Raw genomic sequence first — 57,347 nt, 5'->3', positions numbered from 1 at the left:
CCGGGGATGACCGGATCCTGCGAGTTGAAACCACCCGAACGATAGCCGGTTGCGATGCGGCCATAGACATTCATGTGCTCGCGCAGGTCATAGGCGGCCATCAGGTTCCAGGTGAACTGGTCAAACTTGGCATCGCCATGCTCGGTCACAGCCAGAGGAGCGGCGCCGTTCTGGGTGCGGTTCAGCTCTTTCTTGTCCCAGGTGTAGCGACCCCCTGCGGTCAGACGCAGCTTGCCGTCACGGCCGCCCACATAATAGGTGCCCTGACCATAAAGGGCCGTGCTTTGGCTTTCGGCCTCATAGACCAGCGACGAACGCGTGATCACGGCGCGATAGCGGGCCGGATTGGCGGCCGCAAGCGACGGACCAAGAGCGCCGAAGCTGCCGAGGAAGATGCCGTTGGTGTCCAGAACATAGCCGCTGTTCTGCGGGTTGTTCTCGTTGCCCTTCTCGTGGAAGTAGAAGCCGCCCACGACCCAGTCGAGCGTGTCGGTATCACCGGCGAATTCCAGCTCCTGACTGAACTGCTTGTGCTCGCGCTGGTTCATGGTCTCGAAGAAGGACAGGGTCTGGCGCGGCACCGACTGGCTGGCCAGATAGTTGGCGGTCGCCTGATCGGGAACAATAAAGCCAAGCAAGGATGCCGGCAGGCCGTTCATCAGGGTGGCCTGGGTAAAGACCGGACCGCTAAAGGTGCCCAAACCGTCCAGATCGGTATCGTTGGAGCTTTCCCAGATGCGATAGCCGGTGGTCGATTTGAATTGGAACGCTCCGAAATCGTTCTCGATCTGGAGGTTGTGACCCCAGGTTTCATCGAGCGCCGTATTGGGGCGGTCATTGCACATCTTGTCGCGATAGCTGCGCGTGGGCGCAGAATAGGCGGCGCATTCCGGCTGGGTGAAGGTCACGCCTGCCATATATGGCCCGACCGGTGCCGGCTGGGTAATCAGCAGTTGCTGGCCGTCGATAAAGATGGGCTGGCGCGGCGTGCCGTCACCGACATGGGTCAGCTGGAAGGCCGTGGTGATACCGTCAACCTTGCTGTAATCGAAGATGTACTGGACGCTGGCCGTGCCGCCGAACTCGCGGCGAACCGCAGCGCGGAACGAGTCCGACTTGCGGGCACCGGGGTCTTTGGCATCGTCCGGTTGCAGGATGTTGTCGACCACGCCGTCGCGCTGGCTGTGATTATAGCTGAAGCTGGTCGCAAAACCGGCAATCTCGCCCGGATCGATCGTGGCGCGGACGTTCCAGGCATTATAGTTGCCGTAACCGGCCTCGACCTTGGCGCGGAACTCGTCGGACGGTGCGCGCGAGATGAAGGCGATGGCACCGCCGGTGGTGTTACGGCCGAACAGGGTCCCTTGCGGGCCGCGCAGAACCTCGATGCGCTCGATGTCCATCACATCCAGTGATGCTGCACCCGAGCGACCGATATAGACACCGTCGACATAAAGCCCGTTGGCGCTGTCCAGACCGAAGGACTCACTACCGCCGTTCGAGATGCCGCGCATCGAGATGACCGCAGCCGAGTTGCTGGTGGTGCCCTGCATGATGGTGACGTTGGGGGCCATGCCACTGATGTCGAGCGCGTCGCGCACACCCAGTTGCTCGACCATTTCTGCGTTGAAGGCGGTGATAGCGACCGGCACTTCTTGCAGATTTTGCGCGCGTTTCTGGGCGGTTACGACGATTTCGCCCAGCTGTGTGCTGGACTGTTCCTGCGCGAGGGCTGGACCCGCGAGGGGCAGAACGCTTGCGCTGAGCATCAGCCCTAACGAAGCATATACGTGACGCTTAGGTACCATCAGTTCACTCCCCAATTATATATTATTGGGATAACGATGGCATTTGCGTAGGGATAGTCAACAAATAATACGCATCTGGCAGAACATTGGTCTGATATTTAATGTTCTGCCTGTACGGCGTGGCGCGTTGACAACGCATTGCGGGGGTGGGGCAGGGCGCTGCAACAGCTTCCAAGGACGGGGAGCACCGCAAGGGCGGTGTCCCGGTCTCTTGGCTTAGGCGACGTGACGTGCGGTTTTGAACATCAGGATCGACGCGGTCATGGCCATCAGGGCCATGTTCAGGATCACAGCCAGAATGTCGAAACTGGCCAGATGGTACAGGGTTACAAGGCTCTGGATCGCCAGCAGGCCCAGCGCGCTATAGGTCAGGACAGGCTTGCCGATGGCCCAGCCGATAATCGGGGCCAACATGCCGATGGCCAGTGCAGCTTCGATCGCGCCCACGGCCATGACAAATGACTGTGGCACATGCTCGGCCCAGCCCAGCAATATGGCCAGATGTTTTGGCGGTGCCGTCAGCTTGGCAAAGCTGGCACCGGCATAGAACATGGCCAGCCAGCCCTGAAACGTCCACAGCATGGCATTGGTCCAGATGGCGCGGACACGTTGCTGGCGCGGGGCGATGGCGGGTTTTTCGGTCGCGTTAACGGCCTGAACGCAGGCGGCTTTTTGCAAGCCTGATTTCAGTTTGCCCCAAATGGAAAGGGGTAGGGTGTGGTCCGTCATGTCAGAAACTTGGAGATATATGGTAACAGGTGTAGTTGCTGAATAGCAGGTGGGGTCTGTTACCATCATTTGCAACGGCAAAGCTCTAAAACTGTCACACGATGTGAACGAAGGCGGCTTTACTGCGCGACTGTTGCAAAATCCCACGCCTCGCGCGCGGCCTCCAGACGGGCCAGCTTGTCGTAAAGCGGTTGCCAGTCATCGGTATCGGCAATGGCGTCCCACAGGGCTTCGACCTCGTCGATCAGCATTTCTTCGGGATCGGCCTTGCGGAACATCGGGTGTTCGAGGCGCTCAAAGCGATCCGGCTCGTGTTCCATCAGCGCATAGCGGAAGGCATCGAATGTTTCGCCCTGATAGAGCTTGCCACGCGCACCACCCAGCGCCCGCGCCGCCGACGAGAACCCGCCGAACCAGTCAAAGAACAGAGGCTCCCAGCGCAGGGCCTCGCCCTTTTCACGCAGCAGGGCCAGCGTGCAGTCCAATAGGCGCTGGTCGGCGGCTTCGCCCACCGATTTCACACCCAGACGCATCAGGAAGGCGGCGCGCAGTTCGCGGATATAGGCCGGACCAAAACCGTTTAGCGCGGCGACCAGACCTTCCGGCTCGGCAATCAGTTTCAAACATCCAGCCAGCTGGGTCAGGTTCCAGAACACGGCCTCGGGCTGGCGGGCAAAGGCATAGAGCCCGTCATGGTCGAAATAGGCGGCGGTAAAGCCTGGCTCGTAATGCGGCAGGAAGCGCCACGGCCCGTAATCAAAGCTCTCGCCCGTCACATTCAGATTGTCGGTGTTCAGCACGCCATGCACAAAACCGGCGGCGACCCAGCGGGCGCACAGCTTGGCCTGCGCCTGAACAACTTCGTGCAGGAAGCCTGCGGCATCGCCTTCGGCCAGATGCGGATAATAGGTGCTGCGGGCATGTTCCAGCAGGACGCCCAGCTGGTCGCGGCGACCGTGATAGGCCGCGCGCTGGAAGGTGCCAAAACGGATATGGCTGTGCGACAGACGCACCATGACCGCCGAGCGGGTGGGCGACGGCTCGTCACCGCGTTCCAGTTCCTCGCCCGTTTCCACCAGCGACAGAATACGGCAGGTCGGTACGCCAAGGCTTTCCAGCATGGCCGCAGCCAAGGCTTCGCGCATACCGCCTTTAAGCGTCAAACGCCCATCGGCATGACGCGAGTACGGGGTTAAGCCCGAACCCTTGGTTCCCAGATCAAGTAGTCGGTCTGCGCCGTCGCGCAGTTGGGCGGCGAGAAAACCGCGACCGTCACCAATCTGCGGATTGTACACGCGGAACTGGTGGCCATGATAGGCCATGGCAATCGGTTCCGGCTGGCCGGGCAGGGGCTCAAAGCGCCCGAAATGGGTCAGCCATTCCTCATCCGACAGCGTGTCCAGACCGACCTCTACGGCGGCGCGGTCATGGCGCAGACGCAGCACGGTTTGCGGAAACTCTGCCGAGCCTACCGTTTCGCCGTATTCGGCACCCAGTTGGGCAAAGCGGGGATCGGGGCGGTAGGCATTATTGACGGGCATGGCCCGCAGATGGGCCATCGCAGAGGATTTCGCAACCGCTCAATAGGGGTTGAACCTGCGGGCCAGTGCCGTATTTATAGCCGCAGAGATCAGGCACTGGCTTCTGTGACGCTTATCAGCTGTCCGTTGCGGTGTCAGGCCGGCGTTCGGGTGCTATGCTCTGTCGAGTATTATCCCTTGCGAATCCGGTCCGGCGTCCGTCGATAACCTGACGCCATGAAGTTCAACCCGATTATCGGATCTCTGACGTGGCCAAGAAACTTACACTCGACTTCCTGAAAACGGAGGCGGCCTCCGGTGCCGCACTCGGCCTTGCGGCGCTATTGGCGCTGGTGGTGGCAAACTCGCCGTGGGCGGGGGATTATTTTAGCTGGCTGAAGGCCGAGCATACCCTTCAAATCGGCCCGCTGGTGCTGGTGGAGACCACCTCCAACTGGATCAAGGAAGGCCTGATGGCGGTCTTCTTCCTCGTGGTCGGTCTCGAGATCAAATACGAAATTCTCAAGGGTGAGCTGAGCAATCCCAAGAAGCTGGCCCTGCCGATTATTGCGGCGCTGGGCGGGATGGTGGCCCCCATCGGGGTCTATCTGGCGATCAGTAATTTGATGGGCGGCCCGACGCAGGGGTGGTCCATTCCGGTGGCCACCGACATTGCCTTTGCGCTGGCTGTCTTTGCTCTGGTGGGCAAGAACCTGCCGTCGTCCTTGCGGGTTTTCCTGCTGACACTGGCCATTGTCGACGACCTCGGGGCGATCATGCTGATTGCGGCCCTGTTCAGTCAGGGTGTGCAGTGGCTGCCCTTGTTCGGTGCCATCGGGGTGATTGCTGTGATGGCGGTGCTGGGGCGCTGGCGTCTGGCGGCAGCCTTCTGGGTGCTGGGCTTTGGGGCCATGTGGTGGCTGACGGTCAAGTCGGGGCTTTCGACCTCGCTGATGGCTGTGGCTTTTGCCGCCATCGTGCCGGTCAATCCGCGTCCTGAAACGGGGGCCAGCCCTCTGCGCGATGCGATGCATGACCTGCACCCCTATGTGGCGTTTCTGGTGCTGCCGGTCTTTGCCTTTGCCAAGGCGGGGGTCAGCTTTGCGGGCCTGTCGCTGGAACAGTTGTTTGCGCCGCTGGTGGTGGCGATTGCGCTGGGCCTGTTTATCGGCAAGCAGATCGGTGTGTTCGGGGCCGCATGGCTGGCGACCAAGCTTAAGATTGCCGACCGTCCGTCGGGCGCGTCGTGGCTACAGGTCTATGGTGTCAGCCTGCTGTGCGGCATCGGTTTCACCATGAGCCTGTTTATCGGCGTTCTGGCGTTTCCGGGCGCGGTCGATTCACTGGAACAGGTCGAGGTCAAGCTGGGTGTAATCGGCGGTTCGCTGCTGTCGACGGTAGTGGCGGCGCTGGTCCTGGGGCTGGCGTCGCGGCGTCAGGCGAACCGTACGATCAAGAAAAATGAGGACTAAACTCACGCGAACTTGAAAACCCTGCAAATACCTTGACCTAACGTCATCCAAATGTGTCGCTTTCACGCCACAGAAGATGATGATGCGGCATAAAACTCTGTTCGCGTAACTTGGTTGTCTTGTCGGTTTCCCAGGCTTGGCTTACCCAATTTGATACGGAACTGCCGTCGATGAACGAGCGGCAGTCCGATTGGGACAGGAAACGGGCGCGGTCGCTCAAATGCGGTCGGGCTAAAGCCGGGAGCCGTATTAGCTATGCGATTTAACACCAGACTCCGTACCACAGTGTCGGCCGTCGCCTTTGGCGCGGCATTCAGCATCGGGGGTGTTGCTGCGGCACAGGACGCACCAACCTCGGTCGATGACATCATTGTCACGGCACAGAAGCGCGAACAGAGCCTGCAGGAAGTGCCGATTGTGGTCACCACCTTGTCGCAAGCGACACTGGATGGCGCCGGCGTCAAGGACATCAAGGACCTCCAGATTCTGACCCCGGGCATGACGGTCACCTCGACCCAGTCCGAGGCCTCGACCACGGCGCGTATCCGTGGCGTGGGTACGGTGGGCGACAACCCCGGTCTGGAAAGCTCGGTCGGTGTGGTGATCGACGGTGTGTACCGTTCGCGCAACTCGGTCGGCTTTGGCGATCTGGGCGAACTGAGCCGCATCGAGGTCCTGAAGGGCCCGCAAGGCACCCTGTTCGGCAAGAACACCTCGGCGGGCGTTATCAACATCATCTCCGAGGCTCCGTCCTTCTCGCCGGAAGCCAATTTCGAAGCCACAGCCGGTAATTTCGGCGCATGGGGCGTGACCGCTTCGGTCACCGGCCCGCTCAGCGACACAGTGGCTGGCCGTCTTTATGTCGGCACCCGTAAGCGCGACGGCTTCTATGACGTGGTGACCGGAAACGGCCCGCGCACCGAAACCGACGACCAGAATCAGGACTTCTGGACCATGCGGGGCCAGTTGCTGATCCTGCCGTCGGAAAACGCCTCGATCCGCCTGATTGCCGACTATACCAAGCGCGATGAATATTGCTGCGTGGCCTCGCAGGTTCGCGTCGGCCCGACCGTCGGTATCGTCAATGCTCTGGGTGGTCAGATCGCCGCGCCGACGCCGGGCTTTGGCGAGGTGCCGTTCAGCCGCACCACCTATTCCAACCGTGGCACCGGCCAGACCATGGAAGACATGGGTCTGTCGGCCGAAGCCAATATCGACATCCCGTCGTGGAATGCGACCTTCACCTCCGTGTCCTCGTGGCGCGCATGGGAAGGCATCAACGGCATGGACCTCGACTATTCCACGCTGGATATCATGTACCGCGAGAACAACGGCGGTTACGGCTATTCGCTGGATAATGTGACGCAGGAATTCCGTCTGGCGGGTGCGACCGACAAGCTGGACTGGCTGTTCGGTGTGTTCGCGACCCGCGAGCAGATCCGCCGCGATGACAGCTATTATATGGGCGCGCACTACACGCCGTTCCTGTCGATGCTGTTGTCGTCCTCGCTGAACGCGGCCAATCCGGCCATTCCGATCAGCCCGGGTCTGGCTGGCTGTATTACGGCTCCGGGCATGACGGCGGCGGGGATTGTAGGTTGCGTCACCGGCCAGACGGCCCCGACCGGCCCCGGTTTCGGCAGCGGCCATGCCGTGCAGGACCTCTATACCCAGACCACCCAGTCTGTGGCCCTGTTCACCAACAACACATGGCGCGTCACGGACAAGTTCGATCTGACGCTGGGCCTTCGTTACACCATGGACGAGAAGAAACTCCGTGGTCTGCAGGATAATGTCGGCATTAACGGTCTGGCCTGTGGCGGTGCCATCGGCAATATGACCGCGCTGGCGACGGCCTTGGGTCAAGGCAATCCGGTCGCCGGAGCGCCAGCGGCCCAGACCATTATCGGCACCATGTGCTTGCCATGGGCCAACCCGCTTTATGACAACCGCCGCATCTCGGAATCCTTCGACGATGGCGAGTTGAGCGGCACGATCAAGGCCAGCTACAAGTTCAATGACAGCGTCATGCTGTATGGTTCGTATGCCAAGGGCTACAAGTCCTTCGGCTATAATATGGACCGTGTACAGACGGGCATCATGCCGAACGCCTCGCTGCTGTTCCCGTCGGAAACCGTGGATAGCTATGAAATCGGTCTGAAGAACACCCTGTTCAACCGTTCGGTCCTGCTGAACCTGACCTATTTCGACCAAACCTTCGAAGACTTCCAGCTGAACACCTTCCTCGGCACGGCCTTCGTGGTGGAGTCGATTCCAGAGCTAACCTCGCGCGGCGTCGATGCCGACTTCGCATGGTTCACGCCGGTTGAAGGTCTCGTCCTGTCGGGTGGTTTCACCTATACGGACACCAAATATGGTGATTTCACCGCTGCAGACCTGACCTCGCCGGGTAACTTCCCGCAACTGTCGCTGCTGCCGGGCGCGCGCGCTTCGTTCGCACCGGAATGGTCGACCACGGCGTCGGTGGCGTTTGATCGTGACATCGGCAACGGATTGAAGTTCGGCTTCAACCTGACCGGCAAATATATGACCGAGTTCAACACCGGTTCCGACCTGCTGCCCTACAAGATGCAGGACGGTTTCGGCGTACTGAACGGCCGTATCACCTTCGGTTCGGACACGGGTCGCTGGGCGCTGGAACTGTGGGGCCAGAACATCACGGATACCGAATACAAGCAGGTGGCTATCAACCAGCCCCTGATGGGTTCGGCCTTCCAGAACACTGTCCAGCCGGACGGCAGCTTCTATGATCCGGCCCGCGACAGCCAGACCTATGCGGCCTTCCTTGGTCAGCCGCGCACCTATGGTCTGACCCTGCGCCTACGTTACTGATCTGGCGTTACTGATCCTGTAGGCAATCAAACAACTGGGCGGCTGGAGTGATCCAGCCGCCCTTTTCTATGCGTGAAACAGAACGGTTGCGGCCTACAGCACGCGCTCGAAATGCTCGCAGACGATGAGCAGGTCATCGTCCACGCGAATGCCCGTGCCTTCCAGAACGCGGCGATAATAGGCTTCGTGGGCGGCGCGCCACCACGCCAGCGTCTTGTCGCCTTCGCCTTCGCGCAGGGCAAAGGCTTCGTCGACATCGCCCAGACGGCGCACCTCGATCTGTGTGGTTTCAATGATGGCGACCGCCTCGCCATCCCATGTCGTCACGACCGAAACATCACCGACGCGGGCGGGGCGCATGTCAAACAGCTTCAGTTCCTCGACCGAGGCCGCCGTGGCGCGCTTGATGCCGCGCACGACCAGATCGGCACAGATGTCGGCGTCCTGTTGGTTGTCGCAGAAGTGGAAACTTTCATACGGCTGTTCGGGGGCGTCGGGATGCAGGGCGCGATAGCGGTCCCATAGCGCGCGGGCAGAAGGGGTCATGGTGCGGGTGTCCGGACAAAAAAAAAGGCCTCCGGTTTCTACACCGGAGGCCCCGGTTGGAAAGGGTCTAGTATTTGCTCTTGGTCACGCCGTCCGCATGCTGTTTCTGGCTGGCAAACATGCGAGCCATAATGCGTCGGGCGAACTTGGCCACGTCGTCGATGATGGTGAACACGGCCGGAATATAGAGCAGGGACAGGAAGGTCGAAGAGATCAACCCGCCCAGCACAGCCACCGCCATGGGCGAGCGGAACTCGACATCGGCGCCGATACCGATGGCAATCGGCACCATGCCCGCACCCATGGCAAAGGTGGTCATCAGGATCGGACGCGCCCGCTTGTGGGCGGCGTCCATAATGGCCTCATAGCGGCTCATCCCGCCGCGTTCGGCCATGATGATATAGTCCACCAGCAGGATGGAGTTTTTGGCCGCAATCCCCATCAGCATCATCACGCCGATCAGGGCCGACATAGAGAAGCTCTTGCCCATGAGGATCAGGCCGATAATGGCCCCGCCAATGGCCAGAGGCAGGGCGGCCATGATGGTGACGGGATAGGCGAAGGATTTGAACAGAAGAGTCAGAACCGCATACATCAGCAGGATACCGCTGATGAAGGCGATGCCGAAACCGATCAGCATTTCCTGAATGAACTCCTCGTCACCGGCGGCGACCTGACGCACGCCATCGGGCAGGTTCTTGACCGACGGCAGGTTCTTAACGGCCTGAGCCGCAGCGCCGGTGGTGGTGCCGTTCAACTCGGCACGGATCGAGACCAGACGGGCGCGGTCGCGGCGGCTGACACTGGCCGGACCGGCACCGAACTCGACATCGGCTACGGCACTTAGCGGAACCGAGGTGCCGCTTGCGGTCGGAACCCGCAGGTTCTGGATGACCGACAGGTCCTCGCGGGCGCTTTCGGTCAGTTGCAGACGGATCGGCACCTGACGGTCGCCCAGATTATATTTGGGCAGATTCTGGTCGACATCGCCCAGCGTAGCAACGCGCACCACCTGCGAGATCGCGCCGGTGGAAACACCCAGCAGGGCGGCTTCGTCAGGACGCGGTGTGACAATGATTTCAGGACGTGCAATCGACGAGGTATTGACCACATTGGCCAGTCCCTTGACGCCGCGCATCTCGGCTTCGACCTTGCGGGCGGTCTCTTCGAGAATGGCCGGATTGTCACCCAATAGCGCGAACTCGTAGCTGGTACCGTCACCGGGGCCACCGCCCTGCTGGGCGATACCGGCACGGATACGCGCGCCCGGAATCTGTTTCAGCTCGTCAACAATGACGCGCTGGAACTCCTGTTGCGACAGGCTGCGATCCCCCTTGGGCACCATGTCGGCATAGATATTGGCCTGACTGACTTCTTGGCCGCCGATAGAGGCATAGACAGAGATGACCTCGTCGCGGCCGTTCAGAACACGCGTGACCTGCTGCACGACGGCATCGGTCTGGCGCAGCGTCGATCCGGGCGGAAGCTCGATCTGGAAGGCGGCGCGGCTTTCGTCGGCCGGCGACATGAATTCGAACGACATCTTGGCGATGCCCGCGCTAACGAACGAGCCGACGAGGAAGACGGCACCGAAGATGAAGACCAGCCAGCGATGGGCAAGGCACCATTTCAGGGCCTTCAGATAGGACGGCATCCATTTCGGATCCTTGTCCTCATGCTTGGTGTGTTTCAGCATGTAGGCGGCCATCAGCGGCGTCAGCGTGCGGGCCACGACCAGCGAGAAGAAGACCGAAATACAGGCCGCCAGCGCGAAGGCCTTGAAGAACTGGCCGATGATACCGGGCATGAAGCCCACAGGCGCAAACACGGCGATAATGGTGCCGGTGGTTGCCACAACGGCCAGACCGATTTCGTCGGCGGCCTCGAAGGCGGCATCATAGGGCGGTTTGCCATCGCGCATGTGCCGCACGATGTTCTCGATTTCCACGATGGCGTCATCGACGAGGATGCCGATGGTCAGCGACAGGGCCAGTAGTGTCACCACGTTCAGCGACTGGTCCATCGGGGCCAGAAACGCGAATGTCGGGATCAGCGATAGCGGCATGGCCGTGGCGGCAATAAAGGTCGCGCGCCAGTCCCGCAGGAAGATGAACACCACGATGACGGCCAGCACAGCCCCCAGCGCCAGCGCTTCCAGCGAGGCCAGATAGGATTCCTCGATATATTTGACCGAGGAGGTGACCTCTTGAATGGTCAGGTCCGTGCGTTCGGCATTGATGGCCTCGATTTCCTTGCGGACCTTTTCGGCGACCTTGACCTCGGAGGCCTCGCGCGAGCGCAGGAAGTTGAAGGTCACAGCCTCTTGGCCGTTATAGCGGGCGATACGGCGCGGCTCGCCCCACTTGTCGACAACCTGACCCAGATCGGACAGGCGCACGCTGCGGCCATTGCCCAGCGGCACAAGGGTATTGGCCAGTTGCTCGACCGAGGTGGCCGAACCGATGGTGCGTACCGAGCGCTCCGATCCGGCGACCGTTACGCGGCCACCGGGCATGTTGTTATTGACGCTGGTCAGGGCCTGACTGACCTGCGCGGCGGTGACGCCGTACGAGGCCAGACGTTGCGGGTCCAGTTCGACACGGATTTCGCGGTCCACACCGCCCGAGCGGTTGACCTCGCCCACACCGCCAAGACCCAGCAGGCGCTTGGAAATATTGTTGTCGATATACCAGCTGATCTGCTCGGGCGACATGGTCGGCGAGCGGACCACATAGGTGATCAGCGCATCGCCGGTAATGTCGATGCGCTGGACCATCGGTTCCTGCATGTCTTGCGGCAGGGTGGCGCGCACGCCGCTCATGGCATTGCGCACATCATTGGTGGCGCGTTCGGTATCTGTGCCCAGTTCAAACTCGATGATCGTGGTCGAAACCCCGTCACCGATGTTGGAAAACACGTTGCGCACGCCAGATAGACCGGCAATCGAGTCCTCGACAACGCGCGTAACCTGCACCTCCATTTCCGAGGGCGCAGCCCCCGGACGGACAGCGGTGACATTGACCAGCGGGAAGTCGATATCGGGGTTGTTATTGATCCGCATCGAGCTGAACCCCAGCAGACCGCTAATGGTCAGCAGCAGGAACAGCAGGATGATCGGGATCGGGTTTTTAATCGCCCAGGACGAGATGTTGTTCATCGCTCTAGCCCCTATTTACGGGCTGCGGCAGGGGCCGCGGCGGGCGTGGTCGCAGGCGCGGTGGAGGAGGCCACGGCGCGGGCGACAGTGACCGCATCACCTTCATTCAGGAAACCTGCGCCCTCGACCGCGACACGGGCACCGACGGCCAGACCGCTGACCGAGGTCTGGGTGTCGCTGCGCATCAGCACCGTAACCGGCACGAAGCGGACCTTGTTGTCGGCCTCGATGACGAACACGCCCGACTTGTTATTGCGATAAAGCACGGCACCGGTCGGCACGACGGTCGCATCGCGGGTGCCTGCCGAAATCTCGGCACGGGCAAACATACCGGCTTTCAGACCGCTGGAAGGATCAAGGCTGATACGGGCCAGACCCAGACGGGTTTGTGGGTCCACCTCGGGAGTGACGATACGGATGGTGCCGACGCTGGGCGTGGCTTGCGAAGAGGTGATACGGGCGCTCTGTCCGGCCGCCAGAGCGGGCAGGTCGGTTTCGGGAACCTGTGCATCCAGTTCCAGACGGCCGTCGCGCACGATGCGGAACAGTTCGCTGCCCTGCTCGATGATCTGGCCGCGTGTGACGCTGCGGCGGATAATCAGGCCCGAGACGGGGGCGCGGATGATGGCCTGTGAGACGCGGGTGCGCGTTTCGGCCAGCCCTGCGCGGGCGGCGGCCAGATTGGCGGTCGAGGCGCGCTGGTTGGCCAGTGCCTGATCCAGCGAGGCCTGCGACAGGAAGCCTTTTTCCTTCAGTTCCTGTGCGCGGCCAAGGGCGGCATCGTCGCGCGCGGCATTGGCCTCGGCGGTCTGCACATTGGCCTCTTGCTGGCGCATCTGGGCGCGCAGTAGGACATCGTTCATCTGCACCAGAGGCTGGCCCTGACGCACATAGCTGCCTTCATCCACATGGACGACCGTGGCGTTCAGGCCGCCCGTCTCGGCCCCCACCGGCACTTCTTCCCATGCACTCACGGTGCCGGAGGCGACGACCATACGCGGCATGCTGGCCAGGGTTGTGGTGATCGCACTGACGGTTGTCGTGGAAGGGGGTTCCGGCTTTTTCTCTTCACCACAGGCGGCTAGGCCGAGGGTCAGGACACAGCTTGTGGCCAGTAGGATGCGGGACGACGGGCGGAACGTGCGCATAAAATCTATGATCTCTCAGACGAGAAAAAGTAGGAGTGCCAGCCAATAAAAAACACCGGCACATGAAAACCGTGCCGGCGTTTCTAGCGGTTTCTTCGATGCGAACCAACTGCGAACAACATACTATTACGAGAATGTAAGTTAAGCGACAGGCGGGCTCTCGGCACTGCCCGAGACGGGTTTGGCGGCGGGGTCGACAACCACGCGCTTGACGACGCGGACGCGGCAGGGCGTGACGGGTTCCACACCGCCACGGGTGAGAACGCGGGCCGTATCGCCTGTGCAGACGCGGGTCATGCCCAGATCCGGTATCAGGGCGATCCCGAAGGCATCATCAAGGTCATTACAGACACCGAATGCCTCAAGTTCGAAGGTCCGGTTGCTGTCAACCTGCAGGTGTATGGTGTCACGTTTGGGAGCGGTAAAGCCGCGCACCTGATCACTGAAAAAGCATTCTCTCGGAGAGGTGCCCGCTATATCGGCGCTGGTCTTGGATCCGTTTCCGGCGACGGGGGCGCAGGCGCTGACCATGGTGAGCAGAGCAAGGGCGCTTGCGTATTTCAGGTTCATCATTGTGAACTCCAGGGGCGTGAAAGACGACGCATTACCTTCCACCTAAACTGAACGCGTGATGAAACGTTCCGGTGACAGGCGCGCGACCCATTCAGCGGGCAGGGGCGAGGGCGTTTTACAGACGGTGGCGGCCAGATGTTCGGCCAATAATGGCGAGGCACAGAAGCCGCGCGATCCCATGCCACCCAGTATGTGCAGGCCGTCTTCCAGAATGCCGCAGACCGGCAGACGATCGGGCGTGGTGGCCCGCACCGCGACACGGCGATGCGTCGTGCCTTGATCCACCTGTTTCAGGCGTTCGGGCAGGGTGGCGCTCAGGGTGTCGCGGTTGCGGGCGCTGGCTTCGTCGGAGATCACAGGGGCGGTCACGCCGCGATCATGGGTGGCTCCGTAAAGCAGTCCGTTTGCGGTCGGCACGCAATAGCCGCCCCATGCGACGGCGCGGGCATTTGATGTCTCGCCCGTGCTCCAGTCAGCCTGTCCGGCAACGGGGGCGAGACCAAGCTGCGGCGCAAGGGCTGCATTGCCCCAACCAGCGGCGAGGATCACATGGTCGGCCTCGGCGATAACAGCGCCGTCGGCATCCAGTATCTGCCAGCCGTCTTCGGTGCGGTTCAAACTGGCGGCGGTGGCTTTGATAAACGCACAACCCTCCAGCCAGACGGGCAGGACCGAGGCGGGCGACAGGGCAAAGGCGGTCTTCATGTCCAGTCCGCCCTTGCTGACCGGTTCGCCAATAAGGGCCGAGGCGTCATCGGTAGTCAGGCGGGCCATGCTGTTGTCCGGCCACAGGGGCTGGGCGGCGATCTTGTCGAAACGGACGGCGTCGCGGGCCATGTGTGCCAGATGGATGACGCCGTGCGACAGGATGGCCCCATCTATCGCGCCATAGAGCTGTCCGGCACGTTCAAGGCACTGGGCATAAAGGCCACCGATAAAAGCATCGCCCGCATCAAGGCGCGGCGTGACCAGAGAGGCGGGAAAGCCCGAGGCACCCGCCCCCGCATGTTCGGCCTCAATGAGGGTCGGGTTGTGGCCCAGAGCTTTGAAGGCGCGGGCAAGGCTGGCCCCCGCAATACCGGCCCCGATAATGGCGATGCGAGGGCTTGGTGATGCGGGCGCTTCACCGTTCATGCGGGCCTCCAGCCGTTCGCGCTTGCGACCGTGACCGGCTTTTTTCTCGACCACAAAACCGTTGGCCGACAGGGCGCGGCGCACGGCCCCCGCGACCGTAAAGGTCGCCAGATGGCAGGCGGGGGCCGAACGGGCGGCCACGCGGGCCATGATGTCTTCGGACCACATGCCGGGATTGAGGGCGGGCGAGAACCCGTCGAGGAACCATGCATCGGCCTTGCCCTGCCATGCATCCAGCGCCCATTCGACCTCGCCGATGGCAAGGTCAATGGTGACGCCCCAATCGTTCAGATCGATACGGTGGAAACCGGGGCGGTGGCTCGGCCATTGGTCAAGAATGGCGCGGGCAGTGTCTTGGACATCGGGCCATGCAGCAAGGGCGCGGGCGGCTTCTTCGCGCGACAGCGGAAAGCCCTCGACCGAGAACACATGCAGTTGACCGCCTTCGGGCCGGTGCTGTCGCCACAGGTCGATCAGGGCGATGATGTTCAGCCCCGTACCAAAGCCCAGTTCGGCGACGGTGAAATGTTTGCGGCCCTGCCAGACGGCGGGCATGTCGCAGCCGCCCAGAAACACAGCGCGGGTTTCGGCAAGGCCGTCATCTTTGGAAAAATAGACATCGCCGAAACGTCCCGAGCGGGGCGAGCCGTCTTCGGCCCAGAAGAGCTGCGGGGAGTGCGATTGCGTTGTGGCGGTGTCGTCAGTCATGCCCAGCGGCATAGCCGCGTTTCGGGCATGAAAAAAGGGCCGCCCGAAAGCGACCCTTTTCCCTCACGAAGCGTAAGCCCCGTGAACCAAGATAGAAATCTTAGTTGGCTTAGGCAGCCGGAGCAGCCGGAGCAGCAGCCGGAGCAGCAGCAGCAGCGTCAGCAGCCGGAGCAGCAGCAGCGTCAGCAGCAGCTTCGGTTGCAGCGGCAGCAGCGTCGGTGGCTTCAGCAGCTTCGGTGGTGGCTTCAGCAGCAGCGTCGGTGGCTTCAGCAGCAGCTTCTTCAGCAGCCGGAGCTTCAGCAGCCGGGGTGCAAGCAGCCAGGGCCAGGGCAGCAGCCGAAGCGGCGATCAGGGCAGTGATGCGCATGTTGTGTCTTCCTTCAGAAGGTTTGAGGCGGGGCGAAAGCCTCGCTGACAGACAGATAACGGGATCGTGAGCGGAATCGCAAGCGAAAATCTCACGCCTTCGTGAAGTCGGCTGTGGAATGCGTGATTATTTCTCTTATTGATTGAATTTGAATGATAAAATTTATGGGTCTGTCTGGCTGTTTCAAGCGGTAATTGCGGCTTTTGGTCACAAGACGTGCCGTTTTCCGTCCAAAAACACGAAAGCCCGACCTGCACTATTGAGGTGCAAACCGGGCCGTCAGAACGCGAGTCGTGTGGTGGACGGGAACCTTAGATGCTCGGAACGGTCGCGAGGGCTTCTTCCATTTCGGTAAAGCTGGGCTGGCTGGTCGAGGGAATGTCGCCACGGCCGATCTCAACGGAGATCTGGGCAGCATTGCCGTGCAGGTGGGCGACCAGAACCGACTGGATGATTTTATAGAAGGCGCTTTCTTCCTCGACGATGGCATTCAGTCGCGAAGAGAACGGCCCGACCAGACCATAGGCGAGGAACACGCCAAGGAAGGTACCGACCAGAGCGCCGCCGATCATGCCGCCCAGAACTTCTGGCGGCTCGGTGATGGAACCCATGGTTTTGATGATGCCCAGAACGGCGGCCACAATACCCAGAGCGGGCAGGCCGTCGGCGAGGGTTTGCAGGGCATGGGCCGGAGCCAGTGCCTCGTGGTGGTGTTTTTCCAGCTGTTTTTCCATGGCGTCCTCGATCTGGTGCGGATCTTCGAGGTTCATGGTCATCATGCGCAGGGTGTCGCAGATGAAATCGACAGCGAAATGGTCCTTCATCACCTTGGGGTATTTCTGGAAGATCGGGCTGTCGGCCGGCTTTTCGATATGGCTTTCCAGAGCGATCACGCCCTTGGACTTCATGGTCTTGGACAGCTGGAACAGCAGGCTGAGCAGGTCTTTATAGTCCTGCTTCTTCCACTTCGGACCTTTGAAACACTTGCCCAGACCGGCCAGCGTACCCTTGATGACCGGCATGGAGTTGGAGATCAGGAAGGCGGCGATACCGGCCCCGAAAATCGCCATCAGCTCATAGGGCAACGAGTACAGAATGGTCGCCATCTTGCCGCCGTGCAGCAGGAAGCTGCCGAACACCATGGCGAACAGCATAATGATGCCGATTATCTGGAACATGGGCGACCGAGGCTCTGGAGTGGATCAAACTTGGACTTCTTGTGACGGTTAATGCTTAAGGCGAGGTTTCAACCGCAAGCATTTCCGGGATTGGCGCGGCCTATATTCGTTGGCTATGGACGCGCCCATGTCCGAGTTTGCTGCGATTACCCCGACCGAGTTTGAAGCCGATAGCCCGCATGGCCCGCTGTACGGGCAGGTGTGGCGGGGGGATGACGGCCAACTGCCCATCCTGATGCTGCATGACTCGCTGGGGGCAGTGTCGCTGTGGCGCGATTTTCCGCAGCAACTGGCACATGCGACGGGGCGCACAGTGGTGGCCTATGATCGTGCCGGATTTGGTCGCTCAGTGGTGCGGACCAAACCTGTGGCCGCCAGCTTTATTGCCGACGAGGCGCATGAGGGCATCTTGCCGGTGATGCAGGCGCTGGGGCTGGAGCGGGTGATCCTGCTGGGGCACAGCGTGGGGGGCGGCATGTCGCTGGCGGCCGCCGCAGCCTTGCCCGAACAGGTGGCCGGTGCGGTGACGATTGCGGCGCAGACCTTTGTCGAGGAACGCACCCTTCAGGGTATCCGCGAGGCGAAGCTGGCCTTTGCCCAGGATGGCCAGATCGAGCGACTGGCCCGTTATCATGGCGAGCGGGCGCGCTGGGTGCTGGACGCATGGATCGAGACATGGATGGCACCATCCTATGCGGACTGGTCGCTGGCAGAGGTCTTGCCCGAGATCACCGTGCCGGTTCTGGCCTTGCATGGCCAAAATGACGAGTTCGGTAGCGAACGGCACCCGAAGATGATTGCCGAGCTCGGCGGCGGCGCGGCGCGGATGCTGATGCTGGAGGGCATCGGCCACATGCCGCACCGCGAGGCCACAGATCGGGTACTGGCCGAGATCGGCCGCTTTATCGACGCTCTCGGATAAATCCGGTTTCTTGAAACAGGCATAAAAAGAGCGACGCCGGTAAACAGCGCCGCTCTTTTGCCTTCGGGGAGAAGCTTGTGGCCTAGAGGCGCATCTTGCCGGACAGGATGTCCTTGCGGATAGCCTTGGTCATTTCCTGATAGCCGTCCTCGCCGCCACGGACATAGATCACGCCCTTGACCTTGTCGGGATCGAAGCCGTCGGCCACCAGATCGACCTTGCGATATTTAAAGGTGCCGGTCGTCGAGGCCGACTCCATGATCCGTACGAAAATCGGTCGGGCATAGGTCGGCAGTTCCGCTTCGGCGCGGGCGGCAAAAGCCTTGGCGTCGAAGCTTGTATCGGGATCAAGCACCAGACCGACCATACCGGCCTTACCGTCCTGTCCGGCGATCTCGACGCCATAGGCGATGACTTCCTGAACGCCCTCGGCTTCGGACAGATGCTGTTCGACCTCGGCTGTCGAGACGTTCTCGCCCTTCCAGCGGAAGGTGTCGCCCAGACGGTCCATGAAGAAGACATAGCCGTCCTTGTCCTGACGCATCAGGTCGCCGGTGCGGAACCAGCGGTCGCCCTTTTTGAACACGTCGGTCAGGATTTTCTTCTGCGTCGCGGCCTTGTCGGCATAGCCGGTGAAGTCGTGCTTTACCGAGCTACCGATCACGCCGATCGCTTCGCCGGTATCGCCAACGCGCACCAGCTTGCACATGCCGTTGGGCAGGCGGATCGGCTCGCCATTATCGTCCAGTTCAATGATGCGCAGGTTCAGTTGCGACTTCAGATAGCCGGGCACACGGCCAATGGCCCCCGCCTTGCCGCCAAAATTGAACAGCGAGACATTGCCCTCGGTCGAGCCGTAGAATTCGAGGATGTTGCCGATATTGAACCGGCTCTGGAACTCTTCCCAGACATCGGGGCGCAGGCCGTTACCAAAGGCCAGTCGCAGCTTGTGGGCGCGTTCGTCGGGGTTTTCCGGCGAGTTGACCAGATAGCGGCACAGCTCGCCGATATAGACGAACATGGTGGCTCCGGTGGCTTTTACATCGGGCCAGAAATTGGTGGCGGAGAAGCGACGGCGCGTCACGACACGCCCGCCATTCAGCAGCACAGAGCCGACACCGACCAGACCGCCGGTGGAATGGTAAAGCGGCAGGACGTTGAACAGCACGTCCTTCTGTGTCGAGCCGGTGGCACCGGCAAAGGCGCGCATATAGGTGCGGGCGCGGGTATGGGTGATGCGCGCGGCCTTGGGCAGGCCGGTGGTGCCGGACGTATAGATGTAAAGCGCGGTGTCGCGGTTGGTCAGACCCTTGCGGATGCTGCGCTGCGGACGCACCGACGAGGCACTGCGGACAGCATTGTCGAAATCGCGGCGGTTATTGCTCTCGTTGGCTTCACCCAGTCCGAGAACCCACAGCATCATGTCGCGCTCGACCAGACCGCGTGCATCATCGACGGCCTGCCAGCAGTCTTCATCCGAGATCACATTGAACCCGCCCGAAATATTCAGGCAGTGGGCCAGGGCCGGACCGGTCAGGTTGTTATTGATGAGGGCGGTGGTGACGCCGATCTTGGAAAAGCCGAACCATGCCGCCACATATTCCACGCGGTTGTGCATGATCAGGGCGATGGTATCGCCGCGCTTCAGATTGCGACCGGCTGCCCAGTTGGCATAGCGGTTCGCCAGCGCTTCGAACTCGCGATAGGTGAGTTTACGGGTTTCGTCCTCGAAGGCGACATTGTCGGGATATTTGTCGACAGCCTCTTCGATGTCGTCACAGATCAGGACATCACTGTCGAGCGTGATGGGCTTGATCCTTCTCAGGAGACGCAGCAAGCCTCCGACGAAGCGGATTTCGTGCTTGATGTTCGCCGCCATACCCATGAACGCGTCACCTTTCCCTGTGAATATTTTCTTTTGTGATGGACGGCCTGTCGGGCGCGGTCAACAGCCGGAAGCAGAGCTTTGTGTCATTGTTACTTAAAACAGTGAAGATTGCGTCTTTTTGTCTAACCCAAGGTCAAGATATAGGGCGACCTTAGGTAAACTCCCGCTGGCGGGGGAGCGTTCTGTGCAAGTGGGGGTACCCCAAAGCTGTTTCGGGGGGATGCGGACTTTGCATTGGCCGCGCCAGAGGGCTGCGAATATGATATCGGCGATTTATATTCTGGCGACGGGCTGTCGATGACGGCCAAGGTCATAGATTTGTCTGCATCTGTTGATGGTCTGTCCGCAACCGAGCGGAGTGTTGGAGAGCGTATGTCGTCCAAATCGTCCACGAACACCGGCGAGACGCCACAGGGTGAAAATCCGGCCTCGCAGACGCCTGTAGAACCCGCGACCGATCCGGCAGCGGGCTTCCAGCGCGGGCGGATTGTCTGGGGGCGTCCGCCACAGCCGGTGTTCCGCGCAGGGCCGTTGCCGCGTGACGAGGGTCTGGCGCGCCTGATGGCGATGCCACCGCACCCGCAGGCGACGAAATCCACGGTCAAGGGCTCGGTCGCCGCGGGTGTCACAGGCGGCGGCAATATTCCGCAAGCGGCGCGTGGCGCATCTGGTGGCGTTGGTGGTGGCTTGGGTGGTTTCTCCAATGTGCCACAGCGTCCGGCCACACCCGCACCCGCGCCGACAACAAGGCCTGTGCCGCAAGCGGGCATACTGGGTGGCTCTCTGGTGCCGGCGGCCAAGCCGGCTGTGGCCCCTGCCGCAGCGCCAGAAATGGCACCCGTCAAAACCGCAGACAAAATGCCCCCGCAGATCGAGGACGACATCGTGGTGATGTCCGAACTGGAGCCGGTGGTGGCCCCGCGCCGTCCGCGACAAGACGCGCCTGTTTCTGCCGCTGCCCCCGCACTGGCCAAGACGGGGGCCAAGACGGGGGCCAATACCGTGGCCAAGTCTTCCCTCGCATGGGGCAAGTGGGCGGTGGCTGCTGGCGCACTGGTGGTGGCTGCGGGCGCGCTGTTCTGGTGGATGAACCGCGAACCGGCTGCTCCTGCTATTTCTCCCGTGACGACCCCCGCAGCGGTTGCTCCCGTAAGCGTGGCACCGGATGCGGCTGTCGAAACCGTGCCTGATGCCGCGCCTGCACCCGTACAGGCGAGCCAGACTGCTCCGGCAGTCGCTGCACCTGCCCCGCGCACCGCAGCGGAACGGGTTCGTCCGTCTGTCCCTACACCGGCCCCGCGCACTGCTCCGGCACAAAGCGCACCTGCACCCGTCGCGCAGCCCGTTGCACCGCCTGTCGTCGTGCAAGTGCCAGTCGAGGCTCCGGCACCCGAACAGGCACCGCCGCCGACTGTTGCGGCCCCTGTAGAGGCCAATCCCGATGCGCCGGTGGTAACGCGTCCGCAAAAACTGGACTAAACAGCCCTGATACAGACGTGGTGCAGGGGCGCGCCACGTCCTTGCGGTTTATGGCCTCTTGAGTGGCGTGATCTATGTTTGAAATGGCACCTGAAATCGTCGCCCTGTTGTTCGGGGCGGCGGTATTGGCGGGGTTTGTCGATGCGATTGCGGGCGGGGGCGGACTGATTACCGTTCCGGCCTTGCTGGCGGCAGGGATCAGCCCGGTCGCGGCCATCGCCACCAACAAGATTCAGGGCAGTTTCGGCACCGCCGCCGCCACATGGACCTTCTGGCGCAAGGGCCAGATCGACTTTGCCCTGCTGAAATGGCCATTGATCGCCACCGTCATCGGAGCGGTCCTCGGGGCCATCGCGGTCAGTTTTACCGACACCACATGGTTGATGGTCCTGCTGCCGGTGCTGCTGGTGGCGATTGCGCTTTACTTCCTGTTCGGACCCAAGGCGACCGATCAGGACGTGGCGGCCCGTATGACCCCGCTGGCCTTTGGCGCAGTGGCGGGCGGTATCGGCTTTTATGACGGCTTCTTCGGGCCGGGTACGGGCTCGTTCTTCGCGCTGGCTCTGGTGACCTTGCTGGGCATGGGGCTGACGCGGGCGACGGCCTATACCAAGGCACTGAACTTTTCCAGCAATGTCGTGTCGGTGGTCGTGTTTGCAGTCGGTGGCCACGTCTTGTGGGCCATTGGCCTGCTGATGGCGGTGGGACAGGTTCTGGGCGGCTGGCTGGGATCACATGCCGCCATCCGGTTCGGGCCGCGCCTGATCCGCCCCCTGCTGGTGGTTATTTGTCTGGCGATGGTGGTGAAACTGCTGTCCGATCCGGCCAATCCGTTGCGGATATGGCTGGCGGGGCTGTTCTAGACCGCTGACAAGGTGATGTAGCCGCGCTCCAGCATACGGCGCAGACCCTCATAGGCCTCGGCCAGTTCCTCATAGGCGGTGCGGGCGCTGGTCAGGCGGGCGGTTTGATCCGGCGTGGCCGGTGATCCCGAATGGACCAGACGCAAGCCCTCGGCCACCCAGCGGGCGCGGGCCTGTGCGGTGCGCGCGGCCATTTTTTCAAAGTCCGCAGACGTGATCTTGCCCAGCGTAGCGGCGATGATTTCGCGGTTGGCCACATAGGCGGTGTAATCGATCTGTTCCAACTGGCCGCGCAGGCGGCGCTGTTCGGCGGGGTCCATATCCTCGGGCTGGAAATGGTCCCTCTGGCGGCGATAGCTTTGGGTCAAAATCGAAGACATGGGGCTGGCCTGTGCTGGAATGGCGGCTGGACGGCGCGAATGTGCAATATCCAAGCTGGACCCTTCGGGTTAACTCCGGGTTGAGGAAGAGTGCATCCTGACGGAACCCTCGGGGCAGGGTGGTCATTTCTTTAGTGAAGGCTGTGCTGTTGGCAGAGCCGCTACTGAAGGAAACCGGCATATGGTTGATACCGCCACCGCGCACGATATGGCTTGGGAAGAAGCACTGGAAGAAGCCATCAACCGTTTTGAACAGGGCGAGGTGCTGACCGAGGCCCAGTTCGACGAACTGGTGGCCGAGTTGGAACGTCGCCATGCCGAGATGGCGGGCGAGCCAGAGGGCAATCCACGCCACACGGTAATGGAAACCTTGCGAGCACGGGCGGCCAGACTGGAAGCCAGCGCCGCCGATGGTAAGGGTCCGACGGACCAGATCAGTCGTATTCTGGCGACTATGACCGGTTCCGATACCAAGCCCGCGCCCTCACTGGTGGAGCATGAACCGGCGCAGGAAGAATAGGTTCAGCTATTCAACTGTCCCTTGGCCTTGTCGGCGGCCATGACAATATCGGGGTCCGTCTTGGCCAGTTGCAGGCCGGGGCGGCCCCAGACCTGTAAAATATAGCGCATGACGTTCAGGCGGGCCTGTTTCTTCTTGTCCGTCTTGATGACGGTCCACGGCGCATAGGCATAGTGGGTCTCGGCCAGCATATGATCGCGGGCCCTTGAATAGTCGTCCCAGTGGTCCTGCGCCTCCTTGTCCATGGGCGAGACCTTGAAGCGTTTGATCGGGTCGGACATGCGCTCGCTCAGGCGTTTGGCCTGTTCGTCACGACTGATATCCAGCCACAGCTTGATCAGGATGATGCCCGAATGGGTCAGCATACGCTCGAAGTCATCGACCTCGTTCATAAAGGCGTGGTGCTGGTCCGGTGTGCAAAACCCCATGACCGGCTCGACGGTCGCACGGTTGTACCATGAGCGGTTGAAGATGACGGTTTCGCCCGCCGCTGGAAGGTGGGGGGCGTAACGCTGGAAATACCACTGGGTCAGTTCGCGGTCGGTCGGTTTGGGCAGGGCCACCACGCGGGTCTGGCGCGGGGCCATGTTTTCGGTCAGCCGCTTGATGGCACCGTCCTTGCCCGCCGCATCACGCCCTTCGAAAATGATGACCGTCTTGATGCCGTTCTTGATGGCCCAGTCCTGCGATTCCACGATCTGGACCTGAAGCGCGTCATAGAGGGCATCATAGTCTTTGGATTTTGCGGCCTTCGACTTTTGGTCGGGCGCTTTGGGGCCGGAACTCATGGAGGCATCCTTCGCGGTTGAACACGGTGGGCATGAGAACACTTGATGCGAGCAAAGGTCGCATTACCGGATTGTAACTTGGGCCATGTCCGGCACAGGGCGAAACATGAACGCATGAAACAAACACTCTTTTGCACCAGCCGTCGAGCCGTCATGGCCAGCGGGCTGGCCTCATCTGTACTGCCATCCGTTGTGATGGCGGCGCAGAGCGATACAGCACCCGATGGGCAGGACACGCAGCAAAAGCTGGCAACCGGCTTGCAGACCGCCTTTGCCAAGGACGCCCCTGTAGGTCTGGCGGGCGCGGTGTGGCGCGACGGCCAGATGCTCTGGCAGGGACAGGCCGGCTTGCGCGTCGCAGGCGAAGAGACACCCATAGGGTCCGCTGACCTGTGGCATCTGGGCTCCAACACCAAGGCGATGACGGCGGCCCTGTGGGCGCGTCTGGTCGAACAGGGCAAATTGCGCTGGGACATGCCCGTCAACGAGGCCGTGACCGCAGCCGGACTGGATGTGCAACTGCATGCAGGATGGCATGATCGCACGGTCGAGGACTTTATGCGCCACCGTGCAGGCTTGCTGGATGCCCGCTATGTCAACGGCATCTGGCTGATGGCGTCGCGTACGGATACGCGCCCCTTGCCCGTCCAGCGCGCCGCCTTTGCCAAGCGCATACTGGAAGCAGCCCCCGAAGGTCCGCTGGGGACGTTTGAATACGGCAATGCCAACTATATTCTGGTCGGCAGCCTGATCGAGGGCGTGACGGGTCTGGCGTGGGAAGAGGTGATGCAGCAGGAACTGTTCGCTCCTCTTGGCATGACCAGCGCCGGATTTGGCGCACCCGAAGGCCAACAGCCGCACGGCCATACATGGAGCGGCGACAAGGTGACGGGCATCGGGCCGGATGCGCCTGTGTCCGATAACCCCAAGGCGCTCGGTCCCGCAGGCACCGCACATATGAGCCTTGCCGATTACGGTCTGTTTCTGGCGGCGATGCTCCAGCCGGGCTGGCTGTCGCAGGACAGCCTGACGCACCTGCAAACCCCGCTGGAAAACGAGACCTATGCGCTGGGCTGGATCGCCCCCGGAACGCGCCGGTGGGCGGGTGGGCCCGCCCTGTTACACAACGGTTCCAACACGATCTGGTTTGCCACGGTTGTGCTGGCACCGGTGATCAAGCTGGCATTTGTATCGGTTTCCAATGACGGAACACGCGGCGGCGAAGCCTGTTCGACCCTGATGACCGAAATGATCGAAGCCCTGACGGCGAACGCGAAATAACGGAATCATTTCAGTTGACCGCTGGCAAATACCAAGTGACAAGGTTTGTGCAGTCCGGATATCGCGCGGGGTCCAAACTCGCGTCTCGCTCCTTAGTCGAACGAGGTTGTCCAGATGGACTGACGGGGTCCCTACGGGGAGTCTGCCTGGAAAACGCGTTCAACGGAGACGCAATATGGCGACCGGCACGGTCAAGTGGTTCAACCCGACCAAGGGTTTCGGCTTCATTCAACCTGACAATGGTGGTTCGGACGTTTTCGTTCACATCACTGCTGTCCAAAAGGCTGGTCTGACCGGTCTGGATGAGAACGCCAAGGTCGAGTACGAACTCGAAAACCAGCGCGGCAAGACCGCTGCTGTGGACCTGAAGGTTCTCTAAGAACCCTCGGATCTGGACCTTTAAGGTTCCTGAAAAGCGCGAAGGCCCAACGGCTTTCGCGCTTTTTGTTTGCCTAGAGGTCCATCTGTAAAAGGACTTCGGCCCGCACGGCATCGGCGCTCACACCGCCCTCGCGCAGGGCCGCAAGTGTCACCGAGCCATCGCGCTTGGCAAAGCGTTTGCCGTTCGCATCGGTCATCAGCCGGTGGTGGCGGTAAACCGGCTCTTCCCATCCGAACAGGGTCTGGATCAGGCGCTGGATCGGGGTGGCCTCGAACAGGTCCAAACCACGAATGACATGGCTGATGCCTTGCAGGGCATCATCATGCACACAGGCCAGATGATAGGCCGCACCGGCATCCTTGCGCGCCAGAACCACATCGCCCGCCAGTTCGGGACGGGCGCGGATACGACCCGTCTCGCCATCGGGACCGTGGCCTTCCTCGAAGAATGACAGGGCGTCCCATGCCGCGCCGCCAATCGTGTCGTGCGCGCGGTCCAGCGACAACCGCCACGCAAACGGCTTGCCGCTTTGCAGCAGTTCGGCTTCCTCGTCCGCCGGATGCGGGCCGGGGCGGGCGGCGTCGGTTATGCCGTGCGGGGCATGGCCGATCCCGTCGAGGATTTCCTTGCGGGTGCGAAAACAGCGGTAAACCAGATCGCGCTGACGCAGGGTTTCGACCGCTACAGCATAGTCATCCAGATGGTCCGACTGGCGACGCACCGGCTCTTCCCAGTCGAGACCCAGCCAGCGCAGGTCCTCATAGATACCGTCCTCGAATTCGGGTTTGCAGCGCGTCGGGTCAATGTCCTCGATCCGCAGCAAGAAACGCCCGCCCGCATCCTGCGCCGCCCTGAAAGCGGTCAGAGCGGAAAAGGCATGCCCCTTATGCAACCGCCCCGTCGGCGAGGGCGCAAAACGGGTCACGAACCGGCTCAAAGTTTGATCAGGGAGCCACTGGCAGCGGCCCTGTCCACAGCCGCGCGGATATCTGTTTCTGACACGAAATCGAACAAGGCTATGACTTCTTCCAGCACGAATTCAGAGCGGCTGTAGGCATAATGCATAGCGTGGGCTACCGGACCGCTGAATGCAGGGGCGGCAATGGGCTGAACGCGATAACGGGTCAGTTCCATTTGCGCGGGCAGGCTGTACTCGCCCGTTCGCGGGCGCAGGCGGTTTTGCGTCATGGCGACCTCATCGAGGAAGTCGGGCAGGGCGCACAGAGCCGCCAGTTTCTGGCCCAGATGTCCGAGGTGTTGTTGTAGCGCTTTACCACCCGCCTGTTCGACGGGCGGGAAGTATTTGCGGAAGGCAGGGTCCTGCATCGCTGCGCTTTCGAGCAGCTTGAACAGGATGCGGCCGTAAAGGGGCGCGACCGAAAAAGTGACGTGCAGTGATGCGCCATCCTCGGCCAGTGCATCATGGAACCAGCCGCGCGGCAGATAAAGAACGTCACCCGGTTTCATGCGGACTTCCTGCATAACAGGGCCGCAATTGCGCTGGAACCAGAGCGGAAGGTCTAGCCCTTGCACGGGCATATCGACCGGATCAGGCATGCGGTTCTTATAAAGCCGCCACAGTTTTTCGCCTTCGATCTGGACCGCAAAAACATGGTGCAGATCGAAGTGGGGGCCAAAGGCCCGCACACCTTTGAAAGAGGAATAGACATTGGCCCCGATACGGGCGGCGAATTCCGAGGACAGTCCCGCTGCCAGTCGAGCAACCGGTAGACTCATATCCTCCAGATCATTGGCGACCAGACTGGAGCCGCGTGCCAGTTGTAATTGAACCTTGCGAGGATCGGGAATCAGGTGGGTTCCGGTCGCATTTTGTCGGCAATACTGGGTTGGGTCCACATTACGGGTGTCGTGGATCATTCTGAGTGTTTCTGAAGTCCAGTGACCTGTCTGGTCCAGCAGGCGGTTGAACTCGCCCCAGCCGAATAATGCAGCCTTGTCGGCACCTTCGCTGGCCGGAATATGTAGCGGGCTCCGGTCGTGATGGTTTGCGTAAAAGGTTTCGGAGGAAACAGGACTGATAAGCTGGGCAAGGGTCTTCATGCCGCGGACGCTAGCGGGCCTGCAGGAGCATGTCGACTGGCGGTCCAATTGGAAGTGGATGCGGGTCGCTAAATCGATCCTTGCGGGGCATCTCGGGCGTTGCCTTCCGCCGCGCGACAGGCAAGCATGGCGAGACAACTACAGGGGCTGTGCCATGCAGGATCGTGACGCCGAACAGCGCGAAAGCAAGGCGCGTGCACTGACGCTAGCCATGGCGCAGCAGCGCGAGGCTCTGGCGCGGCAGGATCCGGTGCTGGCGCGGGCGCACGAACAGACACCGCCGCTGGAATGGCGTCTGCGGACCGGCGGGTTTGAAGGCCTGTTTCGCATGATTGTAGAGCAGCAGGTCTCGGTTGCGGCGGCGGCCTCGATCTGGAAACGGGTGTGCGAGGGGCTGGGTGAGGTAACGCCCGAGGCCGTATTGAGCCGTGAAGTCGAGGCCTTGCGAGCCTTTGGCCTGTCGGGGCAAAAGGCGCGGTACGGTCAGGAAATCGCCCGCGCCCAGACCGAAGGCCATATCGATTTTGCCCATCTGGGACGCCTTGGCGATGACGAGGCGATTGTGGCCCTGACGGCCATCAAGGGCGTGGGCCGCTGGACCGCAGAGACGTTCTTGATGTTCTGCGAGGCGCGGGTGGATGTGTTTCCGGCGGGCGATGTGGCCTTGCAGGAAGCCTTGCGCTGGGCCGAGGGGGCAGACGAGCGGCTGAAAGAAAAGGCTTTTTACCAACGCGCCGATATTTGGCGGCCCCACCGTTCGGTTGCGGCACATTTGCTCTGGGGATGGTATGGGGCTGTAAAGCGCGGTGAAGTCGCGCTGGAGGATTGATGTGACACCTATGAGCGCCACGGCCGAGCTGGCCCGCCCCGAAACGGTTCTGCCCCTGCTGGATTTTGCCGGTGTGGCGGTGTTTGCCGCGACAGGTGCGCTGGCCGCCGCCCGCCAGAAACATGATGTTGTGACCTTTGCCTTCTTCGCGGCCCTGACAGGTGTCGGCGGCGGCACGGTGCGCGACCTGCTGATCGGTGCGCCGGTATTCTGGGTGGCGGACTGGCGCTATATTGCCGTCTGTCTGGTGACGGCGCTGGCCTTCTGGATCATCGGTGCGCGTGAATGGCGTTTTCGTGCGCTGATGTGGCTGGATGCTATCGGACTTGCCGCCTATGGCGTGATGGGGGCGGCCAAGGCGGCCAGCTATGATGTGGCCCCGCTGATCTGCATTGTCATGGGGATTTTGACGGCCTGTTTTGGCGGGATTGTGCGCGATGTTCTGGGGCACCAGCCGTCGATCCTGTTGCGCCGCGAGTTGTATATTACGGCGGCGCTTTTGTCGGCGGCGGTCTTTGTCGGCCTCAAGGCGCTGGCTGTGCCGCTCTGGTGGGCGGTGGCGATTGCCGTGGCAGCAGGGCTGGCCTTGCGGGCCGGTGCCATCCTCAAGGGGTGGAGCCTTCCGTCCTTCCCCCACTCGCAGCAGCGATAGGGAAGTTTCGTCGCAACAGGGCGCAAGCTTGGCTATAAAAGAACCATGATATTTCAGTCATGGTGATGACAGGGAATCAGGTCTATCCTTCATCGTTCTGACGAAGGAAGGAGACGTGTCCTCAATCCCTTAGCGTCGATGAAAATCCGTGCCGGAGGGCTTGCGCGATGCAGGTTCTGACAGGCATGCCCTCGGGTTTTCCAGCCCTGGTTCTGAATGCCGATTTCAGGCCGCTGTCCTATTTCCCGCTATCGCTCTGGTCGTGGGAAGAGGTCATCAAGGCGGTATGGCAGGACCGCGTCGAGGTGGTGGCCACCTATGACAAGGTGGTCCGCAGCCCGTCTATGGAAATGCAGTTGCCCAGTGTGGTCTGCCTGAAATCCTATGTGGATCAGGACCGCAATCCGGCCTTTACGCGCTTCAATGTGTTCCTGCGCGACGGCTTTGCCTGCCAGTATTGCGGTGGAGGCGGTACCGCACAGGACCTGACCTTCGACCACATCCTGCCAAGGTCACAGGGCGGGATCACGTCGTGGACCAATATCGTCACGGCCTGTAGTCCCTGTAACCTGAAAAAGGGCGGACGCACGCCTATGCAGGCGCAGATGCCGCTACGCCGCAAGGTCGGCCGTCCCAACGCGTGGCAACTCCAACAGGCGGGCCGTCGCTTCCCGCCCCAGACCCTGCACAGAAGCTGGATCGACTATCTTTACTGGGACATTGAACTGGAAGCGTAGCTTTTCAATAACGCCGCAATACGCCACTGTGGGGCATGACCGATGCGACGATTACCCCCGACCAGATAGCGCAACTCCAGACCGCCGTCGTGGACGAACCGGACACGGTGCTTGATGCGGCGCAACAGGCGGTGGTGGATGCCCTATTGGCCGGTAATGCGCGCTTTCTGGCCGGATGCCCTGAACAGCACGACTATAGCGCCGAACGCACGGCCCTGACCGAGGGGCAGTCGCCGGTCGCGGCCATCCTGTCCTGTTCGGATTCGCGCGTGCCGCCGGAACTGCTGCTGGATCAGGCCCCGGGTGATCTGTTTGTCGTGCGCGTGGCGGGCAATTTCGTCACCGGCGAGGGGCTGGCCAGTCTGGAATACGGGGTCGAGCTGTTAAAGACGCGGCTGATCGTGGTGCTGGGCCATACAGGCTGCGGTGCGGTGGGGGCGACGCTGGGCGTGCTGCGCGATCAAAGCATCCTGCCCGGCCATATCGCGCATCTGGTCCGCGAGATGAAGCCGGGCATTGCGCGCGAAATGCTGAGCGATGCCCCGCATCTGGCCGAGCGGGCCGTGGTGGCCAATGTGCACTATAATGTGCGCCGTCTGATCCATTCCGAACCGATCCTGTCCGCCCGCGTAGCTGACGGAGAACTGGCGATCATCGGCGCGGTCTATGATCTGAATACCGGACAGGTGGTTCTGGTCTGACCCTAGTCCAGCGCCTCGGATACCTGTTTCAGGAAGGCCTCGCGGGCGGGTGAACGGCCCGTGGCTGTGGGCCATGCCGACAGGATGACGACGACAGTTTTACGCTCGGGGTCGATATTGATCGACTGGCCGAAAATGCCGTGGGCGGCAAAGCGGCCATCGTCACGGGTCCACCATTGGAAGCCATAGCCTTCACCGGCCTCGCCATAATCGGCCTGTTTGGTGGTGGCCTGTGCCAGCCAGTTATCGGGCAGGATGGAGGCATCGCCAATCTTGCCGCCATCCAGCACGAACTGGCCCACACGGCCCCAGTCGCGCAGACTGGCCATGACGCAACAGCCGCTGGCTTCCTGCCCGACGGCGTCGATCATCCAGCCGGCGTCCTGTTCCATCCCGTAGGGGTGCCACAGTTTTTCGGACAGATAACCGGACAGGGTCTTGCTGGTCGCGCGGCTGACCAACACACCGACCAGATTGGTTTCGCCGGTGGAATAGTGCCAGCGTGTGCCGGGCTCGGCGACGCGTTTTAACTGGCGCATATAGTGCAAAGTCGGGTCCATGCCGCCGGTCTCATGCGGCTCGAAGAAGCGGGCCACATCGGCATTCGGGTCGGTATAGTCCTCGTTCCAGTCCGCGCCGGATGTCATGGTCAGCAACTGGCGCACCGTCACCCCGTCATAGGCACTGCCGGACAGTTCGGGCAGATAAAGCATGATGGGGGTTTCCAGACTTTCGATGAAACCGTCCCTGATCGCCGCCCCGACCAGTGTCGAGGTCAGGGACTTGGCAACCGAGAACGATGTCCAGCGCCCTTGTGGGGTGAAGCCAAGACCATAGCGTTCCAGCCGGACCTTGCCGTCATGAAGCACCAGCAGTCCCGCCACCTTTTCCTCAAGCATAAAGCGGTCGGTATCTATATCCAGCGGCACGCCTTGCGGCAGGGCATGGGCGGTGCCGCCCGCCGCAATGACGCGGTGGGGCACGATGCTGTCCATCGCCCGAAAGCCAGCCTCGCGCTCGTCCTGTGACCAGAACAGCACCTCGGAGGCACGTTCCAGCTTGGGCAGGTCATGGCCTGTATTCGGTGCCAGCGCGGCTTGAGAAAGGGCAGGCGCGGCCACAGAGGCCATCAGCGTGGCGCAGGCGATCAGGGCATAAAGGCGACGCATGGTGTTCTCCGGCTGGAAGTGGAATCAGGAACCGCCTTGGGCTTTCCATTGCTCGATATGGTCAAGGCGGCGCAGGACCTTGGACTGCGGGTCGATCAGGATGTGGGCGCGCGGATCGGCCGTAAAGCGGGCGCTCCCGTCCTGCATGGCTAGGGTCTGGACGGTGCCGTCGATCTCGACCTCCAGCGGCATTTCAAAGGCAAGATCCGATCCGGTTTTCCATGTCAGAGTGACCTGACCGCCATCACGCGCCATCACCACTTCGGGCAGGGCGGCGTGATACAGATAGGCGTCGAAGAACCAGCCCATATCCTTGCCGGTAATGCGGTTCACAATGGCCACATAGTCGGCGGTGGTACGGTAAACAGGCTTGAAATTACCCGGTGCCGGATCGGGGCGATCATAGACCAGTTCACGCAAGGAGCGCTTGAACGCCTCGTCACCGATCATCAGCCGCAAGGTGTGGGCGATCAGGGCGCCCTTATAGTAGAGGTCCAGTGCCGGACCCGTCTCGGCATTATAGACGGTGGCGGCATCCTGCGGCTGACCCGACACCATGGGGAAGCGGTTCGATACCGTCCGGCGCATGGTTTCCAGTTCCGACTGCATGGCGCGTTCGCCGTTCAGCCAGCGGGCATAAAGGGGCTGCATATAGGTGCCGAAACCCTCGTGCAGCCACATGTCGTCCCACGACACATTGGTCATCTGGTTGCCGAACCACTCATGGGCCAGTTCGTGCTGCATCAGCCAGTCATAGCCCTTGCCATCCAGCTTGTAGCCGTTGCCATAGGCGTTGATGGTCTGATGCTCCATGCCGAGGTGCGGCGTTTCCACCACGCCGACCTTTTCATTGGCAAACGGGTAGGGACCGACCCAGTCCTCGAAGAAGTCCAGCATCAGCGGCAGTTCGTCGAACAGGCGCTGTGCCTTGTCGGCAGGGGCTGATTCCAGCGGCCAGAAATAGAGCGGGATGCGGTTGCCATAGCGGCTGTCATAGGTGCCTGACAGTTCGCGATACGGACCAACACTCAGTGTGATGGCATAGGTGTCGGGATTGCGCGTGGACCAGTGCCAGGTGGTTGATCCGTCCGCATGGGCGGTCTTTCCGGTCAGGACGCCATTGGCGGGGGCCGACAGGCCTGCGGGCACAGTAATGTTCATCTCGACCTGTTCCGGCTCGCCCATCGGATGATCGATACAGGGCCAGATCAGATCGCAGCCTTCGCCCTGAACGGCGGTGGCGATCCATGGTTTGCCGTTCGATTCGCTCCAGACAAAGCCGCCATCCCACGGGGCCCGCGTGGCGGTGTGGGGCATGCCGTTATAGGCGATGTCGATCGACACCGATTCTCCGGCGTGAAGGGGCTGTGCCATCGGTATGGTCAGCCGCCCTTGCGGGTTGGACCAGTCGCTAATGCTGTGGCCATCGACCGTGATCGCGTCGATGGCGTAGCGGGTATCCAGTTCCAGTACGATGGCCGCAACAGCTTCAAGGGCCGTGAAGTCCAGACGGGCCTGCGCCTTGATCGAGCGGGCTTCGGGACGGACATCGAAAGCCAGACGGGCCTTGTTAAAGGCGACAGCCTCTTGCTCGGGCGTGCGCGGACTGCCGCTGGACAGGGTAAAGGGCGTCGTCTGCTGGGCAAAAGCCGGTACGGTAAGACCCGTCATCAGGGCGCAGGATGCAGCGGCAATCAGCAAGGTCAGGCGCATGGCTTTAAAAGGTCCGTACTCATCTGGTGACGGAAGCCTAGCCGAGGGGCGCGAACTGGCAAAAGAAAAAGGCCGCTGTTTCCAGCGGCCTCTTCAAAACTTCAAAATCAGCAGGGCTGATTAGGCAGCGGCTTGTTCAGCCAGCTTGGCCTTGACCTGACGCTTGATGCGCAGGGCGTCAGCCGACAGCTTCTCATCGCGAGCCTTCACGATGAATGCATCCAGACCGCCCTTATAGTCGAGCGTGCGCAGGGCAGCGTTCGAGATACGCAGGGAGAACGACTGGCCCAGAGCGTCCGAAGTCACCTTGACCGTCTTGAGCGACGGCAGGAAACGACGCTTGGTCTTGATGTTCGAGTGGCTCACATTGTGGCCGACCATCGGGCCGATACCCGTGAGTTCGCAACGACGCGACATCTTAAGATCCTCAAGGTCACATCCGCGCAAACTGCGGACGCATTAAAACAGGTGGCGCAACAGGCTTTGAACCTGCGCGAGAGGGGGCCGTATAAAGGATGGACTCACTTCGCGTCAAGCCGAGTCTGTGATGAATCTGAACTCGGAGACGCCATAAGAATGCTGACGAATAGGGATCGTTCGCGTTCAGGCACCGTTTATATGGTCACCTATATATAGACTGACATGATGAGCCGTTTGAAGATGCACCCTATGAAAAAGCCCTCTGCCGGTATGGTTCGCCTGATGGCGATTGCCGCCCCGTTGCTTGCGGGTGGCGCACTTTTGGCCGCTCCGGCGTCCGCGCCGCACGCTCAAGCCCAAACCCAGCCTGCCCGTAGCGAGGTCCTGCCGGGCTATTGGGAATACACCACCAGCGTATTCGGTGTGCGCGATACCGAGCAGAAATGCGTGCGCCCGAGCGAGATCAACCGCTTCTTTGGCGGGCTTTCGACCCGTAAATGGCAATGCACCTATCATGTGCGCGAAGCCACCGATGGTCGTGCCCGCTTTGAAGGCGTCTGCAAGGATCACAAGGACCGCCGCGTCAATGTGCGCCTGAACGGCACCTATCAGCAGGAATCGTTCCGCTTTAACGGCGGTGCCCAACTGGCACGCGGCACGCCCTATATTCCGGCCACGATCACGGCCCGCCGCATCTCGGCCCAGTGCCCCGCCAATGCGGAATATTTCTAAGGCCTGTAACCAGCCATAAAGAAAAGGCCCGCCGGAGCGATCCGGCGGGCCTTTTTGTTACATGGTGCTGTTGTCGATGACGAAGCGGTATTTGACGTCGGATTTCAGCATCCGCTCATAGGCCTCTTCGATCTGGTCGGCGCGGATCATCTCGATGTCCGAGACGATGTTGTTGGCGGCACAGAAATCCAGCATCTCCTGCGTTTCCTTGATGCCACCAATCAGCGATCCGGCGATGGAACGACGCCCGCCGATCAGGATGGAGACATTGGGCGACGGGTGGGCATGTTCGGGAACGCCGACGAGGCACATGGTGCCATCAACCTTGAGCAGCTTGGTAAAGGCATCCAGACTGTGGCTGGCCGCGACGGTATTCAGAATGAAATCGAAGCTGCGGGCATGGGCCTTCATCTGCTCGGGGTCCTTGGAGATGACCACCTCGTCAGCCCCCAGATCAAGCGCGGCCTGAACCTTTGAGGCCGATGTCGTAAAGGCCACGACATGCGCGCCCAACGCATGGGCCAGCTTGACCCCCATATGGCCCAGACCGCCGATCCCGACCACGCCCACCTTCTTGCCCGGCCCGACCTTCCAGTGGCGCAGCGGCGACCATGTGGTGATGCCAGCGCACAGCAGGGGTGCCACGGCGGCCAGCTGTTCGGCGGGGTGCGAGACCTTCAGGACGAAGTCGTCCTTGACCACGATACGCTGTGAATAGCCGCCCAGCGTATGACCGGGGGCATCCTTGGTCTTGCCGTCATAGGTGCCGGTCATGCCGTTTTCGCAGAACTGCTCAAGGTCCTGATCGCAGGAATGGCAGGCCTTGCAGCTATCGACCATACAGCCGACGCCGACGACATCGCCTTCTTTAAAGCGGCTGACCGAGGCACCCACCGCCGAGACGCGACCGACGATTTCGTGACCGGGCACGCAGGGGAAGTTCACCGCCCCCCATTCGCCACGCACCGTATGCAGGTCGGAATGGCAGATGCCGCAATAATCGATCTCGATCTGCACATCGTGGGCACCGACATCGCGGCGCGGGATTTCAATGGCCTCGACCGGACGGTTGGCGGCGGTGGCACCATAGGCTTTGACGGACATGGGACGGCTCTGGCTGTGTGGAGAGGAGCGGCCCCGCTGTCGCAGCCGGACCGGATCAGGCCAGTGTAAAAGCTTTCATCCCGCGAAAACACAGTCTCGCTTTTTTGTGACCGGCATGGCGTTTAATGGTGGTGGGCCGTGACGAGGGGGAGCGACAAGGCGACGCCTTGTTTTTTGCATCCGAACGGTGAAAAGCGTTTTGGGCTGCCTTTTGGGGATGAAAGGTCGCGCATCTCGAAAACCGCTCCGCCAAGGATAATGTATGACGGAACCTCAGCCTGCGGGCACCGGCAAGGCCCAGCCGCCCGCGCCCAAACGCAATGCGTTCACCCGCTTTCTCGACACCGTAGAATGGCTGGGGAACCTGTTGCCGCATCCGGTGACTTTGTTCTTCCTTCTGGCGGCGGGCATGGTTCTGTTGTCCGGCCTGTTTGGCTGGCTGGGTGTTGCGGTGGACGATCCGCGCCCTGTGGGGGCCGCTGGCCGTGCCGATGACGGGATGATCCGCGCGGTATCGCTGCTGAGTGCCGATGGTGTGCGCCGTATCTTCAGCAGTCTGGTCACCAACTTCACCAGTTTTGCGCCTCTGGGCGTGGTGCTGACAGCCATGCTGGGTATCGGCGTGGCCGAGAAGTCGGGCGTGTTGTCGGCGGCGGTGCGCGGCATGGTGCTGGGCGCATCCAAGAATGTTGTGACCGTGGTCATCGTGTTTGCCGGTGTCATGTCCAATACGGCCTCCGAGCTGGGCTATGTGGTCCTGATCCCGATGGCCGGTGCGGTTTACTACTCGCTGGGGCGTCACCCGCTGGCCGGTATGGCGGCGGCGTTTGCCGGTGTGTCGGGCGGTTATTCGGCCAATCTGCTGATCGGCACCATCGATCCGTTGCTGGCCGGTATTACCGAAGAAGCGGCGCGTCTGATCGATCCGACCTATGCGGTGACGGCGACCGCCAACTGGTATTTCGCCGCTGCGTCCACTCTTGTGGTGACGGCGGTGGGCTGGGCGGTCAGCACCTATATCGTCGAGCCGAAACTGGGGGCTTATAACCCCGACGATGCCGACCCTACGGCACTGGACGGGGCTGCGGCCTCGCCGCTGACGGCCATTGAAAAGAAGGGCCTGAAGGTTACCGGCCTTGTCCTTTTGGGTGTGCTGGCGGTCATGCTGCTGAGCGTGGTGCCGTCATGGGGTATCCTGCGCGATCCGGTGACCGGCGATGCCATGCGCTCGCCCTTCTTCAGCGGGTTTGCTGTGTGGATTCTGCTGTTCTTCCTCGCCATGGGCTGGGCCTATGGCAAGGTGGTCGGCACCATCAAGAATGACCGCGATGTCATTGACGGTATGGCCAAGTCCCTCGGTTCGCTGGGGCTGTATCTGGTCATCATCTTCTTTGCCGCCCAGTTTGTGGCCTTCTTCAACTGGTCCAATCTGGGTTCGATCACAGCGGTAAAGGGCGCACAGACCCTCGAGGCGCTGGGCCTGACAGGGCCGGTGGTGTTTATCGGCTTTATTCTGATCTGCTGCATGGTGAACCTGATGATCGGTTCGGCCTCGGCACAGTGGGCGATGACAGCCCCCATCTTTGTGCCGATGCTGATGCTGCTGGGCTATTCGCCGGAACTGATTCAGGCGGCCTATCGCATCGGGGATTCCACCACCAACATCATCACCCCGATGATGAGCTATTTCGGCCTGATTCTGGCGTGGGCCGTGCGCTACGACAAAAAGGTCGGCATCGGCACCATGATCGCGATGATGCTGCCCTATTCGATCTTCTTCACCATCGTCTGGACGATCTTCTTCTTCGTCTGGGTGTTCGCACTGGGCATGCCGGTCGGACCGGGCGCTCCGACCTTCTACAGCATTGGCTAACGCTGACCCGCTATGCACAAGAAACCCCGCCTTCCTTTCGGAAGAGCGGGGTTTTTGTTGGGTGGTAAAAAGATGTAGAACAGCCTCTGGGAGCAGGCTGCTTACGCGACTTGAACAGGGTGCCTCTATTGAACGTGGCAGGCCGCTTCCAGTTGCAGATAACGTCCGCCCATAAAGGCCAGCGGGATGGTGCTGGAGGGGCGCTGGACCGACTGCACATCGCCGATAACGATACGGTGGCTGCCGTGGTCGAGGATATTGGCCTGTTTCAGATGGATGACGGCCAGCGCATCGCGAAGCGCAGGGGGCTGGTCCTCAGCGGCAATATCCCACGCACCGATATCGAACTTCGCGTCGCCCTTGCGACCGCCGCCACAGGCGCGCGAGACAGCTTCGTGGTCCTGTCCCAGCACATTCAGCACCACATCGCATCCGGCGTCGATGGCGTCGAAAATGGCATTGTTGCGGTTGATGCAGACCAGCATGGACGGCGGGTCCATGCTGACCTCGCTAATGGCGGTGGCGGCCATCGCATAGGCACGACCCTGATGGCGGGCTGTGACCACGACAACCGAGCGCACCAGATTGCGCAGGGCCTCTTTCAGATCGTCGGCAATGACAGTCGCATTTGCGCTGGTCATATTGTTTATCCTCCCTGACGCGCCGGACGGGCGCGATACGGGCCTGATCTGTTCCTGACCATGACCGTAGAACGATGATGGCCGAGGAACATGTATTGTCAAGTAACTTTACTAATTTGAGCTATGCGGCCTTTGCCTGTCCCGGCGGCAGAATCAGCATGACGCTTTGGGCTACGCACAGGGGTTTGTCCTGACCCTCGGCCTCGATCACGCAGTCGGTGGTCAGCTGCCAACCACCGGCACGGGCTTCGACAGACACCACGCTTTGTGTCAGGCGCACCCGTGATCCGCTGGGGGCAGGCGATACGAAGCGGACGCGGTTAACGCCCACATTCAGCATCTTGCCCGAGCCTTCAAAGCGGATCACGTCGTCCATCAGACGCGGTAGCAGCGACAGGGTCAAAAAGCCGTGCGCAATGGTTGATCCCATCTCTGCACGGGCGCGTTCCTCGTCGATGTGGATCCACTGGTGATCGTCGGTCGCATCAGCAAACAGGTTGATGCGGTTTTGATCCAGCGCGATCCAGGCCGAGCTTCCCAGTTCACGACCTGCCAGTGTCGGCATGTCGTCGAAAGCCACAATGAGCGGAGCGGTGCCCACCTACGCCTTCTCTCGCGCGACCTTATTGGGACCGGCAAAGCCGAACATCCAGGCCGCGATCTTGCGCATCTGGATCTCTTCTGCGCCCTCGGTGATGCGATAGCGGCGGTGGTGGCGATAGATGTGCTCGAATGGCTTGTGGCGCGAATAGCCCATGCCACCATGAACCTGCATGGCGGTGTCGGCGGCCTCGCAAACCAGACGGTTGGCCCAGTAGTTACACATGGACACACGGTCCGACAGTGTCTTGGCCACGTCCGGCTTGGACATGCGGTCCATCTGCCATGCCGTCTTGCGGATCAGCAGGCGCAGCATCTCGATCTGGGTGGCCAGTTCGACCAGCGGGAACTGGATGGCCTGATTGACTGCCAGAGGCTTGCCGAAGGGCTTGCGCTCGCGGGCATATTTGGCCGCTTCCTTGACGCAGTAATCGGCGGCACCCAGCGAGGAGGCAGCCTGACGGATGCGGTTCTCGTGGACGAAATGCTGGGCCAGTTCCAGACCGCCATCGGCCGGGCCAAAGACGTTGCTATCGGGCACCCAGACATTGGTAAAGCTGACGCGAGGGTGGTCGGTCGGCATGTTGAAGGTCCAGAGATATTCCTCGACCTTCACGCCCTCGGCTTCGGCGGGCACGATGAAACAGGTGATGCCCTTGGCGTCGCCGGCCTTGCCCTCGGTGCGGGCAAAAACCATGACGTGGGTGGCCACGTGCATGCCGGTGGTCCACATTTTCTCGCCATTGATGCGCCAGCCCGAAACGCCATCGCAGGTTTCGCGCACACCGACAGTTTCCATGTGGGTGGCGTCCGAACCATGCTCGGGCTCGGTCAGGCCAAAGCAGATCGAACGGCTGCCATCCAGCATACCGCCAATGAACTCGTCCTTCTGGTCCTGCGTGCCAAAGTCGCGGAACATCAGCACCTGCGGATAGTTGGCCACGATCGAATGCTCGTTTTGCAGATCGTTGTGCAGGCCCAGACCCTTGGCGGCGAAATGTTCGCGGATCACGGCCATGGCCAGATTGGAGCCGTCCTTGCCGCCGAATTCCTTGGGCAGGGCAAAGCGCAGGTGGCCGGCCTTGTCGGCGCGTTTCTTGGCGATGGCCAGCAGTTCTTCCCACTCGTGGCGCGGCAGACCGCCATTGTCATAGTCGGTGCGCGCCCATTCGCGGCGGTGGTCAAAGAAGCGCTCGTTGTCGTCCTGCGCTTGCAGCGGAACGATCTCGGCCTCGATGAAGGCATCCAGTTCGGCCAGATAGTCGGTGATCTCTGCGGGCAGATCGAAATCCATGTGCGCTCCCTCCTCTTGTTGGTCACAGCCTATGCCGGGAGGAAAATAACGTAAAGCAATTTGACAAACTCTGCGGGCGGGTATGGAGTGTTGCTCAAGAAAACGAACAGGAAAGGGAGGGGGAAATGGCCAGCCAGATCACCCAGACGGGCCTTAAAGGGGTCCACCACAGCGCCTTCCGCTGCAGAGATGCGGAACAGACGCGCTGGTTCTATGAAGATGTTCTGGGCATGAAGGCGTCCGCCGGTATCGTATTGGACGAGGTGCCGGGTTCGGGCGATCCGGTGCCCTATATGCATATCTTCTTCGAGATGGAGGACGGCAATTTCGTCGCCTTCTTCGATGCCCCCTCGACCGCTGATCCCGCTTGGTTCGCCCGCAAGGACAGCTTCGATATGCACATCGCCATCGAGGCGCGCGACGAAGCCCACATGCTGGAAATGCAAAAGCGCATCCGCTCGCATGGTGTCAGCGCGCTGGGGCCGGTCGAGCATCATTTTGTGCGCTCGGTATATATGTATGACCCCAACGGTATTCAGGTCGAAATCACCTGCCGCACGCCTGACCACGACAAGATTCTTGGCGAGGAGGGTGCCGCCCTGCCGGAACTTCTGAAGACGTGGACCGCGCAAACCCGTGCTGAAAAAGAAGCCAAGTTCGGCGCGGCCGCTATCGACAAGCGCGGCAAACCTCAATCCGAACTGGCGGGATAATCCGGCGTGACCAAAGTCAAATATACCCGCACCCCGTATCTGGTCATCTTCAAGGAAGAGGCCCAGTTCAAGGATACCTATGGCGGTGCCGAAGGCATTGTCGCCATCGAGGCGCACCACCTGAAGCCGGAAACAGAATCCGATACGGTGGTGGTGTTCATGCACCCGATCGGGGGTGGCGCGTGGCTGCCCTTCGTGTCGGCACTGGCGAAACAGGGACTGCACGTCATCTATGCCAATAGTCGCTATCGCGGCATCGACAATGCCCTGATCATGGAGAAGGTGGCGCTGGACCTCGGCGCGGCCATCCGTGATGCCAAGGAACGCCTCGGCTATAAGAAGGTGATCCTCGGTGGTTGGTCCGGCGGTGGCTCGCTCTCGCTGTTCTATCAGGCCGAAGCCGAGAACCCGACCGTCACCCATACGCCGGCAGGCGATCCGTTGGACCTGACCAAGGCCAATCTGATTCCGGCAGACGGCGTGGCCATTCTGGCCGCTCACCTGTCGCGCAACCTGACCCTGACCGAGTGGATGGACCCGTCGATCACCGACGAGACCAAGCCCTATGACCGTGATCCGGAACTGAACATCTATGATCCGGCCAACCCGAACCAGCCGCCCTATAGCGCCGAATATATCGAGCGCTATCGCGCCGCCCAGATCGCCCGTAACCGCCGTATCACCGCATGGGTGAAGGACGAACTGGCCAAGCTCAAGGCTCAGGGCAAGCACAACCACGAGCGCGGCTTTGTGGTGCAGGGCACAATGGCCGATCCGCGCTTCATCGATGCCACGCTGGAACCCAGCGACCGCAAGCCCAACCACTGCATGCTGGGCGTGCCTGAGGTTGTGAATGACGGCCCTGTGGGTCTGGCCCGTTTCTCGACCCTGCGTTCGTGGCTGTCGCAATGGTCGTATGACGACAGTCAGGCCGACGGTCTGCGCTGTGCGCCGCGCGTGACTGTGCCGATGATCGTCATCGAAAACAGCGCCGACGACGCCTGCACGCCCAGCCACGCAGCGCGTCTGATGGCCGCGGCCAGCAATGCCAAGTCGATGGAGCACGCCATCATCAAGGACGCCAACCACTACTATACCGGACAACAGGACAAGTCGGTCGAGGCCGCAATCCTGTTCAAGGACTGGATGCAAAAAACCTTCGGCTGATCCCCTCCGTCGAAGACTTGCAAAAAGGGCCGGTGCGGATATCCGCACCGGCCCTTTCTTTTGGTCTATGCCCCGTAGTCAGGTGAGAGTCAGGGTGTTGTAGCGTTCGACAGGACCGGGGAATTCCGAGCCGTTATCCTCGCCGATCTCGTGCTCGATCAAGGCATTGACCATGGCGTTCAGGCGTTCGATCTCGGCACGGTATTCGTTCGGACGGTTGGCCAAGTTCAGCACTTCGTCCGGATCTTTGTGCGTGTCGTAAAGTTCCAGATCATTGTGGGCGACAAGCTGTTCCCATTTGCGTGGCATATGGTGTTCGGCAGGGGCGAAATAACGCACGAACTTCCAGCGACCGTCGAATACGCCACGGTGGGCGCGGCGTTTGGACAGGTCCCAGACAGGCGTGTCCATATAGTTGGTGTTCAGACGATCCCACGACAGGATCACACCATAGTTGAACAGGTGGCCCTGACGGTCGCGCTCGCCCCTGTGGGCGGGATCGAACACGGCTTTTGAAACATCGTGGCCGACCAGTTGCGGGAACTGGCTGCGGCTCCAGTCCTGTGACTTTCCGGCCAAGCCTAGCAGGGTCGGGGCCAGATCGACAGCGCCCATCAAGGTCTTGCTGGTGACACCGCGCGCCCCTTGGGGGTGGGCGATGAACATTGGCACATTGGTTTCTTCCTTATAGGCGGTACCGCCCTTCTGGCGCATGCCGTGAGCACCGGCCCGTTCGCCGTGATCGGAGGTATAGACGATGATGGTGTTGTCCAGTTGGCCTGAATGTTCCAGTGCCCACAACAGGGTCAGGATGTTCTGGTCCACATCGCGCAGGCAGTTGCAGTAGTAGTTGTAGAACCGCTTCCATGCCGTCTCGTTCTCGCGCGGCATGGCCCCATAGGTTTTGACATCCAGAGCCGAGATACCGCGATGGGCTTCGGGCTTGGTGGACAGGTCATCCACATAGAAGCTGCGGGGCAGGGGCATACCCAGATCGGTCTGATACAGAGGATCGCCCGGCTCGGCCCGCATCAGTCCCGCCAGATTGCGAACGGCGCGGGTATCGGCCTGCTCGCCCGTGGCGTCGTAGAACATGATGTCGTGCGGGTTCACCAGATTTACACACAGGAACCACGGCTTGTCTTCGCGGCGTGCAGGCGTAGCGAATTCGTGGATCAGCATGGCCGCATCGCCGGTGACGTGGCGGTCGGTGCGGTATCCGGCCCATGTCAGGCCGATTTCCTCGCCATTGAAATTATAATCCGAGAAACCGAACGGCTCCATGGCGTCGGTGGTGTCGTTATACAGGCGCTGGAAACTCTGGTCGCTGGTAGACAGCTTGGCCAGATGCCACTTGCCCTTATAGGCGCTGTAATAGCCCGCACGGCGCATCATATCGCCGATGGTGTCTATCTCGGGCGTCAGGACAGCGCCCTGTTCGGCATTGGAAAAGACGCGGGTTTTTTGCGTGTGTTGGCCGGTATAGATGACGGCGCGCGACGGTGTGCAGGGCGTGGTCTGAACGTGATAGTTCCGCAGCTCGACCGAGCGCTCCAACAGGACGCGGTGGCCGGGCAGATGCTCCAGCAGGCCTTGCGGATAGGACTGTAGGCCGAACTCCTGATCGGTGCAGATGAACAGAATGTTGAGCGGCTTTTCGTTGGCGGTGGCCTGCGCGGACTTGGATGCCGCCTGTGCGCGTAGTGGCGGGGCGATACCGGTGGCGGCGGCGGCCATGGCGGCCATCAACTGGCGACGGTCGAAACTGGACATGAATCCCCCATTGAAACTGAAGCTAAGGGAGTAAAAACGAAAGGCCGCCCTTGCGAGGTGCAGGGACGGCCTTGGAACGGTGGTCGCTTAGTAACGCAGGCCCAACTGGATAGACACAACGCGACCGGGATCCACCACATAGGTTTGTGATCCGGCAATAAAGGGCGTCCCGTAAGAGTGGGACGCGGTCCATTCATTGGTCAGGTTGCGACCGATCAGAGCCAGCGTCCAGCTGTCGTCGGCGGCGGCCAGTCCGAGACGCAGATCAACCTTGCCGAAGCTGTCCTGATAGGAGGACGGGCTGTAGTTTTCTTCCAGATAGGTGCCGCTGCGGCCGCGTACGGTGGCATCCGCCAGAACACGCAGGCCGTTCTGGAGCGGGTGGTCGATATTGACGTTGAAGGCACCCGACCATTTAGGCGCACGCGGCAGGGTGGTGCCGCCGATGTCCTCGACGCAGTTGGCGGCAGGCGGCACACCATTTTTCCAGATGCACGGTGCCGTCGGGTAGCTGTCATAGGTGGCATCGTTATAGGCCAGCGAGCCGGAGATCGAGACCGAGCTGTTGACGCGCCAATTGCCTTCTACCTCTACGCCCTGGCTCTTGGCCGAGGCGGCATTGGTGGTGATGAAGGCATTCGTGGCCGCATTGAAGCCCGATACCTGCAGGTCTTCGAACTTGGAGGTGTAGGCGGCGATATTCAGCGTTGCCTGACCATCCAGCAGGGTCAGCTTGGTGCCAAGCTCCAGAGACTGCGAGGTTTCACCTTCGAACTCGAAGGCATTCTGGCCGCCGGTGGATTGGGCACCGACAAAGCCGCCAGCCTTGGAACCCTTGGCATAGGAGGCATAGAACATCACATCGCGGCTGTGGGTGTACTGGAGCTGTAGCGACGGATCGAGCTGGCTTTCGTCACGTTGGCCCGATAGCGGGGTGTTCACCCAGGTCGGCGGCACAACGCCCGAGGTGGCGCGGGTCTGGTCGGCAGTCTTCTCTTCCCATGTCTGGCGAAGACCCGCGGTGACGCTCCACTGGTCGTTAAAGGCATAGGTGCCCTGACCATACAGTGAGAAGCTGGTGTTTTCCTGATTGAACCAGCGACGGCTGGCCCCGTTCAGCGGGCCCATCGTGATGCGCGAAGCCTGATACATGTCGATTTCGTTGGAGTGGGCATAGGCCCCGACAATCCAAGTGAACGGCCCATCTGCCGACGAAGTCAGGCGTAGCTCTTGGGAAATCTGGCTGAATTCTTCCTGGAAAGTCGAGCGCAGCAGGTCGCCGGCCGTAAAATCGCTGTCGATATTCTTGTCATACTCGAACGCAGAATATGCCGTGATCGAGGTCAGTGTGATGCCGTTGGCAAAATCCTTGTTGACCGTCAGGACGCCGTTAAAGCTTTCGGTGTTGTCGAAGTCGGGGACGCCCGGTGAAACTTGACGGGTGAAGCCCTTGGAGCCGCCCGCGGCGACCGAAGTCATCGGCTGGCCGGTCAGGTCTTGCTTAGCGCCTTCCAACTTCAAGCGGAAGGTCAGGCTGTCGCTTACCAGATAGTCCAGAACAATGCGGCCGATCATATCCTCGCGAGCGGGGTTGCCGTCGCCGGTAGTGATGTTTTTCAGCCAGCCTTCGTTATCGGAATATTTCAGGGCCGCACGGGCTAGGAACTTGTCGGTGATGGGGCCGGATAGAATCTGGCTGACCTCGAAACCGTTATCACCTTCGACAGTACCGGTGACGGTGGTGGCAAACTCTCGCACAGAGCGAGGGCCGTTGGAGGTGATGTTGATCGCACCGGCGGCGGTATTCTTGCCAAACAGAGCGCCTTGCGCCCCGCGCAGAACCTCTACGCTGGCTACATCAAGGAAGGGAGCGGCGAACTGGCGGCCGCGACCGGCATAGGCCCCGTCCACGAACAGACCGACTGATTGCTCGAAGGCTAGATTGCCCGGCGAGGAACCGATGCCGCGAATATAGATAGCATTATTGCCGGGGGTGGCCTGGATGTGCAGGTTTGGCACCGCACCTGACAGGGCTTCGAGATTGCGGATATCTTGGCTGGCAAGATCTTCGCCGCTGGTGACGTTCACCGAGATCGGCACATCCTGAAGACGTTCAGTGCGTTTGCGGGCCGTAACCATGATGTCGGCCACGCTGGTCGGTGCAGCCTCCTGCGCGACATTGGCTTCCTGAGCGAGAGCGGTCGAACTGATGAGCAAAGAGCTCGAAGCCAGCAGCGCCAAATAACGGTATCGCATACACACCTCCCCGTGTGTTGCCCTGCGCGACGCAGGGTCGTTGCAAGAGGGAGGGTGCGGTCACGCACACGCGCACCGGCTGTATTATCCTCCCTGACCGAGGCCTCTAACGAGCCATTTGGTCAAGTAACTAGACAATACAACCGAGCGAGTTCGTCAAGTAACTTTACGGATTTTTGTTCGACGAGCGACGAAATTCTTCGGCACCCTGACCTTTTTGATCCAGCTTGACGAGGGGAGGCGTGCCCCAGTCAGCGTCCAGAGCCGCTCTCAAAGCGGCAACGCCATCGGCACCAATCCGTGGCACGAGGCTCTCGGTTAACTGTTCGACGATGGTTCGAGCATCGCGACGCATGGCGTCACCCATCGCGGTCAACTGGACAATGCGGATACGGCCATCATCGGGATCGTCGGCCATTTCGAAGATACCGCGCTTGACCATGGTTTGGATGGTGGAGTGCACGGCCTGACGGGTCAGGCGCAGGCTGCGGGCGATATCGGCAGGGCGCACGATATTCATCTGCACATGCATCATCACCATGGATTCAGGTCGCGTCAGATGGGGCCATCCCGCCTCGCGCAAGCTGTTCTGCAAACCTTCGTCGAACCATTCAAAGCCAGCCATCAGCGGGACGATGAGATAGTAGGATTGCATTTTCACGCGGAAGCTCCGGGCTGGATGGGATGCAGATATTATCCCGATGGAGAAGCCAAGCGGGCATGCTGTTGAGGCATTACCCGCTGTAAGCCGCTTTAGAGCGTACGGGAAATGAGAATCTTCATCACCTCGGACGTCCCACCGTGGATGGTGTCGATACGCGCATCCTTATAGAGCTGCGCGATCGGATATTCGTTCATATAACCGTAACCTCCGAAAAGCTGCAGGCATTTGTTGACGCCTTCCAGCTCGGTTTCGGTAATCCACAGTTTTGCAATCGAAGCAGTGGCCGCGTCCAGTTCGCCGCGGATCAGTTTTTCGGTGCAGGTGTCGATAAAGCTGCGGGCGATGACGGCCTTGGCCTTGATGTCGGCCAGTGTGAACTGGGTGTTCTGGAACTCCATCAGCGGCTTGCCGAAGGCCTGACGCTCACGGGTGTATTCGACCGTCAGCTTCAGGGCGCGTTCCAGAATGGCCAGACCCATGGCGGCGATGCCCAGACGTTCCTGCGGCAGCATCTGCATCAACTGGCCAAAACCCTTGCCCTCGACGCCACCGACCAGATTGCCCGCCGGAACACGCACATCCTCGAAGAACAGTTCCGAAGTATCCTGTGCGGCGCGACCCATCTTGTCGAGGTTGCGGCCACGGGTGAAACCGGCGCGGTCACCCTCGACGGCAATCAGGGAAATGCCGCGCGAACCATTGTCCGAGGTGCGGCACACCACCAGAATAAGGTCAGCGGTCTGGCCATTCGAGATAAAGGTCTTCTGGCCGTTCAGCACCCATTCGTCGCCTTCCAGACGCGCACGGGTGCGGATGCCTTGAAGGTCGGAGCCGGTGCCTGGCTCGGTCATGGCAATGCCCAGCACGATCTCGCCGGTGACCACCTTGGGCAGCCAGTTTTGTTTTTGCTCCTCGGTACCGAACGCGATCAGATAGGGGGCGACAATCGAGTTGTGCAGTGGCACACCCCAGCCTTCCATACCGCGTGCACCGAACTCTTCGATCAGGATGCGTTCGTGGCGGAAGTCCGCGCCCATACCGCCGTATTGCTCGGGAACGCCAAGGCCCAGCAGGCCGAACTCGCCACCCTTGGTCCACATCTCGCGGTCCACAATCTTGTTGTGGTTCCAGTGCTCGATAGTCTCTGGCGAGCACTCGGCCTCGAGGAATTTGATCAGCCCGTCACGGAACATGTCGAGGTCTTCGGTGGTGTAGGGCGAAGGACCGGAATGGGCGCTCATGGGCGGGAATCCTGAATAGTGATGTTTGATCCATCCTGTGCTTCGAACAGGATAAACGTCAATCTATTTGACAAATATTGCGACCTGCGGTCATCCATAGTTCATGAGCGGAACAGAACTATCGCAAGATGCAGCAGGGCATGTGGCGCAGCGGCTGGAAGCCCTTGCCCCACTACTGGCCGAGGGCGGTCGTGGCATTGGCGGGCTGAAACGCCTGACCGGCGGGGCCAGTCTGGAAACATGGGCCTTCGATGTCGAAAGCCCTGATGGCCTGCGGGCGCTGATTCTGCGCCGCCGTGGCGATGGCGAGGAGGCCGAGGTGTTTGAAACCTCGCTGCCCCTGCCCATCGAGGCGCGCGTGCTGGCCGCAGCTCAGGCTGCAGGTGCCCCCGTGGCCGAACTGGTGCGCGATTGCGGACCCGGTGATGGTCTGGGCGAGGCCTATATTGTCACGCGCGTTGCAGGCGAAACCCTTGGCCGCCGTATAGCGGCAGGAACGGCCTTTGCACCGGCTCGCGAGGTTTTGGGACGCCAGTGCGGCGAGACACTGGCCCGTATTCATGCGGTGTCTGTCGAGGCCATGCCGGACCTAGAGGTGCAGAACGCGCAGGACGTGATCGATCGCTATGCCGACATTTATCGCAAGAGCAGCGGTCCGCGCCCTGTGATGGAGGCGGCGCTGAAATGGATGCAGGCCAACCTGCCGGAGGCCGTGACGCCGCGTCTGGTCCATGGCGATTTCCGCAATGGCAATCTGATGGTTGAAGCCGACACCGGCCTCACCGCCGTGCTGGACTGGGAGCTGGCGCACCTTGGTGATCCGGCCGAAGACTTCGGCTGGTTGTGCGTGAACTCGTGGCGCTTTGGCGTGACCGATAAACGGGTGGGCGGCTTTGCCGATCTGGCCGATCTCCTGGCCGGATATAAAGCGGTTGGCGGCGAGGCGGTCTCTGTTGAACGCGTCCGCTTCTGGGAAGTGGTCGGCACCTTCAAATGGGCCGTCATCACCATGATGATGTACCAGACCTTTGCCACTGGTGCCTCTGCCTCGGTCGAGCGGGCCGTGATCGGTCGTCGCCTCAGCGAGTGCGAGGTTGATCTTCTGGCGCTGATGGAAGGGGCAAATTGATGCGTGGTCCGACGAAAGAAGAGTTGGTCCGGGCCGTGAGCGGTTGGCTGGCTGGAGAGCCGACACCGGCGGATGGTTTCCATCGGAAGGTTGCCGCCAATGCCATGGGCATTATCGAGCGCGAACTAACACTGTGGCCTGCCAGCGAGGCCGCTGCCATCGCCCGTATGAGCGCCATTCTGGGCGAAACGGGCGATTATGACACCCTCAATGATGCACTGGCCGAAGCCATCCGCAATGGTGGTATCGATGCCAATGATCCCAAGGTGTTCGCCCATCTGAAACAGACGGCACTGGATATGCTGGCGGTCGATCAGCCGCGTTATCGCCACGCTCTGAACGGGGCGGATCAATGATCGAACTGGTCGAGGTTTCCGCCCGCGACGGACTGCAAAACGAAAAGACAATCCTGCCGACCGCCGACAAGGTTGAATTGATCCGTCGCGCCATTTCTGCTGGTGCCAAACGGCTTGAGGTCGCCAGCTTTGTGAACCCCAAACTTGTGCCGCAAATGGCCGATGCCGAGGCCGTCATCGAAGCTTTGGGCAAGACGGAAGGTGTGCGCACCATCGGTCTGGTATTGAACGAGCGCGGGGCAGGGCGCGCCTTGCAGACCACGGTCGATGAACTTGGCATTGTGGTGGCGGCCAGCGACACTTTTGGCAAGGCCAATCAGGGCATGGATATCGCCGAGAGTGTGGCCATGGCGGGGCGCGTCATCGCGCTGGCCCGCGAACGGGGCCGCGACGCACAGGTGACGATTTCGGTCGCGTTCGGATGCCCGCTGTCGGGTTCGGTCGATCCTGATCTGGTGGTGGATATGGCGCGCCAATTGGCGGCCTTTAATCCGCTGGAGATCGCCCTTGCCGACACGATCGGCGTGGCCCGTCCGGACGAGGTGACGGCTCTGGTTACCCGCGTGGTCGAAGCGGTGAAACCGCTGCCGGCGCGGGTGCATTTCCACGATACGCGCGGGACAGGCGTTGCCAATGCCGTGGCCGCAGTGGCCGCAGGCGCTGTGACCGTCGATGCCTCGATTGGTGGCACGGGCGGTTGTCCGTTCGCGCCGGGAGCAGCAGGCAATGTGGCGTCCGAAGACGTGGCCTATGCGCTGGGCGACAAGATGGCTGTGAATATTGGAACGCTGTGTGAGGCGGCGGTCTGGCTCAATGACAAACTGGACAGGACAAGAACCAGCGCCATGACGCGCGCCTGGATGTCCGCAAGGGAGAAGCGCTGATGGCGACGAGCAAAACCCACGAAGGCCGCGTGGCCCTGATTACCGGTGCCTCATCGGGCATTGGTGCCGAGTTTGCCCGCGTGCTGGCTCGCGGCGGGGCCAAGGTGGTGGTGGCCGCGCGCCGCGCCGACCGTCTGCAAGACCTTGTGAAAGAACTGGAAGCTCTGGGTGTCGAGGCCATGGCCGTGTCGATGGATGTGACGGAGGAAACCTCTGTCATGGCCGGCTATGATGCCGCCGAGGCCCGTTTCGGCACCGTCGATACCATCATCGCCAATGCCGGTGTGAATGCCGAGGGCTGGGCCACCGACCTGCCGATCGAAGAGTATGACCAGATCCAGGCTGTGAACACGCGCGGTGTGTTCCTGACCGTGCGCGAGGGCGGTCGTCGCCTGCTGAAAAGCGAGGCACCGGATCGTGGCCGCGTGGTCATTCTGGCCTCTATGGGCGGCCTGCACGCTCTGACAGGTCTGGTCGCCTATTGCGCCTCCAAGGCCGGTGCCGTGATGCTGGGGCGTGCCTTTGCCAATGAGTGGGTGCGTCCGCGCATCAGCGTCAATACGGTTTGCCCCGGCTATATGCTGACCGATATTAACGAGGAATGGTTCACCTCGGAAGCGGGCCAGAAAATGGTGTCGAAACTGCCGCGCAAACGCCTGATGCCGATCGAGGCTTTGAACCCGACCATCAGCTTCCTGACCTCGGATGCCGCTGCCTATACGACCGGCGCGGTGATCAAGATCGACGACGGCCAGCAGATCGACTGACCGGCGTTCAAATAGGCACGAACAGGAGGAGGCAGCGAGAAGTTGCCGCCTCTTTTTTTGTATGCGGCACCAAAAAAGGAGGCTCTTGCGAGCCTCCTGAAGTTGGGGATCAAGCTTACTGGTACGCTACTGTTCGTCGCGTCTCGGGGATTTCAGGTCAGGGCCGAGTTGGGGGCAAGGCCCACCATTGAACGGCCGTGAAGTTCTGTAGAAACGTCCATGTCATAGACGATGTGGCTGGCCATGACTTCGATGTCGCGGGCCAGACGCTGGAGCGGGTTGCCAAGGTGGTAGATGCCCGAACCGGAGGCCTCGCAGCAGGTGCGAACGGCATCACGACATTGGCCGACCGCATAGGCGATCTGGGCGCGGATACGGATGCGTTCAGCCAGTTGTTCCTCGTCGCTCAGGGCATTAAGGGTCAGGTTTTCACGGGCGCTCTCGCGGATCAGCAACTCTGCCGAACGGACCATCAGATCTGCACGGGCCAGACGCATCTGGGCGGCAGGTTTTTCGACCTGTGTGGACTGGCCCCCCATCTTGGTGTGCAGGCTCAGTCGCTCGGTGGCCAGTTTGACGGCGGCCTTGGCGGCACCGACAGACGGCAGGGCGGCGGTGACGCAAAGCTGTGGCAGCATGGGTGCACTATAGAGCGGATTATTGTGAACCTTGCCGCCATTGCCGCGACCGGTCCGCACCGGCAGTAACTCGAACGCATAGGCGTCGGGGATGAACAGGTCCTTGGCCACGATATCGTTTGAACCGGTGGCGGCCATGCCGCTCATGTTCCAGGTGTCGATCACCTCAACGTTTTCGGCGCGGGTCAGCATCATGCGCACCACAGGCGGCTTAGCTTCACCCATGTCCTCCATGCTGTTCAGCATCACCCAGTCGGCATGCATGACGACGGTGCCGAACTTCCAGCGGCCGGAAATATTGAAGCCGCCATCCACGCGCACTGCCTTGCCCGGAGGGGCGGCGACACTGGGAGCGATGATATAAGGGGTTTGGCCCCAAACTTCTTTCTGGGTCGCCTCGGGATACTGGGCCAGAAGCCAGTTGTGCTCGGCCGCGAAGCTGGCGGTCCAGCCAACCGACGGGCAGGCTTCGCAGATGGCCAGCGTCGTATCGATATAGGTGTCGGGATCGAACTCCAGGCCGCCGAACATGCGCGGCACATAGATGTAGAAATAGCCGCTGGCCCGCAGAGCATTCCACACTTCGTCGGTCGGACGACGCAGGCTTTCCGCCTCGGCGGACTGGGACGCGATCAAAGGCTGTAACGCCTTGATCCTTTTCAGGAGTTCCTGCGGGGTCAGGGCTGCCACTTCTTCAGGTGGCAAGAAGTCATCACCCTTTGGAATGCGGCGATCCGCCAGCTTTTCACCCGTCATGTTCAATCCTCCCTCAACTGGTGACAGGATTTCAGGGAATGGTGCCATATGTCAAGTTACTTGACTAAAAATCTCTATCCTTTCGGCTTTAAAGGATTCCCGATACGCCAGAGCTAGCCCTATAAGGGGGGATGAACAGTCAGCTTCTCATGCTTGATCTTGTGCGGACCCTTTACTGGTTCGACGAGCAGTTACAGGTGCGCCTCGAAGCGCTGGGGTGGGGCCGCAGAGGCCGCTCGCAATCGTTGATATTGGCCAATATCGCCAATGGCGAAACCCGCGCCTCGCGCATGGCCGACAACCTTGGCGTATCGCGTCAGGCCATGAGCCAGTTCCTGACGGAACTGGAGAAAGAAAAGCTGATCGAGGTGGTGGTAGATCCCGCTGACAGGCGGGCGCGCATTGTGCGCTTTACCCCCGAATCCGAAGCTATCCGCGAAGATGCCAAAAAGGTGCTGCGCGCCATGGAAGACGAACTTCGTACGGCCATGGGGGTGAAGGATTTTGAGGCGTTGCAAATGGGTTTGCGCAATTTTCTCGGGCAGCAGGTCGGTCAGTAAGTCAAATTTATTGACAATATAATCTGTGCGTCCGATCACTCTTCCTGAGTTTCAGGGTAGGGGAGATTGTCATGTCGCAAGCGGTTTCAGGCGGAGCTCTTGAAGGTCTGCGGATCATCGAGATGGAAGGAATCGGGCCGGGGCCGTTCGCGGGCATGATGCTGGCCGACCATGGGGCCGAGGTGATCCGCATTGCCCGAAAAGACACCAAGCCGGACCCTGCCGATGTGCTGGCCCGTTCACGCCGCCGCGTGGAACTGGACCTGAAAACCGATGAAGGCCGCCAGTTGGCCCGTGAACTTATTGCCACGGCTGACGGCGTGATCGAGGGCTATCGTCCGGGCGTGATGGAACGTTTGGGTCTGGGGCCGGACGTGCTGCTGAACGATAATCCGCGTCTGGTTTATGGCCGTATGACGGGCTGGGGGCAGGAAGGTCCGCTGGCCAAGGCGGCGGGCCACGACATCAACTATATCGCCATCACCGGTGCCCTGAACGCCTTTGGCCGCGCGGGCGAGAAACCGACCCCGCCGATCAATATGGTCGGTGATTTCGGCGGTGGCGGCATGATGATGGCCTTTGGCATGCTGGCGGGCATCCTGTCGGCCCAGCGTACCGGCAAAGGTCAGGTCATCGACTGTGCCATGGTGGATGGCGCATCCCTGCTGATGGGTATGATCTGGGGCTTCAGGGGCCAAGGTCTGTGGAAGGACGAGCGCGGGGTGAACTATCTCGATACGGGCGCGCCCTATTACGACACCTATGAAACCTCGGACGGCCAGCATGTGGCCATCGGCTCGATTGAAAAACCCTTCTACAACAAGCTTCTCGAAGTCACTGGCTTGAAAGGCAATGCCCTGTTTGAAGATCAGGACGGGGTTGATGGTATCGCCAAACGACGCGTCATCCTGACCGATATTTTCCGTTCAAAGACCCGCGCCGAATGGTGCGGGCTGCTGGAAGGGACGGATGCCTGTTTTGCGCCGGTGCTGTCCTTTTCCGAGGCCCCGCAGCATCCGCACAATGTTCAGCGCGAAGCCTTTATTGAACTGAACGGGGTGGTCCAGCCCGCACCCGCACCCCGCTTCTCGGCAACGCCCGCACCCGCGCCGCGCGCCCCCGACGACGTGTAGACGCGCATACAACCAGACACGCAAAAGGCGGGAAGATTGCTCTTCCCGCCTTTTTTATATTTGCAGCGGGTTAGCCCTTGGCGAGCTCTGCAAGAAGGGCTTCGCGGACAGGGACCTTCTGGATCTTGCCAGCGGCACTGCGCGGCAGGCGCTCGACACGGAAGCTGATGCTCTTGGGGGTTTTATAGCCGGCAATACGCTCGCGACAGAAGGCGGACAGTTCTTCAAAGCTGGGTTGAACCACACCGTCCTTGCAGACGATCACCGCGTGTACGCGTTCGCCCCACACTGCGTCCGGCACGCCGATGACGGCGCTTTCCTCGATGGCGGGGTGCCATGACAGGGCGTTCTCGACCTCGATGGAATAGACGTTCTCGGCACCCGAGACGATCATGTCCTTCAGGCGGTCGGTGATATAGACATAGCCTTCATCGTCCATCCATCCGGCATCGCGAGTATGCAGCCAGCCCGCACGCATGACGTCGGCGGTTTCTTCCGGACGGTTCCAGTAGCCCATCATGACATTGTCACCGCGACCGACGATCTCGCCGATTTCGCCGCGAGGTACCTCTACGCCGTCTTCGTCCACGATGCGGATTTCAAAGCCGGGGGCCATCTTGCCGCAAGAACGCAGGCGCGGATGGTCGTCGTCGCATTCGTGATCTTGCGGGGTCAGTGCAGTGACCGAGGCCATCTCGGTCTGGCCAAAGCCCTGAATGAATTTGATGTCGGGGAATTTGGCCCGTGCCAGTGCCAGCGTTGCCGCCGGTAGTGACGAGCCGCCGTAGCCGAGCATCTGAAGACGCGACAGGTCCAGTTCGGCCAGTTTTTCATACTTGGCCATTCGGTCGATGACAGCAGGTACGCTGAAACAGTGGGTCACGCCGTGTTCGGCAATGGCCTCCAGCATGCTTTCGGCTGTGAAACTGCGGCGGAAGACGTGGGTGGCCCCGCACATGGTGACGAACAGAATACCGATATCGGCCAGATGGAACATCGGCGCAGCGTGGAAATTGACGCCGGTTTCATCGAACGGAATGGTCATCAAAAGGTTGGAAGCAATGGCATGCAGGTTGCCGTGGCTCAGCATCACTCCCTTGGGCAGGCCGGTTGTGCCGCCCGTATAGAAGATACCGGCCAGATCGTTGTTGTGGGCCAGATGCTCGGCGGCCGGTTCCCAGGTGGCGATCAGGCCTTCCTGTGTCAGGCGGCTCTGGTCGGCAACATCACCGTCCATGGCGATCAGGCACTTGACGGCACCTTCGGCCAGAAGCTGTTCGGCTACGGCGGTGAATTCTTCGCCGTAAAGCAGGGTTTCGACACCCGCATCCTTGAGTTGGAACGACAATTCAGCCGTGGCCAGACGCGTATTCATCAGCGTCAGGACGCCGCCACTCCAGAGAATGGCGAAATAGGCCTCGAAATAGAGGTCGCAATTATGGGCCAGAACACCAATCCGGTCCCCGGTTTGCATACCGGCCTGATTTTGCAGTCCACCGGCAAGGCGCGCCACGCGGTCAGCGACTTCGCGCCATGTCTTGCGCCGGTCGCCGTCAATGGTGGCAATCCGGTCGGGAGCCGTCACAAGGGCGCGAACGAGGCCTTGGGTAATACGCATCAGGTGAAAACTCCGGCCGATACATCATCGGAATAACGTCAAATCTATTGACAATATTCCGATGGAAGCCAGCTCTGTCAACAGACGGTTTCACATTCGGGCATGTCTAATTAAGCAATCAGATAATTATTGGGGAGCGCTAAAAAAAGCCCCGCCGGATGAGGTCCGGCGGGGCAGGGGGAACCGCCTCCAAAGAGGACGTTTCGGGAGAAAGGGTTAGCGCGCTAACCAGCGCTCAAGAATTTCGCTTGTGTCCTGACCAACTTCTAGTGGGGCAGGGCGACGGATAGAGCCGGGGGTATCTGACAGACGCGGGAATGTGTTCTGCATGGGGACTTCACCCAGCACCGCATCCGGCACCCGCACAATGGCTTCACGGGCGACAAAATGCGGGTCGTTCATCATGTCTTCGGCGTCGTATACGCGGCCCGCAGGCACGGCATATTCGATCATCAGGTCTTCCAGTTCCTGCACCTTGAGGGTGGAGGTCCAGTCGCCGACAATCTGGTCTAGTTCGGTCTGGTGCTCTCCGCGAGCCAGATGGGTGGCATAGCGGGCGTCAGTCGCCAGTTCCGGCTGGCCCATGGCCTGTGCCAGACGCGCAAACACCGCATCCTGATTGGCTCCGATCAGATATTCGCCATCCGAGCACGGATAGACATTGGACGGCGCAATCTTGGGCAGGACCGAGCCGGTGCGGGTGCGCTTATGCCCGTTAATGGCATATTCCGGCACCAGACTTTCCATGACTTGCAGCACGCTTTCATAAAGGGTGCTGTCAACGATCTGTCCGCGACCGGTCTTGCGGCGGGCCTCAAGTGCGGCCAAAGCACCCATACAGCCATAGGTGGCGGCCAGCGTATCGCCTATGGAAACGCCCATGCGCGACGGTGCGCGATCCGGTTCGCCGACAATGGCACGCCAGCCACCCATGGCTTCGCCGATACCGCCAAAACCGGCGCGCGAAGCATAGGGGCCGGTCTGGCCGTAACCCGAGACGCGCACGATGATCAGGCCCGGATTGGCGGCCATCAGATCGACAGGGTTCAGGTTCCATTTTTCCAGTGTGCCGGGGCGGAAGTTCTCGATCAGGATGTCGGCCTTGGCGATCAGGTCGCGGGCGGTCTGCTGACCTTCCTCGGAGCGCAGATCGACGGCGACGGAATATTTGTTGCGGGCAATCACGCGCCACCATGTGGGGATTTCGCCCTGGCCCCAATGGCGCATCGGATCACCGACGCCCGGCGATTCCAGTTTGGCTACCTCGGCACCCATGTCACCCAGCAACTGGCCGCAGAACGGGCCGGCAATAAGCTGGCCCATTTCAACAACGCGAATGCCGTCCAGTGCGCCCTTGCCAGTGATAGGGGCAGAGGATGTCGATGTGGTGCCGGTCAAATCAAACACTCCAGAATGTCAATTTATCTTACAATAATTTTAAGCGGCTCCGTCAATGCCTAACCGCATTCA

Annotated in this window: 51 protein-coding genes (1 of these 51 only partly in view); 22 read left to right on the top strand and 29 right to left on the bottom strand. The window is 61.0% G+C overall.

The genetic code is table 11. The features are described from left to right. The 3 genes from FHS64_RS00500 to FHS64_RS00490 form a co-directional block, all read right to left on the bottom strand. Positions 1-1,769, bottom strand: partial view of a TonB-dependent receptor gene (locus FHS64_RS00500; protein ID WP_208380477.1) — the 5' portion only. Its footprint begins 721 nt before the window's first position; 1,769 of the gene's 2,490 nt are visible here — the first part of the coding sequence; it begins with the start codon at positions 1,767-1,769; its stop codon lies beyond the left edge, outside the window. Between the two features lie 255 nt (positions 1,770-2,024). Continuing rightward, the gene (locus FHS64_RS00495) at positions 2,025-2,486 is read right to left on the bottom strand and encodes a DoxX family protein (RefSeq protein ID WP_167174096.1); all 462 of its coding nucleotides are present in this window, start codon (positions 2,484-2,486) and stop codon (positions 2,025-2,027) included. 170 nt (positions 2,487-2,656) lie between these two features. Next, positions 2,657-4,078, bottom strand: coding sequence for a protein adenylyltransferase SelO family protein (locus FHS64_RS00490; protein WP_167176160.1), 1,422 nt, complete (start codon positions 4,076-4,078; stop codon positions 2,657-2,659). 248 nt (positions 4,079-4,326) lie between these two features. Here FHS64_RS00490 and nhaA point away from each other — a divergent pair, with 248 nt between their 5' ends. Both nhaA and FHS64_RS00480 read left to right on the top strand, forming a co-directional pair. Further along, a complete protein-coding gene (nhaA, locus tag FHS64_RS00485; RefSeq protein ID WP_167174094.1) occupies positions 4,327-5,529 on the top strand; it encodes a Na+/H+ antiporter NhaA in 1,203 nt (400 codons plus the stop codon). 255 nt (positions 5,530-5,784) lie between these two features. Further along, entirely contained in the window at positions 5,785-8,382 is a 2,598-nt protein-coding gene (locus FHS64_RS00480) for a TonB-dependent receptor (RefSeq protein ID WP_167174091.1), read from the top strand. Positions 8,383-8,475: 93 nt separating this feature from the next. Here FHS64_RS00480 and FHS64_RS00475 read toward each other — a convergent pair whose 3' ends face one another. From FHS64_RS00475 to motA, 7 genes are all read right to left on the bottom strand, one after another. Continuing rightward, positions 8,476-8,928 carry an ASCH domain-containing protein gene (locus FHS64_RS00475; RefSeq protein WP_167174088.1) on the bottom strand — a complete coding sequence of 151 codons (453 nt, stop codon included), beginning with the start codon at positions 8,926-8,928 and terminating at the stop codon, positions 8,476-8,478. Between the two features lie 67 nt (positions 8,929-8,995). Further along, positions 8,996-12,085 (bottom strand): efflux RND transporter permease subunit, encoded by a 3,090-nt coding sequence (locus FHS64_RS00470; RefSeq protein WP_167174085.1) that lies wholly within the window; start codon positions 12,083-12,085, stop codon positions 8,996-8,998. An 11-nt stretch (positions 12,086-12,096) separates the two neighbouring features. Next, the gene (locus FHS64_RS00465) at positions 12,097-13,233 is read right to left on the bottom strand and encodes an efflux RND transporter periplasmic adaptor subunit (protein ID WP_167174082.1); all 1,137 of its coding nucleotides are present in this window, start codon (positions 13,231-13,233) and stop codon (positions 12,097-12,099) included. 141 nt (positions 13,234-13,374) lie between these two features. After that, a complete protein-coding gene (locus FHS64_RS00460; protein ID WP_167174079.1) occupies positions 13,375-13,806 on the bottom strand; it encodes a DUF6491 family protein in 432 nt (143 codons plus the stop codon). A 42-nt stretch (positions 13,807-13,848) separates the two neighbouring features. Further along, the gene (gene mnmC1 / locus FHS64_RS00455; RefSeq protein ID WP_167174076.1) at positions 13,849-15,648 is read right to left on the bottom strand and encodes an FAD-dependent 5-carboxymethylaminomethyl-2-thiouridine(34) oxidoreductase MnmC1; all 1,800 of its coding nucleotides are present in this window, start codon (positions 15,646-15,648) and stop codon (positions 13,849-13,851) included. 109 nt (positions 15,649-15,757) lie between these two features. Continuing rightward, the gene (locus FHS64_RS00450; protein ID WP_167174073.1) at positions 15,758-16,015 is read right to left on the bottom strand and encodes a hypothetical protein; all 258 of its coding nucleotides are present in this window, start codon (positions 16,013-16,015) and stop codon (positions 15,758-15,760) included. A 311-nt stretch (positions 16,016-16,326) separates the two neighbouring features. Beyond that, on the bottom strand, positions 16,327-17,193 hold the full coding sequence (motA, locus tag FHS64_RS00445) for a flagellar motor stator protein MotA (RefSeq protein ID WP_167174069.1): 867 nt from the start codon (positions 17,191-17,193) through the stop codon (positions 16,327-16,329). A 127-nt stretch (positions 17,194-17,320) separates the two neighbouring features. Between motA and FHS64_RS00440 the strand changes: the two genes are divergently transcribed. Beyond that, positions 17,321-18,115: an alpha/beta fold hydrolase gene (locus tag FHS64_RS00440; protein ID WP_167174066.1), complete on the top strand. Its 795-nt coding sequence runs from the start codon at positions 17,321-17,323 to the stop codon at positions 18,113-18,115. A gap of 82 nt (positions 18,116-18,197) precedes the next feature. Here FHS64_RS00440 and FHS64_RS00435 read toward each other — a convergent pair whose 3' ends face one another. After that, a complete protein-coding gene (locus tag FHS64_RS00435; RefSeq protein WP_167174063.1) occupies positions 18,198-20,000 on the bottom strand; it encodes a long-chain-acyl-CoA synthetase in 1,803 nt (600 codons plus the stop codon). A gap of 375 nt (positions 20,001-20,375) precedes the next feature. Between FHS64_RS00435 and FHS64_RS00430 the strand changes: the two genes are divergently transcribed. Continuing rightward, positions 20,376-21,482, top strand: a complete 1,107-nt coding sequence (locus FHS64_RS00430) for a hypothetical protein (RefSeq protein ID WP_167174061.1) — start codon at positions 20,376-20,378, stop codon at positions 21,480-21,482. 74 nt (positions 21,483-21,556) lie between these two features. Further along, positions 21,557-22,345, top strand: coding sequence for a TSUP family transporter (locus tag FHS64_RS00425; RefSeq protein WP_167174058.1), 789 nt, complete (start codon positions 21,557-21,559; stop codon positions 22,343-22,345). Here FHS64_RS00425 and FHS64_RS00420 read toward each other — a convergent pair. After that, on the bottom strand, positions 22,342-22,779 hold the full coding sequence (locus FHS64_RS00420) for a hypothetical protein (protein WP_341771036.1): 438 nt from the start codon (positions 22,777-22,779) through the stop codon (positions 22,342-22,344). The two genes, FHS64_RS00425 and FHS64_RS00420, sit on opposite strands and share 4 nt — an antisense overlap. Before the next feature lie 127 nt (positions 22,780-22,906). On the opposite strand from FHS64_RS00420, the gene FHS64_RS00415 reads away from it, so the two are divergent. After that, positions 22,907-23,245 (top strand): hypothetical protein, encoded by a 339-nt coding sequence (locus FHS64_RS00415; protein WP_167174055.1) that lies wholly within the window; start codon positions 22,907-22,909, stop codon positions 23,243-23,245. Between the two features lie 2 nt (positions 23,246-23,247). Here the strand turns inward: FHS64_RS00415 and ppk2 are convergent, their stop codons facing one another. Further along, a complete protein-coding gene (gene ppk2, locus FHS64_RS00410) occupies positions 23,248-24,033 on the bottom strand; it encodes a polyphosphate kinase 2 (RefSeq protein ID WP_167174052.1) in 786 nt (261 codons plus the stop codon). Between the two features lie 114 nt (positions 24,034-24,147). Between ppk2 and FHS64_RS00405 the strand changes: the two genes are divergently transcribed. Together FHS64_RS00405 and FHS64_RS00400 are read left to right on the top strand one after the other, a co-directional pair. Then, complete coding sequence (locus FHS64_RS00405; RefSeq protein ID WP_167174048.1) at positions 24,148-25,314, top strand: serine hydrolase domain-containing protein; 1,167 nt, start codon at positions 24,148-24,150, stop codon at positions 25,312-25,314. 175 nt (positions 25,315-25,489) lie between these two features. Continuing rightward, the gene (locus FHS64_RS00400) at positions 25,490-25,693 is read left to right on the top strand and encodes a cold-shock protein (protein WP_167174045.1); all 204 of its coding nucleotides are present in this window, start codon (positions 25,490-25,492) and stop codon (positions 25,691-25,693) included. A gap of 73 nt (positions 25,694-25,766) precedes the next feature. Here FHS64_RS00400 and gluQRS read toward each other — a convergent pair whose 3' ends face one another. Both gluQRS and FHS64_RS00390 read right to left on the bottom strand, forming a co-directional pair. Then, a complete protein-coding gene (gluQRS, locus tag FHS64_RS00395) occupies positions 25,767-26,621 on the bottom strand; it encodes a tRNA glutamyl-Q(34) synthetase GluQRS (RefSeq protein ID WP_341771035.1) in 855 nt (284 codons plus the stop codon). An 8-nt stretch (positions 26,622-26,629) separates the two neighbouring features. Further along, positions 26,630-27,757 carry a JmjC domain-containing protein gene (locus FHS64_RS00390; protein ID WP_167174039.1) on the bottom strand — a complete coding sequence of 376 codons (1,128 nt, stop codon included), beginning with the start codon at positions 27,755-27,757 and terminating at the stop codon, positions 26,630-26,632. Between the two features lie 154 nt (positions 27,758-27,911). Between FHS64_RS00390 and FHS64_RS00385 the strand changes: the two genes are divergently transcribed. The 4 genes from FHS64_RS00385 to FHS64_RS00370 all read left to right on the top strand — a co-directional run bounded on the left by FHS64_RS00385 (position 27,912) and on the right by FHS64_RS00370 (position 30,676). After that, positions 27,912-28,586 (top strand): DNA-3-methyladenine glycosylase family protein, encoded by a 675-nt coding sequence (locus FHS64_RS00385; RefSeq protein ID WP_243862653.1) that lies wholly within the window; start codon positions 27,912-27,914, stop codon positions 28,584-28,586. Positions 28,587-28,596: 10 nt separating this feature from the next. Next, positions 28,597-29,238 carry a trimeric intracellular cation channel family protein gene (locus FHS64_RS00380; RefSeq protein ID WP_167176154.1) on the top strand — a complete coding sequence of 214 codons (642 nt, stop codon included), beginning with the start codon at positions 28,597-28,599 and terminating at the stop codon, positions 29,236-29,238. Between the two features lie 167 nt (positions 29,239-29,405). Next, positions 29,406-29,975 (top strand): HNH endonuclease, encoded by a 570-nt coding sequence (locus FHS64_RS00375; RefSeq protein ID WP_167174036.1) that lies wholly within the window; start codon positions 29,406-29,408, stop codon positions 29,973-29,975. 35 nt (positions 29,976-30,010) lie between these two features. After that, entirely contained in the window at positions 30,011-30,676 is a 666-nt protein-coding gene (locus tag FHS64_RS00370; protein ID WP_167174033.1) for a carbonic anhydrase, read from the top strand. Positions 30,677-30,678: 2 nt separating this feature from the next. Here FHS64_RS00370 and FHS64_RS00365 read toward each other — a convergent pair whose 3' ends face one another. From FHS64_RS00365 to rpmB, 3 genes are all read right to left on the bottom strand, one after another. Next, positions 30,679-31,845 carry a serine hydrolase domain-containing protein gene (locus FHS64_RS00365; protein WP_167174030.1) on the bottom strand — a complete coding sequence of 389 codons (1,167 nt, stop codon included), beginning with the start codon at positions 31,843-31,845 and terminating at the stop codon, positions 30,679-30,681. A gap of 24 nt (positions 31,846-31,869) precedes the next feature. Further along, on the bottom strand, positions 31,870-33,558 hold the full coding sequence (locus FHS64_RS00360; protein WP_167174027.1) for a M1 family metallopeptidase: 1,689 nt from the start codon (positions 33,556-33,558) through the stop codon (positions 31,870-31,872). Between the two features lie 120 nt (positions 33,559-33,678). Next, on the bottom strand, positions 33,679-33,975 hold the full coding sequence (gene rpmB, locus FHS64_RS00355; protein WP_167174024.1) for a 50S ribosomal protein L28: 297 nt from the start codon (positions 33,973-33,975) through the stop codon (positions 33,679-33,681). A 252-nt stretch (positions 33,976-34,227) separates the two neighbouring features. Between rpmB and FHS64_RS00350 the strand changes: the two genes are divergently transcribed. Continuing rightward, the gene (locus tag FHS64_RS00350; RefSeq protein ID WP_243862652.1) at positions 34,228-34,710 is read left to right on the top strand and encodes a DUF3617 domain-containing protein; all 483 of its coding nucleotides are present in this window, start codon (positions 34,228-34,230) and stop codon (positions 34,708-34,710) included. Between the two features lie 57 nt (positions 34,711-34,767). Here the strand turns inward: FHS64_RS00350 and FHS64_RS00345 are convergent, their stop codons facing one another. Continuing rightward, complete coding sequence (locus tag FHS64_RS00345) at positions 34,768-35,814, bottom strand: NAD(P)-dependent alcohol dehydrogenase (protein WP_167174018.1); 1,047 nt, start codon at positions 35,812-35,814, stop codon at positions 34,768-34,770. A gap of 262 nt (positions 35,815-36,076) precedes the next feature. Between FHS64_RS00345 and FHS64_RS00340 the strand changes: the two genes are divergently transcribed. Next, positions 36,077-37,687, top strand: a complete 1,611-nt coding sequence (locus FHS64_RS00340; protein WP_167174015.1) for an AbgT family transporter — start codon at positions 36,077-36,079, stop codon at positions 37,685-37,687. Positions 37,688-37,812: 125 nt separating this feature from the next. Here the strand turns inward: FHS64_RS00340 and FHS64_RS00335 are convergent, their stop codons facing one another. From FHS64_RS00335 to FHS64_RS00325, 3 genes are all read right to left on the bottom strand, one after another. Continuing rightward, the gene (locus tag FHS64_RS00335; protein ID WP_167174012.1) at positions 37,813-38,328 is read right to left on the bottom strand and encodes a flavin reductase family protein; all 516 of its coding nucleotides are present in this window, start codon (positions 38,326-38,328) and stop codon (positions 37,813-37,815) included. A 121-nt stretch (positions 38,329-38,449) separates the two neighbouring features. Then, the gene (locus FHS64_RS00330) at positions 38,450-38,929 is read right to left on the bottom strand and encodes a MaoC family dehydratase (RefSeq protein ID WP_341771034.1); all 480 of its coding nucleotides are present in this window, start codon (positions 38,927-38,929) and stop codon (positions 38,450-38,452) included. Beyond that, positions 38,930-40,222, bottom strand: coding sequence for an acyl-CoA dehydrogenase family protein (locus FHS64_RS00325; RefSeq protein WP_167174009.1), 1,293 nt, complete (start codon positions 40,220-40,222; stop codon positions 38,930-38,932). A gap of 125 nt (positions 40,223-40,347) precedes the next feature. On the opposite strand from FHS64_RS00325, the gene FHS64_RS00320 reads away from it, so the two are divergent. Together FHS64_RS00320 and FHS64_RS00315 are read left to right on the top strand one after the other, a co-directional pair. After that, a complete protein-coding gene (locus tag FHS64_RS00320) occupies positions 40,348-40,935 on the top strand; it encodes a VOC family protein (protein ID WP_167174006.1) in 588 nt (195 codons plus the stop codon). A 6-nt stretch (positions 40,936-40,941) separates the two neighbouring features. Further along, the gene (locus FHS64_RS00315) at positions 40,942-42,102 is read left to right on the top strand and encodes a lipase family protein (protein WP_167174004.1); all 1,161 of its coding nucleotides are present in this window, start codon (positions 40,942-40,944) and stop codon (positions 42,100-42,102) included. Between the two features lie 78 nt (positions 42,103-42,180). Here FHS64_RS00315 and FHS64_RS00310 read toward each other — a convergent pair whose 3' ends face one another. From FHS64_RS00310 to FHS64_RS00295, 4 genes are all read right to left on the bottom strand, one after another. After that, on the bottom strand, positions 42,181-43,875 hold the full coding sequence (locus tag FHS64_RS00310) for a sulfatase family protein (RefSeq protein WP_167174001.1): 1,695 nt from the start codon (positions 43,873-43,875) through the stop codon (positions 42,181-42,183). A gap of 87 nt (positions 43,876-43,962) precedes the next feature. Beyond that, positions 43,963-46,131 carry a TonB-dependent receptor gene (locus FHS64_RS00305; protein ID WP_167173998.1) on the bottom strand — a complete coding sequence of 723 codons (2,169 nt, stop codon included), beginning with the start codon at positions 46,129-46,131 and terminating at the stop codon, positions 43,963-43,965. 166 nt (positions 46,132-46,297) lie between these two features. Continuing rightward, entirely contained in the window at positions 46,298-46,786 is a 489-nt protein-coding gene (locus FHS64_RS00300) for a MarR family winged helix-turn-helix transcriptional regulator (protein ID WP_167176150.1), read from the bottom strand. Positions 46,787-46,884: 98 nt separating this feature from the next. Beyond that, entirely contained in the window at positions 46,885-48,036 is a 1,152-nt protein-coding gene (locus FHS64_RS00295) for an acyl-CoA dehydrogenase family protein (protein ID WP_167173995.1), read from the bottom strand. Positions 48,037-48,139: 103 nt separating this feature from the next. Here FHS64_RS00295 and FHS64_RS00290 point away from each other — a divergent pair, with 103 nt between their 5' ends. Genes FHS64_RS00290 through FHS64_RS00275 form a run of 4 tightly spaced genes read left to right on the top strand, consistent with a single transcriptional unit; the run spans position 48,140 to position 51,172 of the window. Beyond that, the gene (locus tag FHS64_RS00290) at positions 48,140-49,165 is read left to right on the top strand and encodes a phosphotransferase family protein (protein ID WP_167173993.1); all 1,026 of its coding nucleotides are present in this window, start codon (positions 48,140-48,142) and stop codon (positions 49,163-49,165) included. A 35-nt stretch (positions 49,166-49,200) separates the two neighbouring features. Further along, the gene (locus FHS64_RS00285; RefSeq protein WP_167173990.1) at positions 49,201-49,521 is read left to right on the top strand and encodes a DUF6285 domain-containing protein; all 321 of its coding nucleotides are present in this window, start codon (positions 49,201-49,203) and stop codon (positions 49,519-49,521) included. Continuing rightward, complete coding sequence (locus FHS64_RS00280) at positions 49,518-50,405, top strand: hydroxymethylglutaryl-CoA lyase (RefSeq protein WP_167173987.1); 888 nt, start codon at positions 49,518-49,520, stop codon at positions 50,403-50,405. Before FHS64_RS00285 ends, FHS64_RS00280 begins: the two co-directional genes overlap by 4 nt. Then, a complete protein-coding gene (locus tag FHS64_RS00275) occupies positions 50,405-51,172 on the top strand; it encodes an SDR family NAD(P)-dependent oxidoreductase (protein ID WP_167173984.1) in 768 nt (255 codons plus the stop codon). Before FHS64_RS00280 ends, FHS64_RS00275 begins: the two co-directional genes overlap by 1 nt. 152 nt (positions 51,173-51,324) lie before the next feature. Here the strand turns inward: FHS64_RS00275 and FHS64_RS00270 are convergent, their stop codons facing one another. After that, positions 51,325-52,566 carry an acyl-CoA dehydrogenase family protein gene (locus FHS64_RS00270; protein ID WP_167173981.1) on the bottom strand — a complete coding sequence of 414 codons (1,242 nt, stop codon included), beginning with the start codon at positions 52,564-52,566 and terminating at the stop codon, positions 51,325-51,327. A gap of 131 nt (positions 52,567-52,697) precedes the next feature. Between FHS64_RS00270 and FHS64_RS00265 the strand changes: the two genes are divergently transcribed. Beyond that, a complete protein-coding gene (locus tag FHS64_RS00265; protein WP_167173978.1) occupies positions 52,698-53,126 on the top strand; it encodes a MarR family winged helix-turn-helix transcriptional regulator in 429 nt (142 codons plus the stop codon). Positions 53,127-53,197: 71 nt separating this feature from the next. Beyond that, positions 53,198-54,259 carry a CaiB/BaiF CoA transferase family protein gene (locus tag FHS64_RS00260; RefSeq protein WP_167173975.1) on the top strand — a complete coding sequence of 354 codons (1,062 nt, stop codon included), beginning with the start codon at positions 53,198-53,200 and terminating at the stop codon, positions 54,257-54,259. Between the two features lie 70 nt (positions 54,260-54,329). Here FHS64_RS00260 and FHS64_RS00255 read toward each other — a convergent pair whose 3' ends face one another. Then, entirely contained in the window at positions 54,330-55,877 is a 1,548-nt protein-coding gene (locus tag FHS64_RS00255) for an AMP-binding protein (protein WP_167173972.1), read from the bottom strand. A gap of 216 nt (positions 55,878-56,093) precedes the next feature. After that, positions 56,094-57,275, bottom strand: a complete 1,182-nt coding sequence (locus tag FHS64_RS00250; RefSeq protein WP_243862651.1) for a CaiB/BaiF CoA transferase family protein — start codon at positions 57,273-57,275, stop codon at positions 56,094-56,096. Positions 57,276-57,347 lie beyond the last annotated feature (72 nt).

Origin of the sequence: Brevundimonas terrae (genome assembly GCF_011761985.1) — a bacterium.
Lineage (GTDB): Bacteria > Pseudomonadota > Alphaproteobacteria > Caulobacterales > Caulobacteraceae > Brevundimonas > Brevundimonas terrae.
This window is presented reverse-complemented; position numbering and strand designations above follow the sequence as displayed.

What these genes read in the sequence shown, in the direction of transcription:
- FHS64_RS00415 (WP_167174055.1), top strand. Translation starts at nt 22,907, where the DNA reads ATGGTTGATACCGCCACCGCGCACGATATGGCTTGGGAAGAAGCACTG.
- FHS64_RS00340 (WP_167174015.1), top strand. Translation starts at nt 36,077, where the DNA reads ATGACGGAACCTCAGCCTGCGGGCACCGGCAAGGCCCAGCCGCCCGCG.
- FHS64_RS00460 (WP_167174079.1), bottom strand. Translation starts at nt 13,806, where the DNA reads ATGATGAACCTGAAATACGCAAGCGCCCTTGCTCTGCTCACCATGGTC.
- FHS64_RS00280 (WP_167173987.1), top strand. Translation starts at nt 49,518, where the DNA reads ATGATCGAACTGGTCGAGGTTTCCGCCCGCGACGGACTGCAAAACGAA.
- FHS64_RS00480 (WP_167174091.1), top strand. Translation starts at nt 5,785, where the DNA reads ATGCGATTTAACACCAGACTCCGTACCACAGTGTCGGCCGTCGCCTTT.
- FHS64_RS00425 (WP_167174058.1), top strand. Translation starts at nt 21,557, where the DNA reads ATGTTTGAAATGGCACCTGAAATCGTCGCCCTGTTGTTCGGGGCGGCG.
- FHS64_RS00370 (WP_167174033.1), top strand. Translation starts at nt 30,011, where the DNA reads ATGACCGATGCGACGATTACCCCCGACCAGATAGCGCAACTCCAGACC.
- FHS64_RS00295 (WP_167173995.1), bottom strand. Translation starts at nt 48,036, where the DNA reads ATGAGCGCCCATTCCGGTCCTTCGCCCTACACCACCGAAGACCTCGAC.
- FHS64_RS00305 (WP_167173998.1), bottom strand. Translation starts at nt 46,131, where the DNA reads ATGCGATACCGTTATTTGGCGCTGCTGGCTTCGAGCTCTTTGCTCATC.
- FHS64_RS00365 (WP_167174030.1), bottom strand. Translation starts at nt 31,845, where the DNA reads ATGCGTCGCCTTTATGCCCTGATCGCCTGCGCCACGCTGATGGCCTCT.
- ppk2 (WP_167174052.1), bottom strand. Translation starts at nt 24,033, where the DNA reads ATGAGTTCCGGCCCCAAAGCGCCCGACCAAAAGTCGAAGGCCGCAAAA.
- FHS64_RS00270 (WP_167173981.1), bottom strand. Translation starts at nt 52,566, where the DNA reads ATGACGGGTGAAAAGCTGGCGGATCGCCGCATTCCAAAGGGTGATGAC.
- FHS64_RS00405 (WP_167174048.1), top strand. Translation starts at nt 24,148, where the DNA reads ATGAAACAAACACTCTTTTGCACCAGCCGTCGAGCCGTCATGGCCAGC.
- FHS64_RS00345 (WP_167174018.1), bottom strand. Translation starts at nt 35,814, where the DNA reads ATGTCCGTCAAAGCCTATGGTGCCACCGCCGCCAACCGTCCGGTCGAG.
- FHS64_RS00375 (WP_167174036.1), top strand. Translation starts at nt 29,406, where the DNA reads ATGCAGGTTCTGACAGGCATGCCCTCGGGTTTTCCAGCCCTGGTTCTG.
- FHS64_RS00275 (WP_167173984.1), top strand. Translation starts at nt 50,405, where the DNA reads ATGGCGACGAGCAAAACCCACGAAGGCCGCGTGGCCCTGATTACCGGT.
- FHS64_RS00310 (WP_167174001.1), bottom strand. Translation starts at nt 43,875, where the DNA reads ATGTCCAGTTTCGACCGTCGCCAGTTGATGGCCGCCATGGCCGCCGCC.
- FHS64_RS00440 (WP_167174066.1), top strand. Translation starts at nt 17,321, where the DNA reads ATGTCCGAGTTTGCTGCGATTACCCCGACCGAGTTTGAAGCCGATAGC.
- FHS64_RS00435 (WP_167174063.1), bottom strand. Translation starts at nt 20,000, where the DNA reads ATGGGTATGGCGGCGAACATCAAGCACGAAATCCGCTTCGTCGGAGGC.
- FHS64_RS00400 (WP_167174045.1), top strand. Translation starts at nt 25,490, where the DNA reads ATGGCGACCGGCACGGTCAAGTGGTTCAACCCGACCAAGGGTTTCGGC.
- FHS64_RS00325 (WP_167174009.1), bottom strand. Translation starts at nt 40,222, where the DNA reads ATGGATTTCGATCTGCCCGCAGAGATCACCGACTATCTGGCCGAACTG.
- FHS64_RS00490 (WP_167176160.1), bottom strand. Translation starts at nt 4,078, where the DNA reads ATGCCCGTCAATAATGCCTACCGCCCCGATCCCCGCTTTGCCCAACTG.
- FHS64_RS00465 (WP_167174082.1), bottom strand. Translation starts at nt 13,233, where the DNA reads ATGCGCACGTTCCGCCCGTCGTCCCGCATCCTACTGGCCACAAGCTGT.
- rpmB (WP_167174024.1), bottom strand. Translation starts at nt 33,975, where the DNA reads ATGTCGCGTCGTTGCGAACTCACGGGTATCGGCCCGATGGTCGGCCAC.
- FHS64_RS00265 (WP_167173978.1), top strand. Translation starts at nt 52,698, where the DNA reads ATGAACAGTCAGCTTCTCATGCTTGATCTTGTGCGGACCCTTTACTGG.
- FHS64_RS00390 (WP_167174039.1), bottom strand. Translation starts at nt 27,757, where the DNA reads ATGAAGACCCTTGCCCAGCTTATCAGTCCTGTTTCCTCCGAAACCTTT.
- FHS64_RS00320 (WP_167174006.1), top strand. Translation starts at nt 40,348, where the DNA reads ATGGCCAGCCAGATCACCCAGACGGGCCTTAAAGGGGTCCACCACAGC.
- FHS64_RS00300 (WP_167176150.1), bottom strand. Translation starts at nt 46,786, where the DNA reads ATGCAATCCTACTATCTCATCGTCCCGCTGATGGCTGGCTTTGAATGG.
- FHS64_RS00385 (WP_243862653.1), top strand. Translation starts at nt 27,912, where the DNA reads ATGCAGGATCGTGACGCCGAACAGCGCGAAAGCAAGGCGCGTGCACTG.
- mnmC1 (WP_167174076.1), bottom strand. Translation starts at nt 15,648, where the DNA reads ATGACTGACGACACCGCCACAACGCAATCGCACTCCCCGCAGCTCTTC.
- FHS64_RS00475 (WP_167174088.1), bottom strand. Translation starts at nt 8,928, where the DNA reads ATGACCCCTTCTGCCCGCGCGCTATGGGACCGCTATCGCGCCCTGCAT.
- FHS64_RS00430 (WP_167174061.1), top strand. Translation starts at nt 20,376, where the DNA reads ATGTCGTCCAAATCGTCCACGAACACCGGCGAGACGCCACAGGGTGAA.
- motA (WP_167174069.1), bottom strand. Translation starts at nt 17,193, where the DNA reads ATGTTCCAGATAATCGGCATCATTATGCTGTTCGCCATGGTGTTCGGC.
- FHS64_RS00360 (WP_167174027.1), bottom strand. Translation starts at nt 33,558, where the DNA reads ATGCGCCTGACCTTGCTGATTGCCGCTGCATCCTGCGCCCTGATGACG.
- FHS64_RS00335 (WP_167174012.1), bottom strand. Translation starts at nt 38,328, where the DNA reads ATGACCAGCGCAAATGCGACTGTCATTGCCGACGATCTGAAAGAGGCC.
- FHS64_RS00470 (WP_167174085.1), bottom strand. Translation starts at nt 12,085, where the DNA reads ATGAACAACATCTCGTCCTGGGCGATTAAAAACCCGATCCCGATCATC.
- FHS64_RS00260 (WP_167173975.1), top strand. Translation starts at nt 53,198, where the DNA reads ATGTCGCAAGCGGTTTCAGGCGGAGCTCTTGAAGGTCTGCGGATCATC.
- FHS64_RS00380 (WP_167176154.1), top strand. Translation starts at nt 28,597, where the DNA reads ATGAGCGCCACGGCCGAGCTGGCCCGCCCCGAAACGGTTCTGCCCCTG.
- FHS64_RS00350 (WP_243862652.1), top strand. Translation starts at nt 34,228, where the DNA reads ATGAAAAAGCCCTCTGCCGGTATGGTTCGCCTGATGGCGATTGCCGCC.
- FHS64_RS00290 (WP_167173993.1), top strand. Translation starts at nt 48,140, where the DNA reads ATGAGCGGAACAGAACTATCGCAAGATGCAGCAGGGCATGTGGCGCAG.
- FHS64_RS00255 (WP_167173972.1), bottom strand. Translation starts at nt 55,877, where the DNA reads ATGCGTATTACCCAAGGCCTCGTTCGCGCCCTTGTGACGGCTCCCGAC.
- FHS64_RS00450 (WP_167174073.1), bottom strand. Translation starts at nt 16,015, where the DNA reads ATGCGCATCACTGCCCTGATCGCCGCTTCGGCTGCTGCCCTGGCCCTG.